This is a genomic window from Solimonas variicoloris DSM 15731 (genome assembly GCF_000382285.1).
GTDB lineage: Bacteria > Pseudomonadota > Gammaproteobacteria > Nevskiales > Nevskiaceae > Solimonas > Solimonas variicoloris.
The window spans coordinates 1-49560 of record NZ_KB907945.1; the positions used below are offsets into that span (position 1 = coordinate 1).

A 49560-nucleotide genomic window follows, 5' to 3' on the forward strand; every position below is an offset into this window, starting at 1 on the left:
AAGCCCGTCATCGACCGCGCCTGGGATGCGCAGCTGCGGCTGTGCCGACGTTTCCAGAAACTCAGCCGGCAGGGCAAGCACCCCAACGTCGTCGTCACCGCCGTGGCACGAGAACTGGCCGGCTTCGTCTGGGACCTTGCACGGATCGCATCGGCAACGGCGTAGCGGCACCTCGCACTTCCCATCCACCCAAACCCAGGAGGGCGAGTCTTCTGACGGCGGCGCAGCCCGGTGAATATGCGCAATCCGCGTCGGCGTTAGGCGACGGCAGAGCATCGCCGACTCGCGAGCCTAGACCGCGGCAGGCGCATGGACGGATCACAGCACTGCGGTATCCAACCCGCGAATATCAGCGTGAGCAACCGTCGAGCGTGCTGGCTGCGCCGCCTTCAGAGGATTCGTAAACCGAGATGAACTGAAAACAGCGAAAACTTCATCTCTCGTTCTTGACGGCGGAAGTCATATCAACGCCAAAATTAACCCGCGGACCCGCCGGAGGCGGGGCCGTCGGGTTGAATGCCTTGTTGGGCCAACTGCGTCTCAACTTTTGCGCCCTCCGATTGCAGCGCACTACGAATAGCGTTGTAGAACTGCCCGTTGGCCAAAACCAGCTCAGACGCCTGCCGGGCGAACACAGCTTTGATGAGCCGCTTGGCCTCAGTGTGGCTCAAAGCAGTTGACTGGCGAATGAGGCCAACCAGCATGCTCTTTGTATGCGCAACGTCGGATGACCAAGCCAGCGCCGGGTTCCAATCGGTGATTTTGAGCACGACGGGTTCCATGCTTTTCCTTTAGGCCCAACGCTCAAACTCAGCCGCAGCGAGCCGAAGGCTTGCTGTCGGCTGGAGTGCCATGTTGGGCGTCATTTTAGTTTCTGAGCGATGAAAAGAAGGGCAACAACCGCCACGAAGAGCGCCCATAGGATGGGGTGCGCTGTTCCTTCCTTGTTGTGTGCATCCCCACCAACCGTAAAGAGGCGCAGCCACCCGACGCCAACAGCGCCGCCAGCGAATAAAAGAAAGGCACAAAGACATACAGCAAGGCCAGTGTCACTCGGCAGGGCAAAGAAGCGAAGGTCCAGGATCACCGTCGTGACCATACCCAACAGAATTGCGCTGATGGGGATGATCGCTCTCCAGGCGCCGAAACCAATCGGCGCATTGCCCTGAAGGGCGGCGGCGAAACAAAGGAGGAGCGCCCACGCGCCCGTTAGGGCGAACCCAGGCACTGTGCCCACCACCAAATTCGGGGATGCCACCCGCAGCAAGATCAGAGCCGCGAGGGTAACGACACTGGCCGCGCCTAGAATCCGGACTAGCAGTTTCATGACGCCCAACGCCAATTAGGCGGACGAGGCTGTCCGCCTAATCCGTGATGTCGTCCGTATAACTCGCCGCGCATGCTCGCAAGGCTTTGATTACACGGCGTTCGCGTTTTTTGGGGCGGAAACGATGGCGGACGCGATGGCACTTCAGCTTTTCCTCGTCTGGTGGATAGCTTCCGAAGCAGGATGCGCACGCTGCATTACAGCCTGCGCACCGAAGAAACCTCTTGTCGCTGAATTAAACGCTGCATTGTGTTCAGCGGCAAGCGGCATTCGCGCGTGTCGGGAGCTTTGTGTGAGCGCCGGCGTCGAATCGCGGATTAGGTGCACGGCGCATGGCCGCCCCCGCCGTATCGCCCCCGCCGTATCGGGCGGACGGCGGTGATCGCTACGGTGAAGCCCTCAGGCTGTCGGCGACGGCGATCGGGGTGTCGTTCGCGCCGCGCGCCCTGACGGCTAGTCAGGGCACGCGGCCGCGGCGGGTGGGCCGCAGCGGCGTGCCGCTGAAGGAATCCACGCCTTGACGCCGCCGGCTCGGGTGGCGGAGCCTGCGGGCGAGGAGACGAGAACGGATCGCCATGAGCATCCTGCAGATTCCGCGCGCGCGCCCGCGCGTGATCCTGTTCGACTGGCACGCCACGCTGGTCGACACGATGGACGCGATGTACTACGCGCTTGACGATGTGCTGCCGCGGCTCGGACCGCTGGGGCTGATCGAGCGTCTGGTCCCGCCGGGTCGGTCGAAGACGCTGGAGGATGCCAAGCTCGTCAAGTACGTGCGCGAGCACGCGCGCCTGCATCCGAAGATCAAGGCCGAGCGGCGCATCTCGCGTACCGATGTGTTCGAGGTGCTGTTCGGCTCCGATCAGGAGGCCAAGGCGATCGCGCATCGCGAGTTCGACCGGAGCTACGCGCGGCACTTCGGCGCGGTGCGGCCGCTGGAAGCCGACGCGCGTGCGCGGCTGCTGGAGCTGCGCGGGCTCGGCCTGCGTCTCGGCGTGCTGTCGAACCGCGCGCGGCATTTCATGGCGCACGAGATCTACACGGTCGACGCCGAAGGCTGGCACGAGTTGTTCGACACCATGGTCTGCGGCGACGACGTCAGCCGCCGCAAGCCGCATCCGGATCTGGTGCTCAAGGCGCTCGATGAACTCGGCGTGGCGCCCGGCCTGGGCTGCTGGTACGTCGGCGACAGCACCACTGACGTGATCGCCGCCAAGCAGGCCGGCGTGACGGCTGTGTTCTACAACGGTGCGGCCTGGGATCGCGCGTGGATCGACCGGATCTTTCCCGGCACGATCCGCCACCCGCACGTGCCGGACGCCGTGGTCGGCAGCCTCGCCGACCTCAGCACGCTGGCGCGCGAGCTGATCGCCGCGGTGCCGGCGTAGCGGCTCAGGAACCTCCGAAAAAGCGCATTCATCGTCATGGCGGGGAGCCGCAGACGACGAAGCCATCCAGTGGCGCCCTGTGCAACAAGCGGCGTATCCGGATCGCCGCGGTCGCTGTGCGGCCTCGCGATGACGGATCTGTTCAGAGGTTTCCGAGGAGGCTCAGGCGACAAAGCCATCCAGCAGCACTCTATGCAACAAGCGGCGTATCCGGATCGCCACGGCCGCTGCGCGGCCTCGCGATGACGGAGTTTCCCGACCTTCCCTCAACCTGACAGCGTCGCCTCACTGAGCGCCCAGAGCCGGCCGGCGAGCGCGACATTGCGGCTCGCGGCGCTGCCGCGCTGCAGCTTGCGCTTGACGAAGTATTCGCCGCTGACGTGGCGCAGCTCCGGCGCGGTCGCCAGCCACACCGCGGTATCGGCGCCCTGTGCCGGCGTCAGCATCAGCGCGGTGATCAGCGTCTGCAGCGGCAGCTCGCGGTAGATGCCGGTCGCGACCGCGCCCGGATGGAAAGCGTTGACGGTGACCGGCGTGCCGGCGAGGCGTCGCGCCAGTTCGCGCGTGAACAGCAGGTTGGCGAGCTTGGCCTGCGCGTACGCGCTGATGCCGGTGCGGTGCCGCGAAGGGTCGGTGAAGCTGGCCTCGTCGATGCGGCCGAAGCGGTGCATCAGCGAGCTGGTGACGACGATGCGGCCCTGCTCGGCGCGCTGAAGCGCTTCGAGCAGCCGCATCGTCAGGCGGAAATGGCCGAAGTGCATGACGCCGATCATCGCCTCGTAGCCGCTCGGCAGGCGCCGCAGCTTGAGCGTGTAGAGACCGGCGTTGAGCGCCAGCACGTCGAGCGTCGGCATGCGTGCGAGCAGCTCGGCGGCGAAGCGGTCGATGTCGGCGGCGTCGCCGAGATCGAGCGGCAGCGCCTCGATCTGCGCGTCGGCGTGGCGCGCGCGAATTTCGTCGACTGCCTGCTGCGAGCGCGCCTGATCGCGCGAGGCGATCACCACGCGGTCGCCGCGTGCGGCGAGCGCCAGCGCCAGTTCGTAGCCGATGCCGCTGTTGCCGCCGGTGATGAGCACATTGCGGGTCATCGCTTCACTCCTGAAAGCCGGGTTGCAGCAGGCCGGCGGCGATCAGCGCGGAAACCGCCTCGCCGTCGTGGCCGGGAACGAGGTGCAGCTCGGGCGCCGCGCGGCGCAGCGCATCGAGCGCCTTGAGTTCGCCGGCCACCTCGATGCGATCTTCGTCGATCAGTCCGCCGGTGACCCAGCGCGGCCGTTCGCGCTGCGCCTCGATGTTGCGCATCTGCCAGGCGACGTCGCCGATGAACAGCAGCTCGCGGCCGTCGGCGCGGCGCACATAGACCATCTGGCTGCCCGGCGTGTGGCCGGGCGCGGCGACGAGCACGACGCCGGGCGCGAGCGCCGCGTAGCGCTCGTAGCGCAACGGCGCGTAGCCGGCCAGCGCGCCGTCTGGCAGGCCGGCGGCCTTCGCATACTTGGGCTCGGCGAGCTGTGCCGCGGTCAGCCGCGTCGCCGGCAGCAGCGCGGCGAGCTGCGGATGGCGCGCCAGGCCGCCGAGGTGATCCATGTGCTCGTGCGTGACGACGATCAGCGCGGCCTGTTCGAGCGCCTTTTCGACGCGCGCGTAGGCCGCGTCGTCGAAGAACGGCACCATGAATGCCGGCTTGGCGAGGCTGCGGTCGAGTGCGCTGTCGATCATCACCGTGCGCTCGGCGTAGACCAGCCGGTAGGCGTAGACCGGGATCTCCAGCCCGCGCCAGGCGCCGCCGGCCATCACCATCGCTTCCGGGAACGAGAACGCCGCGACCTTCTCGACCTGCACCGCCGCCGGCTTGTCGCCCGGCAGCGAATCCGCCAGCCGGCGGACTTCGGCGAGATCGAAGTCGTAATGCGCCGCGTCCGGCAGGCGGCCATCGAGCGCCAGCCACCAGTATCCGGCGCCGAGCGCGGCCGCCAGCGCCAGCGCCGCAGTCCAACGCTTGCCCATCGTGGTCTTCCCGGCCTGTGTATCCGGCGGCGAGTGTAACCGCCGCGGCATGACTCGGGTGCGACAGCGTGCGTCGGGGGCCAGCGTCAGGTGCGGCGCGGTGCGCGGTCGCCTGGCGTTCGGGGGCAGCAGGATGTCCTGGACCCGATCTGGAGCCCGTTTCGCGCAGCCTGGTCAGGATCGAGCGGGTGAAAACGTGCCCGGCTTCGCGACGCCATCAGCCGAAGCGGGTCATCATGTCCGGCAATGAATCGGGGGGAACCATGATGGATGGCATTCGCCGTTTTACCTTGGCGCTCACGCTTGCGCTCTGCACGGTTTTTCCCGTGCAGGCAGCGGTTACGCAGGAACTGGCGACGCCCGCGAATGACAGTGTCGAGTCCACGCGGGAGTACATCGGGCAGGCCTACGCGCGTGCGCGTAATCAGGATTTGGAAGGGGCGGCGTCCGCGTTGGATCTCGCGATTCGTTCGCCCGGTTTCGTCGAGCTCGAGGACATCGAGCAATACACGGCGCTTTCATTGGCGGCCAGGATTTCACTGGATAAGCGCGGGCCCAAGCGCGCCTACGCGCTGTTCAGGCGTTCCAGCTCCTATCCTTACGCCGAGGGCGGCGATTGGCACGGACGGTTCTCCGGAGCCTTCGTGACTCGAGACTACGGCGACGCGGCGTACTGCGTGGCCACGATCGCGACCCGCTGGCCGCAGACCTTGGACGAGATCAACAATCAGGCGATCTTCATGATCGCTTCGGCGCTGCAAGGAGATGCGGAAAAAGCGGATTTCCGCTTCGAGATGCTGTCTGCGCTTTTTGCCGCCGGCTGGACGGTGGATGGAGGACAGCCGAACTATCTGTGGTCGAATCTCGCAGATGAACTGGTTCGCCGCGGCGAAGTGAAGCAGGCTGCACTTGTGGCAAGCCGCATCGATTCGGCGCGTGCTGTTCTGGCCATGAGCGTCGACAAGCGTTTCGATCCGATCGTGCGGCGGGGCGGCATTGCCTTCGACGTCGAGAAGGTGGCGATGGCCGAGCTGCAGGCCGCAGAGCGCCGCGCAGCCGATGATGCGCAACAGCTCAGGTCGATCATCGAGCTGCAGTATCTGTTGCTCGACACGCTGCAAGCCGAGCGGGCGCTCGCCCTGGCGGACGAAGTCGTCGATCGGGTTCGCGACGGCAAGGGTCCGCCGATCTATCGGGATTTCAAGTCAGATTACATCTGGATACTGGACAACCGGTCGCGTGCGCTGCAGAGACTGGGGCGATGGGATGAAGCGGTTGCCCAGCAGCGGAAGGCGGCGCTGCGCCCGGAGAACGGGGATATGAATGTCAGTCAGGCGCTCAATCTGGGCCTGTTGCTGGCCGAGCTGGACCATCCAGATGAGGCGTTGTCGGCGGTGGCCGATCTGGGCGACATGAGCCCTTACGGGCGCATGCAGCTGGAGCTGGTCCGGCTGATGGCTGCGGTTGAGCGCAATGACGCGCCGGAGGTGCAGCGCCATCTCGATTTCATGCGGGAGCATCGCAGCGACGCGCCCTCGACCTATCAGGACGCCCTGCTGTCGGCGGAGAGGCTGGATGAGGCCGCCGATCTCATCCTGGAACGGCTCCGCAGCGAGTCGCTGCGGGGCGCGGTGCTGACCGAGATTCAGGAGTACGCCGAGGTGCCGAGCACGCCGCGCCAAGCGGAGCGCAGCCGTCGCCGGCGCGAAGTCCTGTCCAGGCCTCAGGTGCAGGCTGAGCTGAAAAAGGTCGGGCGCATTGCGAGCTTCAGGCTCGGACCGCCGTTTTCGTGATGGCGGCGCTCAGCCGAGGCGGTGCTCGACCAGCGTCGTCGTCAGCGGCTGGCCGTCGACGTCAAGGTAGAGCTGGCGCTCGGTGACCGAGACGGCGAGACGGCTGCGTCGTTCGAGGCGGGCGGCGGCGTCGGCGACGAAGGCGCGGCCGAGTTCGTAGACCGGGATCTCGTCGCCGCGGTGGATCTTGCGGCCGACGAGCTGGGCGAGCACTGGCCCCGGATCGCGGTGTGTGTAGACCGCCGCGCGGCCGGCGAGCTTGCTGCCGCGGTGCAGGCGCTCGGCGTCGGGCGCGCCGATCTCGATCCAGGCCGTCACGCGGCCGGTGAGATCGCGCACCAGCAGCGCCGGCTCGTCGACCGCGGCGACGCCCTCGGTCAGCGCGATGCCGTCCTGGTATTCGAGACAGTAGGCGAGTACGCGCGCGAGCATGAACTCGGCGGTTTCCGACGGCTGGCGGGCGACGCGCAGCTCGAAGTCCGCGTAGACGCCGCGATCGACGTCGGCGAGCTGGATCGTGAAGTGGTACAGCGTGGCGGTCTGGGCCATGCGGGGCGGCGGGCGGGCGCGCAGCTTAAACCACCGCCATCGCGCCGCGCTCCAGCGTCAGCGTGCAGCTCTGGCCCAGATCGAGCACGCGCATCGTGCGGCCGGCGCCGAGCCACAGCGCGCAGCAGATCGCCAGATCGGCGATCTCGCCGTCGCTGTAGTGCCGGTGCAGGCGCTGCCAGAAATCGGCGTCGTCGCGCAGGCGCAGGTGGTCGTGCGCGAGGCCCGCGGCGTATTCGGCGGCGAGCTTCTCGCGCACGCTGTAGCCGGGCCAGCGGCGCCAGTCGGCGACGTGCTCGTAGAACGCGGCGTCGAGGCCGGTATCCGAGCCCGGCGCGTAGCGTGCGCGCCGGCAGACCTCGCACTCGTTGGCGAGCGCGATGCGCATGCGCGCGAGTTCGTGAATGCGCGGCGTCAGCCGGCTCTGGCTGTAGACCGCCTCGCTGAGCGCGGCAAGGCCGGCGCCGAGTTCGGGGCGCAGCGACAACCAGGAGCCGAGATCGTCGGCGACGGCAATGCGGGGCATGCGAGGTCTCCGTGGCGACCGGCAGCGGCTGCGTGCATTAGTGCACCGCAGGCCGACGCAATCATGATCCGTTTGCGGGATGACTCAAGCGGACGGCGAACGGCGCGGCGGCCGCGGCAGCAGCGCGGGCACGCGGCGCATGTGCTCGGCGTAGGCCGGGCGCCGCTCGAGGTTGCGCCGGTCCATGAGCGGGATGCTGACGAACACGAACATCGCCGTCATCGCCAGCGCGCCCCACGGCAGCCACCACCAGGCCGACGGCGCCGCGGCGAGGCCGAACAGCAGCAGTCCCCACCAGAACGACACTTCGCCGAGGTAGTTCGGGTGTCGCGACCAGGCCCAGAGGCCGTGGGCGATGAAGCCGCCGCGCGGCTTGCGCGCGAGGTACGCGTGCAGCTGCAGATCGGCGACGGTCTCGATCAGGATCGCGCCGAGCGTGACGACGGCAGCGAGCAGGTCGAGCGCGCCGAGCGGCGCCGTGCCCCGCGTCATCACCGCGTAGATCGGCAGGCTGGCGACGAACACTTGCAGCGTCGGCATCAGGTGGATGCCGAGGAAGTCGGCGAGCCGCGCGTGGCGTCCGGCCCGCGCACGCACCAGCGGATAGCGCCAGTCCTCGTGCGCGAGCCCGCCCCAGTGGCGCGCCCAGTTCGCGGTCAGGCGGATGCCCCACAGCCAGACCAGCGCGACGACGATCGCGGCGCGCGACAGATCGACACCGTCGGCGCGGTGCGCGAACCACCACAGCGCCAGCAGCGGCGGTATCACGCTCCAGTACGGATCGTAGAAGCTGGAGTTGCGATAGCGGCGGCTGAACGCGAAGACGACGACGGTGGCGGCGAGATCGGCGAGCAGCGCGTCCCACGGCGCCGTCGCCGGCGCGCCGGCCAGCAGCGCGAGCGCGGCGCCGGTCGCGGTCAGGTAGGCGACGAAGATCAGCGCGAATGCCGCCGTTTTCGGACGCACGGGGCCCTCCTGTTTCGGTGCGCGGCCCGCTGCCGCGAGGCGACGATGGTTGATCCGGACGGGCGCCGCCTCACCTGCATGCAGCAGGTCATGTTGCAGCCCAGCATGAGCGGCGCGGGTAGGCGGCTGCGCGAAAACTACCTGTTCGTGTAGTGCGGCAGGGCGGGGCCGAACTTAGTTTCTGCTCCCATCAATACAGGCAGCGACGGCATCCGCGACGCGGACCGATCCCTGCCATCGAGTGAGGAGAGAGCCATGTTGCCTGCCCCCGTCCGCGTGGTGGACCTGTCGTTCGCCATGACCCGCTCGCCGCGCTGCTGATCCCGCCGTTCTGCCCTCGGGGCAGGTCACGCCGGCAGCCGCCGGCCTATCCGGAAACGACATGGAAAGCTTTCGCTTCAGGCTCGCCGCCCTGGTGATGCGTCACCGCGGTTTCACGACGCTGCTGTTCGCGCTCGTCACGGCATTTTTCGCGGTCGGACTGCGCAACGTCGAACTCAAGACGATCTTCTCCGACCTGCTGCCGAAGGACGATCCGTTCGTGCAGGTCTACAAGGATCATCCGAACTTCGGCAATCCGCTGACCTTCACGCTGATGATCCAGCGCAAGGATGGTGACATCTACAATCCCGAGACGCTGGCCAAGGTCTGGAAGCTGACGCGCGACGTCGATCTCGCGCCCGGCGTCGACCATGACCAGATCCTGTCGATCGCGACCGAGAAGGCGCGCTACGCCGAGGCCACGCCCTACGGCATCGACGTGCGGCCGCTGATGGAAGACCACGCGCCGACCACGTCCGAGGAGATCGCCGAGTTCCGGGCCCGCGTCGACAAGGCACCGGGCGCGCGCAACTTCCTGATCTCCGGCGACGGCTCGGCGACGCTGATCAACGCCACCTTCATCGAGCGCCTGCTCGACTACGGCGAGGCCTTCAACTACATGCAGAACCTCGTCGAGCAGGCGCGCGACGAGCATCACGACGTGCACCTCGCCGGCCAGCCGGCGCTGACCGGCTGGGTCTACCGCTACGAAAGCCAGATGTTCGTGATCTTCGCGGTGACGCTCGCCGCGCTGGTCATCACGCTGGCGCTGTACATGCGCAACGTGGTCGGCGTCGTCACGCCGATCGTCACCAGCGCGGTCGCCGCGATCTGGGGTTTCGGCTTCGTCGGCTGGCTGAAGTCGCCGATCGAGCCGCTGCTGATGATCGTGCCGCTGCTCCTGATCGCGCGCTCGTTCTCGCACTGCGTGCAGTTCACCGAGCGCTACTACGAGATCTACGCGCATCTGCGCGATCGCGAGAAGGCCGCCGAGATCACCATGGGCGTGATGATGGTGCCGAGCGTGCTCGGCATCTTCACCGACATCGTCGGCATCTTCCTGATCGCCATCGCGCCGATCCCGGCGATGGAGCGCTTCGCGCTGTTCTGCGGCTTCTGGGCGATCTGGCTGATCCCGACCGGCACTTTCCTGATCTCGCTGCTGCTGTCGGTGCTGCCGCCGCCGAAGAACATCGACAAGCTGGTCGGCGCCAGCGGCGGCGGCGTGCACCGCAAGTTCTCGCAGCTGCTGCGCGGCATCGCCGCGACCACCTACGGCCGCCCGGCGCGCGTGACGACGGTGATCGTCGCGGTCGGCGCCGTCGCCGCGATCTACACCGCGCTGCAGATCAAGATCGGCAACCCGGTCGAGGGCAGCAATCTGCTGTGGCCGGAGTCTGAGTACAACGAGGGCGTCGCGCAGATCAACCGCAACTTCCCCGGCGTCAACACGCTGGAGATCGTGTTCGAGGCCAAGGACCAGAAGAATCCGAGCCGCGTCACGCGCCAGGCCGACACGGTGCTGACGATGCAGGCCCTGCAGGCCGAGATCGAGCGCTCGCCGCAGCCGCCGCGCGCGACGCTGTCGTTCGGCGACTATCTGATGGAAGCCAACCGCCTGTTCTCCGGCGGCAACCCGAAGTGGGCGCCGCTCGATCCGACCGACGCCGCCGTCAACGCCGCCGCCGGCGCGGTGATGGTCGGCAGCAGCCCGAAGGCGTTCTCCAACGTCATCGACTTCGAGCAGCAGAACGGCACCGTGTCGCTGTGGTTCAAGGACAACAGGCAGGAGACGGTCGACGCCGCGCTCGCCGAAGCGCGCCGCGCGATCGACAAGGTCGGAGCCGACCACAAGGCGTTCCTGATCCGCCTCGGCACCGGCACGATCGCGCTGCAGCAGGCGGTCAACAACGTCGTCGACCGCTATCACTGGCTGATCATCGGCTGCCTCAACCTGGTGATCCTGATCGGCTGCTCGCTGGCCTACCGCTCGCTGGTCGCCGGCCTGATCCTGCTGATGCCGGTCAATCTGTCGAACGTCGTGCTGCTGTCGACGATGCATCTGATGGGCATCGGCCTCGACGTCAACTCGATGCTGGTCGCGGCGATCGGCATCGGCGTCGGCATCGACTACGGCATCTACCTGCTGTCGCGCATCTGCGAGGAATACCACGGCCAGGATCACGACTGGGGCCGCACGCTGACCGCGGCTCTGACGACGACCGGCAAGGCGATCATGTTCACCGCCTCGATCATGATGATCGGCATCCTGCCCTGGTACTTCCTGTCCGACCTCAAATTCATGGCGGACATGGGCCTGCTGCTGACGCTGATCATGCTCATCAACATGATCCTCGCGCTGGTCGTGCTGCCGCTGATCGTGTGGCTGCTCAAGCCTTCGTTCGTCGGCCGCAAGGACCTGCTGGTCGGCGAGAGCGTCGATCTGTCGGCGATCGTCGCCGAGGACCTCGGCAGCAAGCCGATGCAGTCGGCGCCGGCCTGAGCCGCGCCCTTTCCGACAACACCCACCGTACGACGACCCAGGCGCCGCGGCGCCGCCAGTAGAGCGAGGAGAAAGAACCATGTGGATCAAGAAGTACGACTTCGATTACGGCCGGCGCATGCTGCTCGAGAAGACGCTCAAGGGCGTCGCCGCCGCCGGTGTGCTGGCGCCGCTGTGGCCGCTGATCGGCAACGCGGCGGACAGCTCGAAGGCGTATCCGGACGAGCTGCTGTCGATCGAGGCCTACACCAAGGGCAAGATCAAGCCGGGTGACGTCATCACCGCCAACAACGTCGAGGCGGTCAAGGACCTTCTCGATCCGATCGCCTACCAGCAGGTCAAGACGATGGGGCGCCGGATCAACATCGTCGACTCGACCAAGGACGTGACCAAGCTGTTCCCGGCCGACTACCTGCAGGCGACGCTGAAGAACAAGGGCCGCGCCAAGCTCGACAGCGCCGGCAACGTCTTCACCGACAATGGCGAGCCGTGGATCGGTGGCAATCCCTTCGTCGAGCCGAAGGACGGCGTCGAGGCGGCGGCCAACCTGACGCTGTCGTGGGGCCGTCACGACTACTCGATGTACGCGGTGCGCGACTGGGACATCGCTCCGGACGGCACGCAGGCCTACCAGTACGACTTCGTCTGGGCCGAGCTCAACAACACCGCGCGCGTCGACGGCAAGGTCTGGAACGGCAAGAAGGACATCCTGCGCTACCAGTCGGTGTGGTTCACCTCGCCGCAGGACACCGCCGGCAGCTCGTATCTGAACACCTGGTACTACGACCAGCGCAAGTTCCCGGATCTCTACGGCTACCTGCCGGCGTTCAAGCGCGTGCGCCAGTTCCCGACCAACCAGCGCTTCGAGCCGCTGGTGCCGGGCATCACCTTCTTCCTGTCGGACGCCTGGGCGGCCGGCGACCCGATGCTGACCTGGGGCAACTACAAGATCATCGGCCGCCAGCCGATGCTCGGCGCGATCGGTTCGCGCAACTTCATGGGCGGCTACCACCCGAACTACGAGCGTCCGGTGCACGGCGGCCCGAAGAACCAGACCTTCCACGACGTGTGGATGGAACTGGTGCCGGAATGCATCGTGCTCGAGGCCGAGCCCACCGGCTATCCGCGCGCGCCGGTCGGCAAGAAGCGGATCTGGATCGACGTGCGCAACGGCATGTACGTCGCGTACGTGACCTACGACCGTCGCGGCGAAATCTGGAAGTCGTTCGAGCCTTGCTACGCGCAGTACTCGAACGACAAGGTGACGGTCAAGGACGGTGCCAATCCGGCCTGGTCGTGGGTCGCGGTGCTCAGCCACGACATCCAGGCCAACCGCATGACGCGCTTCGTGCAGGCCAAGGAAGTGACCGGCGGCTACAAGAGCGGCTACTCGGTCGGCAACGACGACGTCTACAACAAGTACCTCACCAACCAGGCGATCGCGCGCCTCGGCTCGGCCTGACGATGAACGCCAGAACCTTGGGCGTGGCGCTGGGCCTGCTGCTGGTGCCGCCGGCATTCGCGGCTGCGGCGGCGAGCAGCGTGCAGGTGGTGCAGAGCGGCACCGTGCATCAGGCGCTGTTCGCGATCGCCGTCGACGGCAACGAGGGCCTCGCGGTCGGCGCCGCCGGCGAGATCCAGCAATCCGCTGACGGCGGCAAGACCTGGAAGGCCGCTGCCGCGCCGGGCAGCGAGGCGCTGCTCGGCGTCGCGCTGCGCGGCGGGCGGGCGCTTGCCGTCGGCCAGCAGGGCACCGTGCTGCTGCGCGACGCGCAGGGCCAGTGGCGCAAGGCCGATGCCGGCACCGAGGCGCGTCTGTTCGGGGTGTCGCTGAACGCGCGCGGCGAGGCGGTCGCGGTCGGCGCGTTCGGCACGGTACTGAAGTCCGACGACGCCGGCGCGCACTGGCGTGCCATCGCGCCGACCTGGGCTTCGTACAACGAGAACGGCGAGGAGCCGCACGTCTACGACGTGCAGATCGACGACCGCGGCGTGATCACGCTGGCTGGCGAGTTCGGGCTGATCCTGCGCTCCGCCAACAGCGGCGGCGACTGGCAGCTGCTGCACAAGGGCGACGCCTCGCTGTTCTCGATGGCCCTGCGCGGCGACGGTGTCGGCTACGCGGTCGGCCAGAGCGGCACGGTGCTGAAGACGACCGACGGCGGCGCCAGCTGGCAGGCGCTCGACGCCGGCACGCGGGCGATTCTGCTCGGGGTCGACTCGGTGCCCGGCGGGCGCGTCGTCATCACCGCGATCCGCGAGCAGCTGCAGAGCCACGACGACGGCGCCAGCTGGCAGCACGTCGACGCGCCGGAAGTCGCGGCTTACTGGAACCAGGGTGTCACGCACGTGGCGGGAGGGCCGGCGCTGGTCGTCGGTCAGGCGGGACGGATCGTGCGCATCGGCGAATAGCGGCCGGCGCCCGGGAACGAAAGAGCGGTCTGAAAGCGAGGGGATCAGACGTGAATCGAAAGACGAGATGGGCAGCCGTTGCGCTGCTCGGCAGCGGACTGGTGCAGGCCGGCGTGGCGTCGGCGCAGGACGAAGGGGAAGGCGGTGACACCGGCTTCTTCTCGTCGCTGTTCAGCGGCATGGACTTCAGCCTCGGCGGCTTCATCCGCCCCGAGATCGCGGTCGCCACCGGCGACGAGAACCCGTTCAACCAGGGCGGCAACGTCTACAACGGCGTCACCGTCGCGCGTCAGGCCGGCGATCCGTTCACCGCCTACGGGCCGGTGCTGTCGGTGCCGGTGCTGTCCGGCGCGCTCAACGCCATCGGCCTGGGCAGCGTCACCCAGCCCGGCACGCTGCTCGGCGATCTGCTCGGCGCGGTGCCGGTGGTCAACGGTCAGCTGCCGATCGCCGATCAGGTCGCGCGTCCGGTGCACAGCACCGACAACACCTTCAACATGATGGTGCTGCGCGGCGAGCTCGAAGCCGGCATCCGCTTCAGCTCGGACCTGAGCCTGGTCGCGCGCGTGCGCGCCATGTACGACCCCGGCGTCTACGACGACATCAACGCCGAGCATCTGGTCGGTGCCGACGGGATGGGCATCGTCGGCGGCGATCCGGCGCTGTACCACCACCAGCCGAACTTCTACGAATACCGCGTCGAGGGCGATTCGACGCCGAACCCGCTGGAGTGGGACGGCAAGAACTACCAGGTCTACTTCCCGGCGCTGTTCTTCGAATACAACCGCGGGCCGCTGAACCTGCGCCTCGGCAACCAGCAGATCGCCTGGGGCCAGGCGATCTTCTTCCGCGTGCTCGACGTCGTCGACGGGCTCGATCTGCGCCGCCACTCGGTGCTCGACAACGCGCAGGAGGAATTCTCCGACAAGCGCGTGCCGTCGCTGGGCCTGCGCGTCGGCTACCAGATCAGCGACGAGTGGATCGCCGACGCCTACGTGCAGAAGTTCCAGCCGTCGATCTACGGCAACCCGAACACGCCGTACAACGTCATCCCGACGCAGTTCACGGTGCACGATCTGTACGCCAAGGGCGGCTACGACGACAAGATCAGCTATGGCCTGCGCCTGAAGGGCAACTACGGCCAGTGGGGCTTCCAGGCGATGGCGGTGCGTCGCTACAACCCGGACGGCGTGTTCCGCTGGACGGCGTCGAACGTCGATCGCGATCTGCCGAACAACAACATCCTCGGCATCACCGAGAACCTGCTCAACAACGGCGTCACCGGGCCGTCGACCGGCGAGCTGCTCGCGCAGACGCCATTCGAAGCGTCACCGGGCGGCGTCTATTCGGCGAACGAGTGGTTCCACTACGCCGGCATGGCGCGACTCGACGCGGTCGACGGCCTCAACGCCGCGATCACCGAGTTCGCGCCGGCGACGAGCCGGCTGCTGGCGGCGCCGGCGGCGGACACGCAGGCCGCGTACAACGAGCTGAACACCTTCTTCATGGCGGCCGGCGGCGCGCTGCGCGGACACATCGCCCGCGAGTACTTCGCCGAGAACGTGTTCGGCGCCGGCGTCAGCTACGTCACCGAAGGCACGCCGGGCTCGTTCCTCGACCAGCTGATCATCAACCTCGAAGCCTCGTACACGCCGAACCGCGTCTACACGGCGCCGTCGCTGTCGCGCGACTACCTGCGCGAGGACAGCGCGATCGGCGCGCTGGTGCTCGAGAAGTACCATCGCTTCACGCAGGCCTTCCCGGCGACCTACATGGTGCTGCAGTACATGCATCGCACCAAGGACGATCTGTTCGGGCGCGCGCTGAAGGGCTACGGCGGCAACGTCAACGCCCCGGCCGGCGGCATCAGCGGCGGCGCCAACTACGTCGTGTTCGCGCTGCAGCAGCCGTTCCCGCAGGACATCTACCGCGTCTCGCTGGCGACGCTGTACGACCCGCGCGGCGGCATCCTCGTGCAACCGGGGATCAAGTGGAAGCCGCGCGGCTCGATCACCGTCGACGCCTTCTACAGCTACATCAACGGCCATCTCGGCGGCAATCCGAACAACAACGCGCTGTCGACGGCCGACTTCGCGGACGAGTTCACGCTGCGCGTCGGGTATCAGTTCTAGGCCCTGCAAAGACCTCCCCATGCCCCGCAGGTCTGGGGCTCCGGCGATCGATCGGCAGCGGTCGATCGCCGTATTTTTTTGGAGCAGCCACGCATGCACCTGCGCCGCTACGGGCCCGGCTACAGCCGCCGCCATTTCCTCGCGCTGTCGGGCGCCGCCGCGGCCGGCGTGCTGATGCCGCTGTGGGACGCGGTCGCGCAGACCGGCGAGGTCAGCAAGGCCTACCCGGACGAACTGCTGTCGATCGAGGCGTACAGCAAGGGCCGCATCAAGGCCGGCGACGAGATCACGGCGGCCAACGTCGAACTCGTCAAGGACCTGCTCGAGCCGATCAAGTACGTGCAGATCGCCACGCTCGGCCGCCGCCTGCGCGTGGCGCCGACGACGACCGAGATCATGCGGCTGTCGCCATGGGAATATCTGGAGGCGACGCTGAGGAACCGCGGCCAGGCGCGCTTCGACGCGCACGGCAATGTCGTCGCCGCCGACGGCCGGCCGTGGATCGGCGGCCATCCGTTCCCGGGCAGCACCGACGCGCTGGAGCTGATGGCCGGATTGACGCTGAGCTGGGGCCGCCACGACGCCGTGCTCTACGGCATGAAGGAGTACGACCTCGATCCGCAGGGCGAGATCGCCTTCGAGTACCAGGCCGGCTGGGCCGAGCTGTCGCCGGTCGCGCGCGTGCGTCTGGAGCCGAGGCCTTACTGGCCGGGCCGCGAGGACAAGCTGCGCTACCAGACGGTGTTCTTCGTCGGCCCGGACAGCGTCAAGGGCACCGCCTATCTGAACGTCTGGGCCTACGACCAGCACGCGTTTCCCGAGCTGTACGGCTACCTGCCGGCGTTCAAGCGCATCCGCCAGTTTCCGACCGACCAGCGCTTCGAGCCGCTGGTGCCGGGCTCGACGCTGTATCTGTCGGACGCCTGGGCGGCCGGCGATCCGCTGCATACCTGGGGCAATTACCGCGTCGTCGGCCGTGGTCCGGCGCTGGCCGCGGTGTCCGGCGGCTGGAACGCGGCGCATCCGAACTGGGAGCACCGCACGCACGGCGGGCCCAAGGGCAAGACCTTCTGGGACACCACCGTCGAGCTGGTGCCGGAGGCGATCATCGTCGAAGCCGAGCCGATCGGTTTCCCGCGCGCGCCGGTCAGCAAGAAACGCGTGTGGTTCGACGCGCGCACGCAGCTGCCGATCGCGATGGTCTCGTACGACCGCCGCGGCCAGCCGTACCGTTCCTTCGACGGCGCCTACGCGCTCTACGAGGACGGCGGCAAGTCGTTCAAGGACGGCGCGCATCCGTACTGGTCGTGGGCACACGTGCACGCCTACGACATCCAGAGCGGACGCATGACGCGCCTCGAACAGGTGCGCAGCATCGCCGGTGGCCACGTGACCACCGTCAACGATGCGGCGATCTACGAACGCTACCTGACCAATGCCGCGCTGATGCGGCTCGGCTGAGCCGTCAGGTTCCGACCCTGCCTGGCGCGGCAAGGCTGGCGTCTCCGGACGACCGGCCCTGCTGCGCCTTGGCGCGGAAGAGAACGCGAATCGAGGTCACGTCGCGGCCGGACGCGTGCCGGCGGTGCGTGCGGATGGAAGCGAAGTCGCGCGATCGGACGGCGTTGGTGTCGTCGGAATTCAAAAACTACCCGAGCGGGTAGCGGTGAAGCGCAGCGACGCGCTTAGTGTTCTTCACCAGAACGAGGCTCGCGAAGAGCCCGACCCTTGCGCGGAGGAGACCGCCATGCCAGTCATCGCTACGGGCCATGCCCTGCCTCCGTCCTCTTTTCTTTCTGCCACGGAGGTCGCGGCATGAATGCTGTACTCAAGGAGCGGTCCGATGCGCGGACCGCGGCGGCGCCGGCTACCGCTGGCAAGCTGATCAACATCGACAACGGCGGCACGCTGACCGACATCTGCGTGATCGACGGCAGCCAGGTCTGGCGCACCAAGACGCTGACCACGCCGTATGACCTGTCGAAGTGCCTGTTCGAGGGTCTGCGCAAGGTCTCGCGCGTGATCTACGGCGAGGAAGACCTGCTCAAGCTGCTGCTGTCGACCGCGCACATCCGCTATTCGACGACGCAGGGCACCAACGCGCTGGTCGAGCGCAAGGGTCAGCGTCTCGGCCTGCTGCTGTCCGGACTCGACGCGGCGGCGCTGCAGGGCGATGCGCAGCAGCGCGACGTGTTCGCCGGCCTGGTCGGCCCGCGCGTCGAAATGCTCGACCTGTCGGCCGACGACGCGGCGCTCGAGATCGCCGCGACGCAGGCGATCAACCGGCTCGCCTCGGCCGGCGCCAACCGCATCGTCGTCGGTGTCGGCGGTGCGCAGCGCGACGCTGGCGAGACGCGGCTGAAGAAGATCCTGCTGAAGAAATTCCCGCCGCACCTGCTCGGCGCGATCCCGCTGCTGTACTCGCACGAAGTCGTGCAGGACGAAGACGACGCGCGCCGCGTCTGGACGGCGCTGTTCAACGCCTTCCTGCATCCGGCGATGGAGCGCTTCCTGTACAGCTCGGAGCATCGCCTGCGCGAGTACAAGACCAAGAATCCGCTGCTGATCTTCCGCAACGACGGCGACTCGGCGCGCATCTCGCGCACGGCCGCGATCAAGACCTACTCGTCCGGCCCGCGCGGCGGCGCCGAGGGTGCCAAGGCGCTGGCCGCGCACTACGGCTTCGAGCGCCTGCTCGGCATGGACATCGGCGGCACGACCACCGACATCAGCCTCGTCGAGGGCGGCGCCGTACGCACCGACCGGCGCGGCAAGATCGAGGGCGTGGCGACCTCGCTGGCACTGTGCAACGTGGTCAGCGCCGGCGTCGGCGGCTCGTCGATCCTGTCGGTCGTCGATGGCCGCATCAAAGTCGGTCCGGAGAGCGTCGGCGGCGCGCCGGGGCCGGCCTGCTTCGGCCTCGGCGGCACCGAAGCGACGATCACCGACGCCTTTCTCGTGCAGGGCCTGCTCGATCCGGCGAGCTACTTCGGCGGCGAGCTGAAGATCGACGTCGAGCGCGCGCGCGCGGCGATCGCCGAGAAGATCGCCAAGCCGCTCGGCCTGTCGGTCGAGGCCGCGGCGGCGGCGATGGAGAAGGCCTGGGTGCAGAAGGTCGCCGACGCGCTGAAGGCGTTCACGACCATCACTGCCGATACCACGCTGGCGGCGTTCGGCGGCGGCGGTCCGTTCCTGGCGACCCAGGTCGCCGAGGCGAGCGGCATCACCCGCGTCATCATCCCGGGCCTCGCCGCAGTGTTCTCGGCGTTCGGCATCGGCTTTTCCGACATCGCCCACGAATACGAGGCGCCGCTCGCCGACGGCGACGCGGCGACGATCCAGGCGGCGCGCGAGCAGCTGCTCGAACGCGCGCGCCGCGGCATGTTTGCCGAAGGCTTCGATCTCGCCGACTGCCGCGTCGAGACCTGGCTGCAGGTCGGCGACGAGCGCCAGCCGCTGCTCGGCGACGTGCCGCCGGCGCTGCCCAAGGGCACGAAGCCGTCGCTGCTGCTCAAGGCCACGCGCGTCATTGCCCGCGCCACGCTCGCCGGCCGGTTCGGCGCGGCGCGCCAGCAGGCGAGCGCCGACGGCACGCGCAGCGTGCGCATCGACGGCCAGGTCCAGGCCTTGCCGCTGTACCGCACCGAACAGCAGTCCGGCGGCGTGCAGGCGCAGGGGCCGTGCGTGCTCGAAGACGCCTTCTTCACCAGCCGCATCGACGCCGGCTGGCGCTTCGAGATCAACGAGTCCGGCGACATCCTGCTGAGCCGCGCCTAACGCGAGAACCCGACATGAAAGTCCTGATCACCGAATACCTGCGCATCAATCTCGACACCGAGCAGTGGGAGTGCCGCCGCTGCGGCCACGCGCACGGCAGCGCGCGCGACAACTACAAGCGCGGCCTGCTGGTCTATGACCGCGATCCGCGCGAGATCCACAAGCCGCTGCTCGATCCGAAGCTCTACGAGCGCACCTATTCGCCGGACCCGCAGTGGTGCCGGATCCTCGAGTACTACTGCTCGTCGTGCGGAACGATGGTCGAAGTCGAGTACCTGCCGCCCGGCCATCCGCCGCTGCACGACATCGAACTCGACATCGACGCGCTGAAGCTGCAATGGCAGGACCGCGAGGAAGTCACCGAGCCGGCGCCCGCCCCGGACCTGGCGCTGGAGAAGGTCAAGCACGGCCGCGCGCTGCACGCCGAGATGCACCAGCACGGCGGCCACGGCCACCAGCACTAGGCCGGCGCGCGGCCAGGCGTTTCATCGGCGGTTTGAACTTCCGCGGACTTCGAATCTAGAGACAGTGCGATGAAAAGAGTTTCCGTAGACATCGGCGGCACCTTCACCGATACCTTCGTGGTCTGGGACAACCAGTACATCGAAGGCAAGGCGCTGACCACGCATCACAATCTGGCGCTGGGCTTCAACGAATCGCTCGGCGACGCCTGCAAACAGCTCAATGTCGAGCCGGCGCAGCTGCTGTCGGAAGTCGACTCGGTGCGCTATTCGACGACGCTCGGCACCAACGCGCTGATCGAGCGCAAGGGCCCGCGCATCGGCGTGCTGGTCACCACCGGCTTCAAGAGCACGATCCCGCTGTCGCGTGCCCGCGGCTACGGCGAGGGCCTGTCCGAGCACGAGCAGATGGACATTCCGAACGCCCGGCGCCCGCAGCCGATCGTGCCGATTCCGATGATCCGCGAGGTGCGCGAGCGCATCGACTATCTCGGCCAGGTGTTCTGGACGCTCGACGAGGACGACGTGCGCCTGCGCATCCGCGAACTCGTCGACGCCGGCGCCGAAGCGCTGGTCGTGCTGTTCACCAACAGCGTGGTGAACCCCGCGCACGAGCTGCGCGTGCGCGAAATCTTCCTCGAGGAGTATCCGGCGCATCTGCTCGGCGCGATCCCGATGCTGCTGAGTCATCAGGTCGCCGGCCGAAAGGGCGAGTACGCGCGCGGCACCTCGACGATCATGGACGCGTTCCTGCACCAGACCATGTATCACGGCCTCGGCACGCTGGAGCTGAACCTGCGCGCGCAGGGCTACAACAAGCCGATGCTGGTCAGCCACAACTCGGGCGGCATGGCGCAGCTGAACTCGACCGACGCGCTGCAGACCGTGCATTCCGGCCCGGTCTCCGGCATCGCCGCCAGCGAACATCTGGCCGCCGCCGCCGAACTCGGCAACGTGGTCGCCACCGACATGGGCGGCACCAGCTTCGACATCGGCATCGTCGACCAGAGCGGCGTCAAGCACTACGACTTCAATCCGGTGATCGACCGCTGGCTGGTGTCGATCCCGATGGTGCATCTGGTCACGCTCGGCGCCGGCGGCGGCTCGATCGCGCGCTACGACCGCATGTTCGGCTCGATCGAGCTCGGCCCCGAGTCGGCCGGCTCCGATCCGGGCCCGGCCTGCTACGACCGCGGCGGCCTCAAGCCGACGGTCACCGACGCCGATCTCCTGCTCGGCTATCTCGATCCGAAGAACTACGCCAACGGCCGCATTCCGCTCAATCCGAAGCGCGCCAGGCAGGCGGTCGAGGACCATCTCTGCGACGAGCTCGATCTGTCGGTCACCGAGACCGCCAAGCTGATCAAGCGCAACGTCGACGCCAGCATGGCCAACGGCATCGCCACCGAGCTGCGCACGCGCGGCTACGAGCCCAAGGATTTCACCATCCTCGCCTACGGCGGCAATGGCCCGCTGCACGCCTGCGGCATCGCCAACGCGCTCGGCGTGTCGAAGATCCTGGCGCCGCCGTTCTCGTCGACCTTCTCGGCCTGCGGCGCCGGCAACGTCAACCAGATGCACATCCACGAGATGAGCACCTGGACGGTGCTGTTCAATCCGGCCACCAAGCGCTTCTTCAACGACTACGAGAAGTTCAACCGGAACGTCGAGGAACTGGAGCGCCGCGGCCGCGAGGACCTGCTGCGCCAGGGCATGGACGAAAAGCAGATCCGCTACCGCCTCGAACTCGACATGCGCTACGGCAACCAGCGCGTGCAGACCGCCGTCGTCACCGAGCTGAACCGCCTGCACACGCAGAAGGACGTGCTGGCCCTGATGGACCAGTTCCACGAGAGCTACGGCGCGCGCTTCGGCGAGGGCAGCCAGTCGCCGGAGACCGGCGTGCGCATCAACACGATCCGCGTCTGCGCCTACGTCGAGCAGCCGAAGGTCGCGTTCGCCAAGCTCAAGCTCGGCGACAAGACCATCGCGCCGCCGGCGCCGGTCGGACAGCGCGACTGCCATTTCGTCGGCCACGACCGGCCGCTGGCGACGCCGGTCTACGACGACAAGGCGCTCGCCGAGGGAACGCGCATCGAAGGGCCTGCGATCGTCACCACGCGCGCCACGACCTATCTGGTCGAACCGGGCTGGACCTACCGCGCCGCGGCGCAGGGCGGGGTCTGGTTCATCAAGGAAAACGCTTAATCACGACGGAGCACTCTCCCATGTACGACAACATCTCCGCCGAAGAGCAGGCCCTGCTCGACAAGTTCCTCGCCGACAACAAGATGTTCCTCGGCCCCGACCCCGAGATCATGCGCGACCACACGGTGACGCCGCGCTCGGCCGCCGAAGAGGAAGTGCTGAAGAAGGGTTTCGATGCGCACCAGGCGCATCACATCCGCGGCCTGATCAACGCGGCGCTGTCGGAAGCGTTCACGATGGTCAACCAGATGGGCGCCGCGCCGGGCGCGAAGTGGGGCGATCTCGTCACCGCGATCTATACCGCCGACGGCAACCTCGCGATGATCGCGCCGCACGGCATCATCACCTTCGCCGCCTGCGCGTTCTATCCGATCCGCTTCATCATCAAGAACTGGATGAACGATCCGACCGTCGGCGTGAAGGACGGCGACGGCTTCATCCACAACGATGCGCGCTACGGCGGCGTGCACAACACCGACCAGTCGATGATGATGCCGCTCTACTACAAGGGCGAGCTGATCTGCTGGCTGTCGAGCACGATCCACGAGGGCGAGAACGGCGCCTGCGAGCCGGGCGGCCTGCCGGCCGCGGCGGAGAGCAAGTACGACGAAGGCATCAAGATGTCGCCGTTCAAGGTCGTGGAGAACTTCCAGATCAAGCGCGACCTCGTCACCTTCCTGCAGAACTCGGTGCGCGATCCGAAGCTGCAGCTCGAGGACATGAAGGTCAAGCTGCACGCCGTCATGCGCCTGCGCGACCGCATCACCGCGATCCTCGACCAGTTCGGCCGCGACGCGCTGATCGCGACCATGCGCATGCACCTCGAGGACACCGAGGCCGAAGTGCGCCGCCGCATCCGCGAGCTGCCGGACGGCACCACGCGCGTGCTGCAGTTCATGGACTCCAGCCTGCGCGAGAACTGCCTGCAGAAGATCAGCGTGGCGATCACCGTCAAGGGCGATCGCATGATCGCCGACTTCCGCGGCACCGCACCGCAGTTCATGAACCGCTCGGTCAACACCAATCTCGCCTCGTTCAAGGCGGCGCTGGCGACCGGCCTGCTGCAGAACATCTGGCCGGACCTGCCGCACACGATGGCGGTGCTGTCGCCGATCGAGGTCATCACCGACAAGAACTCGATCATCGACGCCGAGGGCGAGATGCCGCAGGCGATGAGCCTGATGCCGCTGTTCAAGGCCTGCGTCGCCTGGACGGTGCCGATGGCCAAGTTCAACTACAGCCTGCCGAAGCGCTACTCGGCGATCATCGCCTCGCAGTACGACCAGGCGGCGACCTTCATCTACGGCGGCCTTACCCAGCACGGCGACGTCACCGGCAACTTCTGCGGCGACATCAACGGCATGGGCCAGGGCGCGCGCAGCCACGCCGACGGCGAGCACAGCGTCTCGCCGGTGTTCGGCTTCATGGCGGACTCGGGCGAGCACGAGATCAACGAGGAAGACACGCCGATCATCCGCCTCGGCGCGCAGCGCCTCGCCAAGGACCGCATCGGCTTCGGCAAGTACCGCGGCGGCATGGGCTACGAGCAGATCGCCACGGCGCGCGGCTCCGGCATGTGGGGCTTCATGACCGGCTGCGAGGGTTCGAAGTTTCCGTCGGCACAGGGCCTGTTCGGCGGCTATTCGTGCCCGGCCTACCAGCTGCTGAAGATCAAGGGCGTCAACATCTTCGAGGAACTGAACAAGGACCCGAAGGTGGTCGAGGTGTTCGACATCGTCAAGCTGATGAACGAGCGCCCGCTCAAGGGCGGCAAGTACAGCAGCAACGACATGGGCATGACCTTCGAGCTGTGCAACGAAGGCGAGATCTACATGATCTGCCAGGGCGCCGGCGGCGGCTACGGCGACGTGCTCGAGCGCGATCCGGCGCTGGTCATGAAGGACGTCGAGGAAGACCTGCTGTCGGCCGATCTGGCGCGCGAGATCTACAAGGTCGTGTTCGACGAGCGCACGCTGGTCGTCGACGAGGCCGCGACGCGCCAGCTGCGCGACGACGAGCGCCGCGCCCGCCTGCAGCGCGGCAAGCCGTTCGACGCCTTCTGCAAGGAATGGGTCACGCCCGAGCCGCCCGCCGACCTGCCGTACTTCGGCAGCTGGGACGACAACAGCAAGATCTACGCGCAGAACCCGGCGATCAACCTCAAGGTGGTGATGCCGGCCGACCAGCTGCAGGGCTTCTACATGCCCAACCCCAAGGATCTGCAGATCGCCACGCTGGAGGCGAAACTCGCCGCGGCGCAGGCGGCGCTCGAAGCCTGCCAGGCGGCGGGCCGCTGAGGCGCGCTCGCCATCACGCGGCCGCGCCGCTGACGACAACGACTATCACCAGGGGAGAGCTTCGATGACCGATTACGGCAAGCGGTTCCGTCTCGACGGCAAGGTGGCACTGGTCAGCGGCGCGGCGCGCGGCATCGGCGCCGAGATCGCGCTGGCGCTGGCGCAGGCCGGCGCGCGCGTGATCGTCAGCGATGTCGCCGACGGCGGCGGACGCGCGACGGCGCAGGCCATCGCCGCCGCCGGCGGCAGCGCCGACGCCTGCGTGCACGACGTCACCGTCGAGGCGCAGTGGGAGGCGGCGGTCGCGCTCGCGCAGCACCGCTACGGACGCCTCGACGTGCTCGTCAACAACGCCGGCATCGAGACCGCGGCGCTGCTCGCGCAGTGCACGCTCGACGACTTCCGCCGCGTCATGGACATCAACGTCAACGGCGTCTTCCTCGGCGTCAAGCATGCGATCCGGGCGATGGCCAAGCCGCAGGGGCAGGGCGGTTCGATCATCAATCTGTCGTCGGTCGCCGGCCTGATCGGCACGACCGGGCACGCCGCCTACCACACGTCCAAAGGCGCGGTGCGCCTGCTGACCAAGGCGGCGGCCGTCGAGTGCGCGCAGCTCGGCACCGGCATCCGCGTCAATTCCGTGCATCCGGCGATCGTCGCCACCGACATGGGCACGAACTTCATCCAGCACTTCGTCGATCTGGGGCTCGCGCCGGACTACGCGACGGCCGAGGCCGCGATCAAGGCCGCGCACCCGCTCGGCCGCTTCGGCGAGCCGGCCGACGTCGCCAGCGCCGTCGTCTATCTCGCCTCCGACGCCGCGCAGTGGGTGACCGGCACCGAGCTGGTGCTGGACGGCGGCTACACCGCGGCCTGAGCGCGCGACCATGAACCGCTTCGAAGAACTGCTCGCCGCGCGCGCGGCGCTGTGGCTGGACTACGCCGACTACGCCGGCGCGCTGCTCGCCGGCGGCAGCGCGCCCTGGCTCGACGCCTCGGCGCTGATCGCCTGGCAGCGCAAGGCGCAGGGCCTGCTGCGTTCCGACGTCGTCGAGCTGCCGCTCGGCGCCGTCGCCGCCGCCTGGCTCGCCGCGCACGCCCCGCTGCGCGAGGCCATGCGCGCCAAGCGCCGCGCCGTGTTCCCGCTGCGCACGCTGCTCGCCGACGAGGCCTGGCGCGCGCATCTGGCCGAGCTCGCCGGCGGCCTGCGCGCCAGCTTCGCGGCGCAGCCGCTGGCGCTGGCCTGCCCGTCGCCGCGGCGCTGGCTGCTCGACGCCTACCAGGCCGCGCACGGCGAGGCGCCGGAGATCGACGACGACGAGGTCGAAAGCGCCGCTGTCTATCTCGCCGACTTCCTGCGCTGCTTCGGCGAGACCGGCGTCGACCTGCTGCTGCTGCAGGAGTCGGCCGCCAGCGAGCCCGGCGAGGCCTCGGCGCTGGCCGCCTATCAGCCGGTGCTCAACGTCGCCGCGCACTATCGCTGGAGCGCCGGCCTGTCGGCGCCCGCCGGGCGCTACGCGGGCGGCGAGGCGCCGCTCGATTTCGTCGTCGCGCCGCAGCCGGCGGCGGCGCGCTACGCGGCGCAGCTGGTGCCGGCCGCGTACTGGAGCGGCGGCGAGGCGCCGCCGTGTCCGCCCGGCGGCTTCCGCTACGCCGGCATTCCCGGTGACGCGCAGCCCGAAGCCGTGCTGCAGCGCCTCGCGGCGCTGCGCTGAACGGGAGACGCGACGATGCATCTGCCGCCCCGCTTCGTGCCGCCGGCGCTGCGCCTGCTCAAGCGCGCGCTGCAGCCGGGCGTGCCGGTCGCCGTGCAGCGCGCGCTGTCGGCCGCCGCGCTGCGCGCGCTGCCGCCGCCGCGCGGCACCGAGCGCCGCCACGCCACGCTCGGCGGCGTGCCGGTCGAGCGGCTGCGCCGCCGCGGCACGCGGCCGACGACACGGATCCTCTATCTGCACGGCGGCGGCTACGTGCTCGGCTCGCCGGCCACGCATCGCGCCATCACCGTGCGCCTGGCGCTGCACAGCGGCGCGGAGCTGATCGTGCCGGACTACCGGCTCGCGCCCGAGCATCCGCATCCGGCCGCGCTCGACGACGCGCGCGAAGTCTGGCGCGCGCTGCTCGACGAGGTTGGCGACGCCGCGCGCATCGCCGTCGCCGGCGATTCGGCCGGCGGCGGCCTCGCGCTGGCGCTGGCGCTGGCCCTGCGCGACGCCGGCCAGGGCCTGCCGGCGGCGCTGGCGACGATTTCGCCGTGGACCGATCTGGCGCTGAGCGGCGCCAGCGTGCAGGCGCGCGCCGCGCGCGACCCGCTGCTGACGCCGGCCTGCGGCGCGCACTGGTCGGCGCTGTATCGCGGCGGCCTGGCCGCCGACACGCCGGCCTGCTCGCCGCTGTACGCCGATCCCGCCGGGTTGCCGCCGCTGCTGGTCCACGTCGGCAGCGAGGAAATCATCTACGACGACGCGCAGCGCTGGGTCGACAAGGCGCGCGCCGCCGGCGTCGCGGTGACGCTGCGCGAGTACGCCGGGCTCTGGCACGACTTCCACTTGCAGGCCGGGCTGCTGCGCGAGGCCGACGACGCGGTCGCCGAGATCGCTGCCTTCTGCGCCGCCGCGCTGGCCGCCGACACCGTCCGGGAGCGGACATGAACGACACCGATTTCGCATTGCGCGGCGAGCCGCTGTTTTCGATGCAGGCGACGCTGCAGGCGCCGCCCGAGCTGATCGGGCCGGTGCCGGAGGGCATCCGCGTGACCTTCTACGTCAGCGGCGGCCGCGTCGAGGGGCCGCGCCTGCGCGGCCGGCTGCGTCCGGTCGGCGCCGACTGGTTCACGCTGCGCCGCGACGGCGTCGGCCAGCTCGACGTGCGCGCGACCATCGAGACCGACGACGGCGCGCTGATCCAGGTCGATTACCCGGGCCTGACCGACGTCGGCGCCGACGCCTACGAGCGCTTCCTCGCCGGCGAGATGCCGCCGCGGCTGGCATTGCACACCGGCCCGCGGCTGCGCACGGCGCATCCGGACTACCAGTGGCTGCAGCGCCTGTACTGCGTCGGCGTCGGCGAGGCCGACCTGCAGACCTTCGAGGTCCGCTACCGGGTCTACGCGCTGCGCTAGCGCCGCCGGCAGGCCCTGGGCATACGAGAACAAGAGGAGAACGACATGGTGCAGGAAGGCGAGTTGCTGTGGACGCCGCGGCCCGAGTTCGCGGAGCGCTCGCAGATCGCCCGCTACCAGCGCTGGCTGCGCGAGCAGCGCGGCGTCGACACCGGCGACTACGCGGCGCTGTGGCGCTGGTCGGTCGACGAGCCCGAGGCCTTCTGGGCGACGATCTGGGACTACTTCGACGTGCAGTCCTCGGTGTCGTACTCGCAGGTGCTCGACCGCCGCGCGATGCCCGGCGCGAAGTGGTTCGAGAACTCGCGCGTCAACTACGCCGAGCATCTGCTGCGCCACGAGAAGACCGCGCCGGACGCGCCGGTCTTCCACCACCTGTCGGAGACGCGGCCGCTGGCGACGATGTCGTGGCGCGAGCTCGGCCGTCAGGTCCGCATCCTCGCCACACAGCTGCGTGCGCTCGGCGTGCGGCCGGGCGATCGCGTGGTGTCGTACATGCCGAACGTGCCGGAAACCGCGATCGCGATGATGGCGACGGTCGCGATCGGCGCGGTGTGGTCGTCGGCGGCGCCGGAGTTCGGCGTGCAGACCGTCATCGAGCGCTTCTCGCAGATCGAGCCCAAGGTGCTGTTCGCGGCCGACGGCTACCGCTTCGGCGGCAAGGACTTTTCACGCGAGGCCGAGGTGCGCCGCATCGTCGATGCACTGCCGTCGCTGCAGACGCTGATCTGGCTGCCGTACCTGCAGCCCGACGCGGCGCCGCCGGCCTGGCCGGCGCTGCGCCGCTGGGACGATCTGCTGGCGCAGCCGGAAGTGCCGGCCGAGTCGTTCCGCTACGAGCACGTCGCCTGGGACCATCCGCTGTGGGTGGTGTTCTCGTCGGGCACCACCGGCCTGCCGAAGGCGATCGTGCACAGCCACGTCGGTGCGCTGCTCGAGCATCTCAAGCTGATGCACTTCCACCTGAATCTCGGCCCGGATTCGGTGATGTTCTTCTACAGCACCACCGGCTGGATGATGTGGAACCTGCTGCTGGCGGCGCTGCTCACCGGCAGCGCGATCGTGCTCTACGACGGCAATCCGGCGCATCCGTCGCCGGATTTCCTCTGGCAGCTCGCCGCCGACACCGGCACGACCAGCTTCGGCGCCAGCCCGACCTACGTGCAGATGATGGAGAAAGCCGGCCTGGTGCCCGGCGAGCGCTTCGACCTGTCGCGGCTGGAGTCGATCGTCGTCGCCGGCGCGCCGTCGACGCCGGAGACCTTCGCCTGGTTCTACCGCTGCGTGAAGAAGGATCTGTGGGTGACCTCGCAGTCCGGCGGCACCGAGCTGTGCAGCGGCTTCGTCGGCGCCGCGCCGACGCTGCCGGTGCATGCCGGCGAGATCCAGACGCGCCTGCTCGGCATGGACGTGCGTGCCTGGAGCGACGATGGCCGCGAACTCGTCGACGAAGTCGGCGAGCTGGTCGTGACCACGCCGTTTCCGTCGATGCCGGTGCGCTTCTGGAACGACGAAGGCGGCAAGCGCTATCGCGAATCGTACTTCGAGGCCTTCGATCACATCCGCCCCGGCATCTGGCGGCATGGTGACTTCATCAAGATCAACGCGCGCGGCGGCTGCTACATCTACGGCCGTTCGGATTCGACGCTAAACCGCTACGGCGTGCGCATCGGCACCGCCGAGATCTACCGCGCGGTCGAACAGGTGCCGGAAGTCGCCGACAGCCTGATCGTCTGCTGCGAACTGCCGGGCGGCAATTTCTTCATGCCGCTGTTCGTGCGCCTCAAGCCCGGCATCGAGCTCGACGAGGCGCTCGTGCGCCGCATCAACGCGCGCCTGCGCGAGGACTGCAGCCCGCGCCACGTGCCCGACAAGATCTACGCGGTCGCCGCCGTGCCGTACACGCTGACCGGCAAGAAGATGGAAGTGCCGGTGCGCAAGCTCTTGATGGGCTGGCCGCTCGAAAAGGCCGCGAGCCGCGACGCGATGATGAATCCCGAGGCGATCGACTGGTTCGTGCGCTTCGCTGCCGAGAGCCGCGACTACGACTGGCGCGGTGCCGCGCCGGCCTCGGCGCAGGCCTGAAAGGAGACCGCGAACATGGGGCGAGTACAGGACAAGGTCTGCGTCGTCACCGGCGGTGCCCGCGGTCTCGGGCTCGCCGCCGCCGAAGCGCTGCTCGCCGAGGGCGCACGCGTGCTGCTCACCGACGTCGACCGCGCCGCCGGCGAGGCCGAGGCGCGGCGGCTCGGCGCGCGCGCGCGTTTTCGCGTGCAGGACGTCACCGACGCCGCGCAGTGGGCGGCGACGCTCGACGCGGCGTTCGCCGAGTGGGGGCGTCTCGACGTGCTCGTCAACAACGCCGGCATCGCCGGCATCGCCGACGTCGAGCGCATCTCGCTCGCCGACTGGCAGCGCACGCTCGACATCAATCTGAGCGGCGTGTTTCTCGGCACGCAGGCGGCGATCGCGCGCATGAAGGCCGGCGGTGGCTCGATCGTCAACATCGCCTCGATCGAAGGCCTGATCGGCGAGCCGCTGATTCCCGCCTACAACGCCAGCAAGGGCGGCGTGCGCCTGTTCACGCGCTCGGCGGCGGTGCACTGCGCGCGCAGCGGCTATCCGGTGCGCATCAACAACGTCTGCCCCGGCTTCGCCGAGACGCAGATGGTGGCCGGCGCGCTGGCGTCGATGGCGCCGGACGACGCGCAGAACTTCGCGGCGCGCACGCTGGCGCGCATTCCGCTCGGCCGCTTCGCGCGGCCGGCCGAGATCGCCGCCTGCGTGCTGTTCCTGGCGTCGGACGAATCGAGCTACGTGACCGGCGCCGACCTCGTCGTCGACGGCGGCATGACCGCCTGAGCGCGGCAATCCCGAACGACAACGACATCCGCAGAATCCGAGGAGAACCATGAGCAAGAAGCCCGTCGTCATCTATGGCGTCACCGGCTACACCGGCCGCCTCGTCGCCGAATACCTGCGCGAGCATCGCGTGCCGTTCGTCGCCGCCGGCCGCGACGCCAGGCGCATCAGGGAAGTGCTCGACCGCGTGCCGGGCATCGAGAGCGCCGATTACGAGATCGCCGAAGTCGAGCACACGGTCGAGGCGCTGACCAAGCTGATGCAGGGCGCCAAGGTCATGTGCAACATGGTCGGCCCGTTCATGAAGTACGGCGACGAGGCGGTCGAGGCCTGCCTCAACGCCGGCGCGCACTACACCGACACCAACGGCGAGCAGAACTGGATGATGCACGCCGAGGCGAAGTGGGGGCAGAAGTTCGCCGACAAGAACCTGCTGCTGGCGCCGGGCATCGCGCAGATGTACACGACCGGCGAGATCGCCGCGAACCTGTGCCTGGAGACGCCGGGACTCGACACGCTCGACATCCTGGTGCTGTGGAAGGGCTTCCCGACCTACGCCTCGACGCAGACGATCTTCAGCATCCTCACCGCGAACTTCTACTACCTCGAAGGCAACCAGTACGTGCAGTGGTTGCCGACGGCGAAGTCGGAGGTCGTCGTGCCGGGCCAGCACGAGACGGCGATGGCCCTGCCCTGGGGCGGCACCGCGCATCCGGTATGGTTCAAGAACGATCCGCGCGTCGCCAACGTCAAGGCGCAGGGCGGCGTGTTCGCGCGCGCGGTGATGGAAGGCGTGGTGCAGATCGCCGCGGTGGTCGAGGAGCAGATCAAGCCGCTGCCGAAGGACCAGGCCGAGAAGAAGCTTTCGGAGATGGCGGCGAGCCTGCAGGCCGGCATGCCGCCGCGCGAGAATCCGCGCGAGAACACCTCGGTCGACTCGGTGCACGCCAGCGGCCCGCTCGGCCGCGCGCACTGCGTGATCCACGGTGTCTGCAACTACAAGCAGACCGGCCTGCTGCAGGCCTACGCCGCCTATCACCTGCTGCAGGCGCCGCCGAAGCGCTACGGCTTCGCGTCGGGTTGTCAGGCCTTCGGTCATCGCGAGCTGCTCGGCGTGCTGCAGAGCTTCGGTCTGGTGTCGCGCCCGGAGCTCACGGTCAACGCCGCGTCGGCGCGCATCGGCTGACGGGCGCGCACGCCATGGCCGGCCTGGGTGTTGCGCCCGCCGCCGCGCGCGTCGCGGAAGGCGAATGCCTGTGGACGCCGCCGCCGGAGCAGGTGGCGGCGGCGGCGGTCGAGGATTTCCGGCACTGGGTCAACGCCCATCACGGCCTCGATCTCGACGACTACGCGGCGCTGTGGCGCTGGTCGGTCGACGAACCGGAGGTGTTCTGGGCGGCGATCTGGCGCTACTTCTGCATCGTCAGCGAGACGCCGTACCGGCGCGTGCTCGATCGCCGCACGATGCCCGGTGCGCAGTGGTTCGAGGGCGCGCGCGTCAACTACGCCGAGCATCTGCTGCGTCACGAGGACGCCGATCCGGACGCGCCGGCGCTGCTGTACGCCTCCGAGCTGCGCACACCGGGCCAGCTGAGCCGGCGCGAGCTCGGCCATCGCGTGCGCGTGCTGGCGACGCGGCTGCGCGCGCTCGGCATCCGCCCCGGCGACCGCGTCGGTGCGTACATGCCGAACATTCCGGAGACCGCGATCGCGATGCTGGCGACGACGGCGATCGGCGCGGTGTGGACGGCGGCCTCGCCGGAGTTCGGCGCGCGCACCGTGATCGACCGCTTCGGCCAGCTGGCGCCGAAGCTGCTGTTCGCCGTCGACGGCTACCGCTTCGGCGGCGAGGACTTCGCACGCGGCGAGCAGGTCGCGGCGATCGTCGCCGGCCTGCCCAGCGTCGAGCACGTGGTCTGGCTCGACTATCTCGCGCCCGGCGCGGCGCCGCCGCTGCCCGGCGCCCGGCGCTGGTCGGAACTGGCCGACGGCCCCGAGCCGGCGACGTTCGCATACGAGCGCGTCGCCCACGACCATCCGCTGTGGGTGCTGTTCTCGTCGGGCACCACCGGCCTGCCGAAGGCGGTCGTGCACAGCCACGTCGGCATCCTCGTCGAGCACTGCAAGCTGACCGCGTTCCACGTCGGCCTGCGTCCCGGCGACCGGCCGCTGTATCACTCGACGTCCGGCTGGATGATGTGGAACGTGCTGCTCGCGAGCCTGCTGCAGGGCGCCGCACCGGTGCTCTACGACGGCTCGCCGATCGGGCCCGATCCCGAGGTGCTGTGGAAGCTCGTCGAGCAGCTGCGCGTCACGCATTTCGGCACCAGTCCGAGCTTCGCGCAGATCATGCAGAAGAACGGCCTGCGGCCGCGCCTGCACTACGATCTGGCGGCGCTGCGCATGGTGCTGCTCGCCGGCTCGCCGTCGGTGCCCGAGACCTTCGCGTGGTTTTACGACGAGGTGAAGCCGGATCTGTGGGTGACCTCGCAGAGCGGCGGCACCGAGATCGCCTCGGCCTTCGTCGGCGCGGTGCCGACGCTGCCGGTCTACGCCGGCGAGATCCAGACGCGCCTGCTCGGCATGGACGTCGAGGTCTGGAACGAGTACGGCCAGCCGGTCGTCGACCAGACCGGCGAGCTGGTCGTGCGCACGCCCTGTCCGTCGATGCCGATCCGCTTCTGGAACGACGACGACGGCCAGCGCTACTGGGAGTCGTATTTCGCGACCTGGCCCGGCGTCTGGCGCCACGGCGACTCGACCAAGATCAACGCGCGCGGCGGCGTCTACATCTACGGTCGCAGCGATTCGACGCTGAACCGCTACGGGGTCTGCATCGGCACCGCCGAGATCTACCGCAGCGTCGAGCGCATCGACGAGGTGGTCGACAGCATCATCGTCTGCTGCGAGCTCGCCGGCGGCCGCTTCTTCATGCCGATGTTCGTCAAGCTGCGCGCCGGCGTCGAGCTCGACGAGGCGATGCGCGACCGCATCCGCCGCCAGCTGCGCCTCGACTGCAGTCCGCGCCATGTCCCCGACCAGCTGTACCGCGTCGACGAGATTCCGTACACGCTGACCGGCAAGAAGATGGAAGTGCCGGTGCGTCGCCTGCTGAGCGGCTGGCCGCTGGAAAAATCGGCGAGCCGCGACGCGATGCTGAATCCGGCGGCGATCGACTGGTTCGTGCGCTTTCGCGCCGACAACCGCGTGATGCTGAGCAGCTGACGGCGCGTCGCGCGATCCGCCCATTTCCCGAACCCACGTCCCGCGCCGGAGCGGGACTTCACACCCACAACGGAGCGGCACGTCCATGGTTCAAGCGGCATCGGCAGCAGCAGCGGCGTCACTGGCCGGCAAGACCCTGTTCATCACCGGCGCGAGCCGCGGCATCGGCAAGGCGATCGCCCTGCGCGCGGCGCGCGACGGCGCCCGCATCGTCGTCGCCGCCAAGACCGCCGAGCCCGATGCGCGCCTGCCGGGCACGATCCACAGCGCCGCGGCGGAGATCGTCGCCGCCGGCGGCGAGGCGCTGCCGCTGCAGGTCGACATCCGCGACGAGGCGCAGGTGCAGGACGCCGTCGCCCGTGCGGCCGCGTATTTCGGCGGCATCGACATCCTCGTCAACAACGCCAGCGCGATCAGCCTGACGCGCGCCGAGGCGACGCCGCTGAAGCGCTACGACCTGATGATGGACATCAACGTGCGCGGCGCCTTCGTCTGCACGCAGGCCTGTCTGCCGCAGCTGCGCCGCGCCGCCAATCCGCACGTGCTGCTGCTGGCGCCGCCGCTCGACCCCGATCCGCGCTGGTTCGCGCAGCACGCCGCGTACACCGTCTCGAAGTACGCGATGAGCCTGCTCGGTCGCGGCCTCGCCGCCGAGCTGCGCGACGACGGCATCGCCGTCAACACGCTGTGGCCGCGCACGCTGATCGAGACGTCGGCGCTGAAAGTGCCCGGTCTCGACGGCACCGGCGACGGCCGCACGCCGCAGATCATGGCCGACGCCGCCTACCGCATCCTGACGCGGCCGTCGCGCCAGTTCAGCGGCCATGCCTGTCTCGACGAAACGGTGCTGCGCGAAGCCGGCGTCGACGACTTCGACCCGTATCTGGCCCGGCCGGGCACGACGCCCGCGCTCGACCTGTTCGTCTCCGCCTGAGGGCAAGCCATGCAACGTCCCGTCCACGTCATCGGCGTCGGCATGACGCCGTTCGTCAAGCCCGGCAGCAGCCCGGATTATCCGGAGATGGCGCGCGTCGCCGGCCGCACCGCGCTGGCCGACGCCGGCGTCGCTTACGACGACATCGAACAGGCCTACGCCGGCTACGTCTACGGCGATTCGACCAGCGGCCAGCGCGCCGTCTACGAACTGGGCCTGAGCGGCATTCCGGTCGTCAACGTCAACAACAACTGCTCGACCGGTTCGAGCGCGCTGTACCTCGCGCGTCAGGCGATCGAAGGCGGACTCGCCGACTGCGTGCTGGCGATCGGCTTCGAGAAGATGGAGCGCGGCGCGCTCGGCGAGAAGTACGCCGACCGCGAGGCGCCGCTCGGCCGCCACCTGGCGACCATGCACGCGGCGCAGGCGCCGTCGTCGGCGCCGATGGTGGCGCAGATGTTCGGCGGCGCCGGCCGCGAATACCGCGAGCGCTACGGCGCCAGCCGCGAGACCTTCGCCCGTATCACCGTCAAGGCGCGCCGCCACGCGCAGCACAATCCGAACGCGCTGTTCCGCACGCCGCTCGACGTCGAGGCGGTGCTGGCCTCGGAGGCGGTCTACGATCCGCTGACGCGCCTGCAGTGCTGTCCGCCGACCTGCGGCGCCGCCGCCGCCGTGCTCTGCTCTGACGCGTTCCTGCGCCGGCTGCGCGACGCGCGGCCGGTGCGCATCGCCGCGCAGGCGATGACCACCGACTACGCGAGCAGCTTCGAGCCGCCGTCGATGATCCGCATGGTCGGCAGCGAGCTGACACGGCAGGCGGCGCAGCGCGTCTACGCCGAGGCCGGCATCGGCCCGGACGAGGTCGACGTCATTGAGCTGCACGACTGCTTCACCACCAACGAGATCATCAGCTACGAAGGCCTCGGCCTGTGCGGCGAAGGCGAGGCCGAGCGCCTCGTCGCCGACGGCGACAACAGCTATGGCGGACGCTGGGTCGTCAATCCGTCGGGCGGCCTGCTGTCGAAGGGGCATCCGCTCGGCGCGACCGGCCTGGCGCAATGCGCCGAGCTGGTCTGGCAGTTGCGCGGCGAGGCCGGACCGCGCCAGGTCGAGGGCGCACGCGTCGCGCTGCAGCACAATCTCGGCCTCGGCGGCGCCTGCGTCGTGACCCTGTACCGGCGCGACTAGAGCCGGGCCCGCATCGCGCGCGCTGCGCCCGTCGTCGCGGTGCGCGCGCTTCAGCGCAGCAGCGCCATCTGCCGCGCCGCGTTGATCGCCTGCAGGCGACTGCTGACGGCGAGCTTCGAGTAGATGTTCTTGAGGTGGAACTTGACGGTGTTCTCGGAGACGAAGATGCGCCGCGCCATCTCCTTGTTCGACACGCCGTTGGCGAGATAGACGAGGATTTCCTTCTCGCGGTCGGTCAGCGGTTCGAGCGGCTGGAAGCTGCCCATCGCCGGCGCCGGTCCGGCCGGGTCGGCGCCGAGTCCGGTCGCCGCCAGCAGCCGGCCGACGAAGTCGTGCAGCGTCGCCTGCGCGGCGTCGCCAGCGGCTTCCTGGGCGAGGCGGCCGTGCTCGTCGCGCAGCAGCGGCAGCAGCGCTTCGCCTTCGTCGAGGAACAGGCGCACGTAGCCTTCCGGCGCGGCCAGCTGCAGCGCGCGATGCAGGCTGCGGCGCGCGGCGTTGTCGCTGCCACGGCGCTGCAGCGCCAGCGTCTCCAGCGTCAGCAGCTTGATGAGCCGGTACTGGCGGCGCTGCTTCTGTGCCAGGGCAATCTCGTCGGCGAGGCGCGGCAGCATGCTTTCGGCCTGGCCGGTGTGGATCGCCAGGCGAATCGCGCCGAGCGCGTCGCCCTCGATCATTTCCGAATAGATCATGCCGCCGTCCGGCAGCTCGAATTCCGGCTGCCGCGGGATGCGGCTGGCGAGCGCCTGCGCGCGTTCCGGTTCGCCGGCGAGCAGGGCGCCGCGCACCCGTTCCCACGCAGCGATGCGCAGCAGGCGCGGCCAGCCGGCGCTGTGGGCGAGCTGCTCGGCTTCGCCGAACACCTCGTCGGCGCGGTTGCTGCGGCCGTGCGCGAGCTGGATGCGGCCCATCGCCACGTAGCCGAGCGCGAGGAAGTCGAGCAGCACGGAGTCGGCGATGACATCGTGGAACTGCAGGAACATCGACTCGGCGAGATCGAGTTCGCCGCACTCGTACAGCGCGTGCACGTAGCAGGCCGCCAGCGAGGCGGCGGCGAAGGACTTGTCGAGGTCCAGATGCTGCTCGGCGAGGCCGCTGCGGTAGAGGTTCAGGGTGTCGACCAGACGACCCTGCATGAACAGGCTGATGCCGTGCACGGCGACCGTATAGCCGCCGCTGAACGCGGCGTCGCCGCGGCGGTTGTAAGTCTGCGCCAGCTGCAGCATCTCGCGCTCGGCGTCGAAGTCGGCGACCGACAGCAGGCGGTAGCCGGCGAGGTTGGCGGCGGCACCGAGCTCGAAGGCGCGAAAGCCTTCCGGCTTGAGATCGCGGATCGCGACGTCGCGGATGATCTCGAACGCCAGCGGCACGTCATCGACGACCATCGCCAGCATCGAGCGCACGACGCTGGCGTCGACGCGGTGTTCGGCGGCCGCTTCGAGCGTCGGCAGCAGCGGCCGCAGCTTGTGGTGGCGGCGCAGGAAGACCAGCGCCCAGGCGATCTTCACCGCCAGCGCCGGCCGCCGCGCGATCTCCTCGAGCGGCAGCGCATCCGACCAGCGCTCGACGGTCGCCAGGTTGGCGTCGACGATCAGGCGGTCGATCCACTCGCTCATGATGTCGCCGGCGAAGGCGTAGTCGTGCGCGGCGATGGCGTGATGCACGGCGTCCTCGTGCATCTCGTGGCGGTGGAACCAGTCGGCGGCGCGCTGGTGCACGGTCTGCAGCAGATCCGGCTCGTCGAGCCGCGTCTGGTCGGCGAGGAACGACGAGAACAGCGTGTGGTACTTGAACCAGCTGAGGTCCGAGTCGAGACAGCGCAGGAACAGCCCGGAGCGTTCGAGGAACAGCAGGATGCTCTGCGAGTCCTGCCAGCCGGTGACGTGATCGCACAGGCCTGCCGACAGGCGCGTCAGCACCGAGGTCTGGCGCAGGAAATGCTGGATGCGCGGCGGCTGCAGGCTCAGCACGTTGTCGGCGAGGTATTCGGCGAGTTCGCGCGGCTTCGGTGAACTCGCGCCGCTCAGCGAACGGCGCACCGACGGGCTGGCGAGGCTGAGGCGGAACAGCTGCAGCGCCGCCGGCCAGCCTTCGGTCTGGCGGTAGATGGCGTCGAGCTCCTGGCGGTTGATGCCGAGCTCGCGCGCCTGGCCGAAGAACAGCTCGGCCTCGTCCGGCGAGAAGCGCAGGTCGTCGGCGCGCAGCACCAGCGCCTGGTTGTTGACGACGAAGCGCGCCAGGCCGATTTCCGGCAGCGCGCGCGTGCCGATGAACAGGGTGACGTTGTCCGGCAGGCGTTCGAGCAGCTCGCGGAACATCGCCAGCGCGGCGCGGTTGTTGAGCGCCTGGAACTCGTCGAGGAACAGGTGCACCGGGGCATCGAAGCGGGCCAGCCGGCTCGCCGCCCAGTCGGACAGGCGCCGGCGGCCGCCGCTGCCGGCCTCGCTCTCGTCGTTGCCGCCGTCGGCGCCCGGCAGCGATTCGATCAGCGCCTGCAGGTGGCCGCCGAGGCGGCGCATGTCGTTGTCGGCCTCGTCGAAACTGAGCCAGGCGCTGACCGCGCCGCGCGTCTCGCCGAGGCTCTTGGCCTGCTGCAGCAGCGTCGACTTGCCGTGCCCGGCCGGCGCCTGGATGACGACGGCGCTGTACGGCGGCGCGCGCAGCATCCGCCCCAGCAGCTGATCGCGCTGAATGGCGCCCGGATACGAGGGCGGGGCGAAGAACTTGTGGGTAAAGACTTCGCTTGGATGTGCGTTTGCATCCATGGCTTCGGCTGCTCTCCTCAGACGCCGAATTCGTTCTGTGGACTATAGCGTAGCGATGCCGCGCTGCCGCGGCTGTAGGACACCGTCCATCGGACCACGCCGGCGGCGCAGGCAGGCTCAGGTTCTGAGCCATGCCCCGCCTAAGCTGCGCAACGGCTGATCGTTCTTCAGCCACTTCGTAGCGTCTCACCTGATCCTGGCCCGCCTCGCGCGGGCCTCTTTTTGTGCGTGTTGCGCGCGCGCCGCCGCGAGCGCTTCTGCGACAATACGCGGCCGCACCGCCGACCCGCGCCGCCGACCATGCGTCGTTCCGATTTCCAGTACGAACTGCCAGCCGAGCTGATCGCCCAGCATCCGACCGCCGCCCGCTCGGCGAGCCGCCTGCTGCACGTCGGCCGCGCGCTGGCCGATCGCCACATCGTCGACCTGCCGGCGCTGCTCGCGCCCGGCGACCTCGTCGTCTTCAACGATACGCGCGTCATTCCGGCGCGCGTCTACGGGCGCAAGCCGACCGGCGGCCACGTCGAAATCTTCGTCGAGCGCGTGCTCGACGGGCACGAATTCCTCGCCCAGCTCGGCGTCAGCAAGAAGCCGAAGGCCGGCGGCGTGATCGAAGTCGGCACGGACCGTCTGACGGTGCTCGGCCGCGACGACGATCTGTTCCATCTGCGCTACGCCGGCGACGACGGCGTGATGGCGTTCCTGGAGCGCGCCGGCCGCCTGCCGCTGCCGCCGTACATCGCGCATGCGCCGGATGCGGTCGACGCCGAGCGCTACCAGACGCTGTTCGCGCGCGAGCCTGGTGCCGTCGCCGCGCCGACCGCCGGCCTGCATTTCGACGCCGCGCTGCTGCAGGCGCTCGCCGGGCGCGGCGTCGAGACGGCGACGCTGACGCTGCACGTCGGCGCCGGCACCTTCCAGCCGGTGCGCGTCGACGATCTCGCCGAGCATCGCATGCACGCCGAGCGCTATGCGATCGATGAAAAGCTGTGCGCGCAGCTGGCGGCGACGCGCGCGCGCGGCGGCAAGGTGGTGGCGATCGGCACGACCGTGACGCGTGCGCTCGAATCGGCCGCCGCCGCGCAGGACCGCGTCGGCACGCTGCTGCCGCAGAGCGGCGAGACGCGGCTGTTCATCACGCCGGGCTATCGTTTCCGGATCATCGACCGCCTGCTGACCAACTTCCATCTGCCGGAAAGCACGCTGCTGATGCTGGTCTGCGCGTACGGCGGCTACGAGCGGATGATGGCGGCGTACCGCCACGCGGTCGTGCAGCGCTACCGCTTCTTCAGCTACGGCGACGCGATGCTGATCGAGCCGGCGCCCGAGGCGCTTACAAGGTAGGCGCCTTGCGCTCGACCGCCGGTGGCGGCGTCGGGCGCGGCGCCGCCGCGCTGGTCGCGGGCGCCGACGCGCGCCGGCGCCGGACGCGCAGCGGCCAGCCGAGCAGATTGAAGACGCCGCTGAACAGTACGGCGCCGGCCAGGCCGCAGAGCAGGGCGTCGGTCGACAGCGGCAGGCCCGGCGTGAACGCGGCCCAGGTCGCGGCGGCGATGCGGACGTCGAGATGGCCGGCCAGATACCAGAGCCGCTGGGCGAGGATTTCGTGTTCGAGGATCGCCAGGCCTGCGCGCATCTGCTGCTCGCGGGCGCGGTCGCGCTGCAGCTTGTCGCCGATCTCGCGCAGGCCCGGACCTGCCGACGCGTGCAGGTCGGCGATCAGGCGGTCGAAATCGCCGCCGTAGTGCGCGTCGGCGTTGCGCTGGTATTCGGCCAGGCTGTCGACCAGCGCCTGGTGGTAGCCGCCGTAGCGCTGCGTGTAGTGGTCGACGAACTGCGGCAGCTGCATCGCCAGCGCGAAGCCGGCGGCGAACAGCAGGCGGTCGAACAGGCCGAGCAGCAGTTTCATGGCGAGGCAGGCGTCCAGGTGAGGCCGGGTGCGTCGCGGCAGGGTGCCGGGCCGTCCGTGCGAGCGCAAGTGCAGCAGGGCCGCGCTGAACGGCGGCTGGCTGCACGCACCGCGCGCCGCCGTGGGACAATGCGCGCCGCTTCGTTTTCCGCCTGCGTACCGTCTCGTGAAGTTCGAACTGCTCAAACAATCCGCTGGCGCCCGCCGCGGCCGCCTGACCTTTGCCCGCGGCGTCGTCGAGACGCCGATCTTCATGCCGGTCGGCACCTACGGCACCGTCAAGAGCGTGACGCCGGAGGAGCTGCGCGAGGTCGGCAGCAAGATCATCCTCGGCAATACCTTCCACCTGATGCTGCGGCCGGGCGAGCAGTTGATCCAGCAGCGTTTCGGCAGCCTGCACGGCTTCATGCGCTGGGACGGGCCGATCCTGACCGATTCCGGCGGTTTCCAGGTCTGGTCGCTGTCCGGCCTGCGCAAAATCACCGAGGAAGGCGTGAAATTCGCGTCGCCGATCAACGGCGATCGCATCTTCCTGTCGCCGGAGCGCTCGATCGAGGTCCAGCACGGCCTCGGCTCGGACATCATCATGCAGTTCGATGAGTGCACGCCGTATCCGGCGACCGAGCCGCAGGCGCGCAAGTCGATGGAGCTGTCGGCGCGCTGGGCGGCGCGCTGCAAGGCGCGCCATCTCGAACTGGCGGCGACGCGCGCCGCGCTGCCGGTGCTGCAGCCGTTCGCGGCGCGTGACCCGGCGCTGCCCGGTCCGGGCGCGCTGTTCGGCATCGTGCAGGGCGGCATGCACGTCGAGCTGCGCCGCGAATCGCTGCAGCGGCTCGCCGCGATCGGCTTCGACGGCTACGCGGTTGGCGGGCTTTCGGTCGGCGAACCGGAAGACGAGCGCCTCAAGGTGCTGGACGCGATCGGTCCCGAGCTGCCGGCCGATCGCCCGCATTACCTGATGGGCGTCGGCACGCCGCGCGACATCGTGCAGGGCGTGGCGCGCGGCATCGACATGTTCGATTGCGTGATGCCGACGCGCAACGCGCGCAACGGCCATCTGTTCACCAGCGAAGGCGTGGTGAAGATCCGCAACGCGCAGCATCGCGACGATCCGCGGCCGCTCGACCCGGCCTGCGACTGCTACACCTGCCGGAACTATTCGCGCGCGTACCTGCATCATCTCGATCGCTGCGACGAGATGCTCGGCCCGCGCCTCAACACCATCCACAACCTGCACTATTACCTGAAGCTGGTCGAGCGCATTCGCGCGGCGATCGACGAAGACCGCTACGCAGCCTTCGCCGCAGCTTTCCTCGCGTCGCCAGAAGGCGCGCCGGCCAAGTCGAAGCAGGCGCCGGCCGGTACGGCCGACGCCGCAGTTTCGAGCTGAATCACCAGGGCCGGTTGACGCGATTAGCGTTAACAAGCATACATGGACTCCTCCCGCAAGCCCGCAGGTGAAGTGAATCGCTGATCGCTGGCGCGCGAAGGTGGTTGCAGTCGTACATTCGGCTTCATCGAGGGCCTGCGTTGCAGGCCGAGCCTTCATGGAAATCCGCGCCGGGAGGGCCACACGCTCACAACGAGCTTTGCATCGCTCAAGCTTGTTATCGGCTTTCTCTTCCGGACGGTCCGACCGTCTACGCCATGATCTGCTGTCTTCTCCTGCGCAACCGCTGGAAAGGTTTGGGTCCTGCTCCCGATCAGGCGGCGGCAGCCGCCTGATTCGGATCAAATACCGTGCCGTGCCGCCACGTGGCCCAGGCGATGCGGGCGATCTTGTTGGCCAAGGCGCACGTGGCCTTGTTATGGTTCGTTCGCTCTTTGAGCGAAAGCGCCCATCGCTGCAGCGCGTTGAGCGGCTGTCCGGCCCGCTGCATCTGGCCCGCTCGCAAGAGCACGGCTCTGGCGCCGTGCGTGAGCAGCATGCGCACGTAGCGATCGCCACGCTTGCTGATGCCGCCGAGTTTTCGGATGTTGCCGCTGGAATGTTCGCGCGGCGTCAGGCCGAGCCACGAGGCGAGGTGTCGGCCGTCACGGAAGTGCTTGGCATCGTTGGCGCTGGCGTACAGCGCGGTCGCGGTCAAAAGGCCGATACCGGAAATGTCGCGTAGGTGTTCGATCACCGGGTTCTGCCGGCTGATCGTTTCAAGCTGGCGTTCGACCGCAACAATGCGCTGTTCAAGCTCGTGAATCTCGTCGAGCAGGGTCTGCAGGGCCGGGCGCAGCATCGGCGGCAGCGCTTCATCGCCGAGCGCATCCGGTATCTGCTTGAGCGCCGCGGCTGCACCGACGGGCAGGATCAGGCCGAACTCCCGCAGCAAGCCGCGCAGCGTGTTGATGCGCGCGGTACGTGTTTCCATCCAGGCACTGCGGCAGCGATGCAGGCCTTGGATCGCTTGATGCTCGGTCGTCTTCACCGGCACCGGCAGAATCTCCGGATTCTTCGCCGCTTCCAGCATCGCCAGGCAGTCGGCCCGATCAGTCTTGTTACGACGGCGGTACGCACAGACGTACGGCACCGGCAGCAGCCGAACCGAATGGCCGATCCGTTCCATCACCCGCGCCCAGTGATGCGCACCCCCGCAGGCTTCCAGCACAAAAGCCGCCTTCTCTCGCGTCGCCAGGTACTCAGCAAACTGTGGCCGATTCAAGCGAAGCCGGCGCCGCACCTTGCCGGCCGCATCTGCCTCGGCAACCTCGAATACGAGCTTTGCGGTATCCACCGCGATGAGCGTAGATTCCATGTCCGGACTCCTCTCGTTGGTGAGCTGATGATTCGCATCTCCAGCTTGGCACTTCGATGCCGACCAAAACAGCGGGAGGAGTCCATTCCATCACTAGAGCAGCGCCGCGACTTCGCCGGCGGCGCGCTCGCCGGAGCGGATCGCGCCGTCGAAGTAGCCGTTCCAGACCTCGGCGGTTTCGGTGCCGGCCCAGTGCAGACGGCCGATCGGTGCGCGCAGCGCTTCGCCGTAGTCGAGCCAGACGCCCGGCGGGAAGTAGCCGGCATAGCAGCCGCGCGACCATTCCTCGTCGGCCCAGCTCTGCTCGATGTATTCGAGCGGATGGCGCGCGGCTTCGCCGAAGTAGCGCACGAAGCTGTCGATCACGCCCTGCATGCGCTGCTCGCGCGTCTGCCGCAGTGCGCGGCGGCCGTCCTCGCCCTCGATGAATCCCATCAGTACGCCGACGCTGGCGTCCGGCGGCGAGTTGTCAAAAGTCGTCTTGACCGGCCCGACGTCGCCGGTTGCCTGACCGTTGAGGCCGGCGTCGCGCCAGAACGGCTTGGCGTAGACGCATTGCGCCTTGATGACGGTGCCCATCGGCACGCGCTGCGTGAGCTGGTCGCGCAGGCCGTCGAGGATCGGCGCGTAGCGGATGCGGCCGGCGAGGGTGGGCGGCATGGCGATGATCGCGCGCCGGGCCTGCACGGCGAAGCCGGCGCCGCGCACGCTGACGCCGTCGTCATGCTGCTCGACGCGCTCGACCGGCGCGTTGAGCAGGATGCGCTGCGCGCCGAGCTGCTCGGCCATCGCCAGCGCGATGCGCTGCGAGCCGCCGACGATGCGCGAGTCCTGCGCGCCGCCCTCGGTGTTGACCAGCATGTCCAGCGAGCCGGCCGAATGGATGTAGAACAGCACGTGCAGCAGCGACAGGTCGCGCGGCTGCGCCGAGAACACCGCCTCGATGACGAGCTGCAGCAGCGAACGGCCGGTGTCGGTATAGAGGTTGTGGTCCATCCAGGTCTGGAAGGTCTGGCTGTCCCATTCGACCGCCTTGGCGGCCGTCCACGGCTTGTCGAGCGGCACCGACTCGGCCATGCGGTTGAGGCGCGTCATCGCGATCTGCGTGTCGATCGAGCCGAAGAACGCGCCGGGCGGGATGCGGCCGTCATATTCCGAGCGCGCGCCGTCGCGCACGTCGACCGATTTGCCTTGCGTCCAGCTCTTGAACGTCGACAGCTTCAGCTCCTTGATCATCGCCAGCACGCGGTCCTGGGTCGGGCCGACCCACTGGCCGCCGACCTCGACGACGGTGCCGGGACTGGCGCCGCGCACGCTGACGGCGTGGTTCAGCGTGCGGCCGCCAACGCGGTCGCGCGCCTCGACGACGAGCACCTCGCGGCCGGCGGCGCGCAGCTGGCGCGCAGCGGCGAGGCCGGCGAGGCCGGCGCCGACGATGACGACCTCGCAGTGACGCTCGCCGCTGGTGGCCGGCGTCGCGGTCGTTGCGCCAGGAGTGGTGGCGGGCGCGGCCTGAGCGCCGCCGGACAGCATGCCGGCGCCGAGCGCGGCGGCGCCGCCGAGCAGGCGGCGGCGGGAAAGATCCGGATGATCCATGAGTATTGCCGGTGGAGGTGAAGGGAAAATCAGCGCACGAGATCCGCCCAGACGGCGGTTTCGAGATAGTCGTTTTCGAGCGCGTCGCCGCTGCCCGGGGCCAGCGCGGCGCCGGTCGCGGCGAGCTGCGCGCGCGGCGCGTCGGCGCTGACCCACGGCGCCAGTTGCACGAACTCGCGTTTGTCACCCTGGAAGGCCTGATACCAGGCCACGTCGGTGCCGGATTCGAATTCGAGATTGCCGACGTAATGGCGCGGCGCGGCCGTGCCGCCGCGCTTGGTGATCGCCGTCTGGCCGTCGAACGGCAGATCGAGCAGATTGCCGACCAGGTGCGCGGTGATGTTGTAGCGGAAACCGACCTCGGGATCGGCGACCGTGCGCCAGGTCGACGCCATCCATTCGAGCGGCTGCCAGCCGCCGGCCTGATAGGCGGCCCAGCGGCCCGGATTGGCCTCGGCCTGGACGACGACGTCGACGCCGAGTGCATCCATGCACGGCATGTAGCTGACGGTGACGTCGGCGCAGGGCGCGAAGCCCGCGGGCGGCGCCGCGCCGAAGTCGTAGCCCCACTGGAATGCTGGCAGCGAAGTCGCGAAGCCGAGCCGGAAGCCGGCGAGCGGATAGCCGGCGGCGTTGGCGAGCGCTGCCGCGCCCGTGCTCGGGCCGGCGTCGAGGCCCAGCACTGCGGTCTCGATATCGGTCAGCGGCACCTTCTCGTTGCGGAACAGCAGATTCTTTTCGCCGCTCGGAGCGTTCGCGTCGACTTCGTCGGGGCCCCAGAGGTAGGTGGTGTTGGTGACGCGCGCGTCGGTCGCGACATAGACCTCGTCGACCGCGCCGAGATCGGGATCCTTGAACAGCGCGAGGTCGAGCGGCTCGCGCGAGGCCGCGTAACGCGCCTGATTGTTCGATGCGACGACGTAGACGCGGTAGTCGCGGGCGATATCGGAAAACGTCTGCGAGAACGCGCGCACGAAGGTGTCGGTCGCCGCCAGCAGCGCCTGCTTGCGTGCATCGAGCCCGGGAAAGCGGGCGCGGTAGGCGAGGATCTGCGGCAGGTAGCTGACGTTCAGCAGTGCCAGCGCGCCGAGCATGCTGAGCGGCAGCTGGTCGCCGACCGGCGCGCCGAGCGGCGAGCCGGCCAGCGCCCGCACCGCTGCGCCACGCGTGCCGGTGGCCAGCGTCATCAGACCGGCGTCCTCGTTGAAGACGACGAGCATCGGCAGGCCGGCGCGCATCTGCGGCACGGCGTGTTCCTCGATCAGACAGCGCATCTTGGTGCGGAACGTCGCGTAGTCGACGACGTGGCGGATCTCCTGCTTGTACTGCATGGCCACGACGCGCAGCGCCGCGCCGGAGGCGCCGTAGCCGCTCGCCGCCGCCCAGCGTGCGGGGCGCAAGGCGGCGCAGGTGTCGGCGCTCGGCCGCTCGATGTCCGGCGGCAGCAGCGCCTCGCCGCCGGCCGGCGCCTCGCTCGATGCACAGCCGCCCAGTGCCATGGCGGCCAGCGCCATGACGCCGGCCCAGGCGATCCCTGATCGTCGCATCCCCGCTTCCCCGTGTTGCAGGCATCCGGCCATTTATGCCGTACGCGTACGCAAAATATGGGGCAAGCACCGCGGCGCCGTCAACGTGCGCAAGCGCGACATGCGCCGGGGGCTGCGGGCCTGCCCCCTATAATGGCGCCGTCGTCATACGGCGACGCCCTTTACACGACGTCCAACCCGCATGCCCACGATGAAGCGCCCCGGTGGTCCGCGCTCTGCCGCGCCCGCCGCGCCCGCCGCGCCCGCCGCCACTTCGCGCCCGCGCGGCCGGCCGCGCCGCGATCCCGAGCAGGAGCAGCGGGTCCGCACTGAACTCGTCGCGGCGGCGCGGCGCCTGTTCGCCGACGAAGGATTCGAGGCGGTCAGCATGCGGCGCATCGCCGACGCCGCCGGCTGCGGCGCGATGACGCTGTACGGCTACTTCCGCAGCAAGAACGATCTGCTGCGCCACATCTGGGACGATTTCTTCGTCGAGATGTTCGAACAGATCGCGCGCGTGACGAGGCGCGGCACGCCGCGCGAGCGCCTGCGCAAGGCCTGTCTGGCTTACATCGACTACTGGTGTGCGCACCCGGAACGCTACCGCATGGTGTTCCTCAATCAGGACCAGGGCGGTGTCGGCGAAGCGCTGTACGTCGACAGCTCCAACATCGTCGAGCGCTTCGGCGTGTTCAGCGAGCTGATCGCCGCGATGCAGGCGCAGGGCAGCGCCCGCGCCGGCGCGCCGCAGGCGCTCGGCGAGGCGCTGATCTGCGCGCTGCTCGGCATCACGCATGCGCTGCTGACGATTCCGGAGTATCCGTGGCAGTCGCGCGAGCATTTGCTCGATGCCTGCCTGGGCATCGTCGATGCGCGCTGAGCCCGGAACCGGCGTTGCGCAGGCGCCCGCGCTCGGCGACGATCGCGGCCATGAGCAAGAGCGGAGGCGGCGATGAAATGGCGTGATGCGCGGCGCAGCGACAATGTCGTCGGCGCGGGTGGCCGCGGCGGCCTGCGGCTCGGCATCGGCGGCATCGCCGTCGTCGTCGTGCTCGGTCTGCTGCTCGGCCGCAGCCCGCTCGAAATGCTCGGCCTCGTGACGCAGATCGAGCAGCAGGCACCGGCCGGCGGCAGCGAGCAGGCGCTGCCGGACAACGAGACCACCGACTTCGTGCGCGCGATCCTCGGCGAGACCGAGGACATCTGGAGCGCGATCTTCGAGAAGGCCGGCGGCCACTACGAGGCGCCGAAGCTGGTGCTGTTCGCCGGCAGCGTGCAGACGGCCTGTGGCGGGGCCAGCGCGGCGTCCGGCCCGTTCTACTGTCCGGGCGACCAGCGCGTCTATCTCGACACCGGTTTCTTCGCCGACATGAAGGCGCGGCTCGGTGGCGGCGGCGATTTCGCATACGCCTACGTGATCGCCCACGAGGTCGGCCATCACGTGCAGAACCTGACCGGCGTGTTCGCGCGCACCGAGCAGGCCCGGCAGCAGGGAGCATCGATGCAGGGCGCCGACGGTCTGTCGGTGCGTCAGGAACTGCAGGCCGATTGCTACGCCGGGGTCTGGGCCAACCGCGCTCAGGCGCGGCACCAGTGGCTGGAAGCTGGCGACATCGAGGAAGCGCTGAATACCGCGTCGGCGATCGGCGATGACCGCCTGCAGCACGAAGCGCAGGGGACGATCGTGCCCGACGCGTTCACGCACGGAACCTCGGCGGAGCGCGTGCGCTGGTTCAAGACCGGCTTCGATTCGGGCGAGGTCGCGCGCTGCGATACGTTCTCGGCCGCGAGGCTCTAGCCGGAAGATTCATTGTCACGAAAAAAGCCGGCATCGCGCCGGCCTTTTTTCGTACCTGAACCGATCGGGGCTTCAGAGCAGCGCAGCGATCTCGCCGTCGATCTTCTCCGGCGTGTCCATCGAGCCGTAGCGCTTCACGACCTTGCCGCTCTTGTCGACCAGGAACTTGGTGAAGTTCCATTTGATCGCCTCGGTGCCGAGCACGCCCGGTGCCGAGCTCTTCAGGTGCTGGTACAGCGGATGGGCGCTGGCGCCGTTGACGTCGATCTTCGCGAACATCGGAAAGTCGACTTCATAGGTGAGCGAGCAGAAGTTCTTGATCTCGTTCTCGTCGCCGGGCTCCTGGTGGCCGAACTGGTCGCACGGAAAGCCGAGCACCGCGAAATCCTTGTCCTTGTACTTGCGCCACAGCGCCTCGAGCCCCTTGTACTGCGGGGTGAAACCGCATTTGCTCGCGACATTGACGATCAGCAGCACTTTGCCGCGATAGGCGTCGAGCTTTTGCGTCGCGCCGTCGATGGTCTTCGCTTCGAAATCGTAAACCGCCGTCATGATCGTCGCCCTCGGTATTTCGGGTTCACTTATAAGTGCCTTCATTCAGGAAGGCGTCTTATCAATACATTAAACCGCGAACTGGTCCCGGGATTTTCCGGCGGCTTCCGCCTCGGCGAGCCATTTCGGCGTGCGGCCGCGCCCCGTCCAGGACTCGCCCGTTGCTGGATTGCGATATTTTTCAGCGACTTTGCCGGTGCGGCGGGCGCGCTTGGCGGGCTTGGCGTCGAGCTCGAGGTCGGCGACGCTGATCCCGTACTGGGCCATTTTGTCCTTGATCTCGGCGATGACCTCCGTGATTTCCTTGTGGCGCAGCTCTTCGGCCTGGCGGGTGAGCGATTCGATCTGCTTCAGGAGGTCGCTGTAAGTGGTCGGCCCTGAACAACCCGCCCGCCCCTTACCCGGCGCGGGCTGAGCACCCTTGAGGCCTTGCCGAATCCTCCAGTTTCCAGTGCAATCGCATTCACTTTCTGGAAGATTTGGAGCGCAGGTTTTCAATGACCACCCCGGACTTTTTCCGCGCCCGGCTGGATGCGATGATCGATCTGCGTCACCCGCTCGCGGTATTGGCAACCCGCATGCCGTGGGCCGAGATCGAATCGGCGCTGGCGCCGTGCTTTGCCCGTCAGGACCGGCAGGGACGCCCGATCGAAGGCCTGGATCTGTTCGGCCC

Annotated in this window: 40 protein-coding genes and 2 pseudogenes; 28 read left to right on the plus strand and 14 right to left on the minus strand. The window is 68.8% G+C overall.

What is annotated here, in order from left to right; genetic code table 11:
- Positions 1-165 (plus strand): annotated as a pseudogene (locus H149_RS24130) (IS110 family transposase); the annotation flags it as partial.
- A 311-nt stretch (positions 166-476) separates the two neighbouring features.
- Here H149_RS24130 and H149_RS0116620 read toward each other — a convergent pair.
- Positions 477-782, minus strand: a complete 306-nt coding sequence (locus H149_RS0116620) for a hypothetical protein (RefSeq protein WP_020650901.1) — start codon at positions 780-782, stop codon at positions 477-479.
- Positions 783-862: 80 nt separating this feature from the next.
- Positions 863-1327 carry a hypothetical protein gene (locus tag H149_RS0116625; protein WP_026353251.1) on the minus strand — a complete coding sequence of 155 codons (465 nt, stop codon included), beginning with the start codon at positions 1325-1327 and terminating at the stop codon, positions 863-865.
- A gap of 332 nt (positions 1328-1659) precedes the next feature.
- Here H149_RS0116625 and H149_RS23425 point away from each other — a divergent pair, with 332 nt between their 5' ends.
- Together H149_RS23425 and H149_RS0116630 are read left to right on the plus strand one after the other, a co-directional pair.
- A complete protein-coding gene (locus tag H149_RS23425; protein WP_154654889.1) occupies positions 1660-1848 on the plus strand; it encodes a hypothetical protein in 189 nt (62 codons plus the stop codon).
- A 54-nt stretch (positions 1849-1902) separates the two neighbouring features.
- Complete coding sequence (locus H149_RS0116630; protein WP_020650903.1) at positions 1903-2715, plus strand: HAD family hydrolase; 813 nt, start codon at positions 1903-1905, stop codon at positions 2713-2715.
- Positions 2716-2981: 266 nt separating this feature from the next.
- Here the strand turns inward: H149_RS0116630 and H149_RS0116635 are convergent, their stop codons facing one another.
- Both H149_RS0116635 and H149_RS0116640 read right to left on the minus strand, forming a co-directional pair.
- Complete coding sequence (locus H149_RS0116635; RefSeq protein WP_020650904.1) at positions 2982-3803, minus strand: SDR family oxidoreductase; 822 nt, start codon at positions 3801-3803, stop codon at positions 2982-2984.
- Positions 3804-3807: 4 nt separating this feature from the next.
- On the minus strand, positions 3808-4722 hold the full coding sequence (locus H149_RS0116640; RefSeq protein ID WP_020650905.1) for an MBL fold metallo-hydrolase: 915 nt from the start codon (positions 4720-4722) through the stop codon (positions 3808-3810).
- Positions 4723-4958: 236 nt separating this feature from the next.
- Here H149_RS0116640 and H149_RS0116645 point away from each other — a divergent pair, with 236 nt between their 5' ends.
- Positions 4959-6515: a hypothetical protein gene (locus tag H149_RS0116645; protein ID WP_154654890.1), complete on the plus strand. Its 1557-nt coding sequence runs from the start codon at positions 4959-4961 to the stop codon at positions 6513-6515.
- Positions 6516-6524: 9 nt separating this feature from the next.
- Here the strand turns inward: H149_RS0116645 and H149_RS0116650 are convergent, their stop codons facing one another.
- The 3 genes from H149_RS0116650 to H149_RS0116660 all read right to left on the minus strand — a co-directional run bounded on the left by H149_RS0116650 (position 6525) and on the right by H149_RS0116660 (position 8556).
- Positions 6525-7064, minus strand: coding sequence for a YaeQ family protein (locus tag H149_RS0116650; RefSeq protein ID WP_020650907.1), 540 nt, complete (start codon positions 7062-7064; stop codon positions 6525-6527).
- Positions 7065-7089: 25 nt separating this feature from the next.
- Positions 7090-7590 (minus strand): carboxymuconolactone decarboxylase family protein, encoded by a 501-nt coding sequence (locus H149_RS0116655; RefSeq protein WP_020650908.1) that lies wholly within the window; start codon positions 7588-7590, stop codon positions 7090-7092.
- A gap of 84 nt (positions 7591-7674) precedes the next feature.
- The gene (locus H149_RS0116660; RefSeq protein WP_020650909.1) at positions 7675-8556 is read right to left on the minus strand and encodes a DUF1295 domain-containing protein; all 882 of its coding nucleotides are present in this window, start codon (positions 8554-8556) and stop codon (positions 7675-7677) included.
- 382 nt (positions 8557-8938) lie between these two features.
- Here H149_RS0116660 and H149_RS0116670 point away from each other — a divergent pair, with 382 nt between their 5' ends.
- The 19 genes from H149_RS0116670 to H149_RS0116760 all read left to right on the plus strand — a co-directional run bounded on the left by H149_RS0116670 (position 8939) and on the right by H149_RS0116760 (position 35997).
- Positions 8939-11380 (plus strand): efflux RND transporter permease subunit, encoded by a 2442-nt coding sequence (locus tag H149_RS0116670; RefSeq protein WP_020650911.1) that lies wholly within the window; start codon positions 8939-8941, stop codon positions 11378-11380.
- Between the two features lie 79 nt (positions 11381-11459).
- The gene (locus H149_RS0116675; protein WP_020650912.1) at positions 11460-12842 is read left to right on the plus strand and encodes a DUF1329 domain-containing protein; all 1383 of its coding nucleotides are present in this window, start codon (positions 11460-11462) and stop codon (positions 12840-12842) included.
- A 2-nt stretch (positions 12843-12844) separates the two neighbouring features.
- Positions 12845-13792: a WD40/YVTN/BNR-like repeat-containing protein gene (locus H149_RS21450; protein WP_020650913.1), complete on the plus strand. Its 948-nt coding sequence runs from the start codon at positions 12845-12847 to the stop codon at positions 13790-13792.
- A 50-nt stretch (positions 13793-13842) separates the two neighbouring features.
- A complete protein-coding gene (locus H149_RS0116685) occupies positions 13843-15924 on the plus strand; it encodes a DUF1302 family protein (RefSeq protein WP_154654891.1) in 2082 nt (693 codons plus the stop codon).
- A 93-nt stretch (positions 15925-16017) separates the two neighbouring features.
- On the plus strand, positions 16018-17385 hold the full coding sequence (locus H149_RS0116690) for a DUF1329 domain-containing protein (protein WP_020650915.1): 1368 nt from the start codon (positions 16018-16020) through the stop codon (positions 17383-17385).
- Positions 17386-17739: 354 nt separating this feature from the next.
- Positions 17740-19701 (plus strand): hydantoinase/oxoprolinase family protein, encoded by a 1962-nt coding sequence (locus tag H149_RS0116695; RefSeq protein ID WP_020650916.1) that lies wholly within the window; start codon positions 17740-17742, stop codon positions 19699-19701.
- Between the two features lie 14 nt (positions 19702-19715).
- Positions 19716-20165, plus strand: coding sequence for an acetone carboxylase subunit gamma (locus H149_RS21455; RefSeq protein WP_020650917.1), 450 nt, complete (start codon positions 19716-19718; stop codon positions 20163-20165).
- A 69-nt stretch (positions 20166-20234) separates the two neighbouring features.
- Positions 20235-22370 (plus strand): hydantoinase/oxoprolinase family protein, encoded by a 2136-nt coding sequence (locus H149_RS0116705; protein WP_020650918.1) that lies wholly within the window; start codon positions 20235-20237, stop codon positions 22368-22370.
- A 20-nt stretch (positions 22371-22390) separates the two neighbouring features.
- On the plus strand, positions 22391-24667 hold the full coding sequence (locus tag H149_RS0116710) for a hydantoinase B/oxoprolinase family protein (protein WP_020650919.1): 2277 nt from the start codon (positions 22391-22393) through the stop codon (positions 24665-24667).
- A 64-nt stretch (positions 24668-24731) separates the two neighbouring features.
- Complete coding sequence (locus H149_RS0116715) at positions 24732-25544, plus strand: glucose 1-dehydrogenase (RefSeq protein WP_020650920.1); 813 nt, start codon at positions 24732-24734, stop codon at positions 25542-25544.
- Positions 25545-25554: 10 nt separating this feature from the next.
- The gene (locus tag H149_RS0116720) at positions 25555-26382 is read left to right on the plus strand and encodes a hypothetical protein (RefSeq protein ID WP_020650921.1); all 828 of its coding nucleotides are present in this window, start codon (positions 25555-25557) and stop codon (positions 26380-26382) included.
- 15 nt (positions 26383-26397) lie between these two features.
- On the plus strand, positions 26398-27315 hold the full coding sequence (locus H149_RS21460) for an alpha/beta hydrolase (RefSeq protein ID WP_020650922.1): 918 nt from the start codon (positions 26398-26400) through the stop codon (positions 27313-27315).
- Positions 27312-27785, plus strand: coding sequence for a DUF3237 domain-containing protein (locus H149_RS0116730; RefSeq protein WP_020650923.1), 474 nt, complete (start codon positions 27312-27314; stop codon positions 27783-27785). The genes H149_RS21460 and H149_RS0116730 overlap by 4 nt, the downstream gene beginning before the upstream one ends.
- Positions 27786-27830: 45 nt before the next feature.
- Positions 27831-29870 (plus strand): acetoacetate--CoA ligase, encoded by a 2040-nt coding sequence (locus H149_RS0116735; protein ID WP_020650924.1) that lies wholly within the window; start codon positions 27831-27833, stop codon positions 29868-29870.
- Positions 29871-29885: 15 nt separating this feature from the next.
- The gene (locus H149_RS0116740; protein ID WP_020650925.1) at positions 29886-30647 is read left to right on the plus strand and encodes a glucose 1-dehydrogenase; all 762 of its coding nucleotides are present in this window, start codon (positions 29886-29888) and stop codon (positions 30645-30647) included.
- Between the two features lie 49 nt (positions 30648-30696).
- Complete coding sequence (locus H149_RS0116745; protein ID WP_020650926.1) at positions 30697-31833, plus strand: DUF5938 domain-containing protein; 1137 nt, start codon at positions 30697-30699, stop codon at positions 31831-31833.
- 14 nt (positions 31834-31847) lie between these two features.
- Positions 31848-33872 carry an acetoacetate--CoA ligase gene (locus H149_RS0116750; RefSeq protein WP_020650927.1) on the plus strand — a complete coding sequence of 675 codons (2025 nt, stop codon included), beginning with the start codon at positions 31848-31850 and terminating at the stop codon, positions 33870-33872.
- 85 nt (positions 33873-33957) lie between these two features.
- Positions 33958-34806, plus strand: coding sequence for an SDR family oxidoreductase (locus H149_RS0116755; RefSeq protein WP_020650928.1), 849 nt, complete (start codon positions 33958-33960; stop codon positions 34804-34806).
- A 9-nt stretch (positions 34807-34815) separates the two neighbouring features.
- Positions 34816-35997: a lipid-transfer protein gene (locus H149_RS0116760; RefSeq protein ID WP_020650929.1), complete on the plus strand. Its 1182-nt coding sequence runs from the start codon at positions 34816-34818 to the stop codon at positions 35995-35997.
- 50 nt (positions 35998-36047) lie between these two features.
- Here H149_RS0116760 and H149_RS0116765 read toward each other — a convergent pair whose 3' ends face one another.
- The gene (locus H149_RS0116765) at positions 36048-38759 is read right to left on the minus strand and encodes a winged helix-turn-helix domain-containing protein (RefSeq protein ID WP_020650930.1); all 2712 of its coding nucleotides are present in this window, start codon (positions 38757-38759) and stop codon (positions 36048-36050) included.
- Between the two features lie 300 nt (positions 38760-39059).
- Between H149_RS0116765 and queA the strand changes: the two genes are divergently transcribed.
- Complete coding sequence (gene queA / locus H149_RS0116770; protein WP_026353254.1) at positions 39060-40103, plus strand: tRNA preQ1(34) S-adenosylmethionine ribosyltransferase-isomerase QueA; 1044 nt, start codon at positions 39060-39062, stop codon at positions 40101-40103.
- Here the strand turns inward: queA and H149_RS0116775 are convergent.
- The gene (locus tag H149_RS0116775; RefSeq protein ID WP_020650932.1) at positions 40093-40668 is read right to left on the minus strand and encodes a DUF2937 family protein; all 576 of its coding nucleotides are present in this window, start codon (positions 40666-40668) and stop codon (positions 40093-40095) included. The genes queA and H149_RS0116775 overlap by 11 nt on opposite strands.
- Positions 40669-40834: 166 nt before the next feature.
- On the opposite strand from H149_RS0116775, the gene H149_RS0116780 reads away from it, so the two are divergent.
- Complete coding sequence (locus tag H149_RS0116780) at positions 40835-42058, plus strand: tRNA guanosine(34) transglycosylase Tgt (protein ID WP_020650933.1); 1224 nt, start codon at positions 40835-40837, stop codon at positions 42056-42058.
- Positions 42059-42371: 313 nt separating this feature from the next.
- Here H149_RS0116780 and H149_RS0116785 read toward each other — a convergent pair whose 3' ends face one another.
- The 3 genes from H149_RS0116785 to H149_RS0116795 form a co-directional block, all read right to left on the minus strand.
- Complete coding sequence (locus tag H149_RS0116785) at positions 42372-43415, minus strand: IS110 family RNA-guided transposase (RefSeq protein WP_026353255.1); 1044 nt, start codon at positions 43413-43415, stop codon at positions 42372-42374.
- A 93-nt stretch (positions 43416-43508) separates the two neighbouring features.
- Positions 43509-45011 (minus strand): flavin monoamine oxidase family protein, encoded by a 1503-nt coding sequence (locus tag H149_RS0116790; protein WP_020650935.1) that lies wholly within the window; start codon positions 45009-45011, stop codon positions 43509-43511.
- Positions 45012-45040: 29 nt separating this feature from the next.
- Complete coding sequence (locus H149_RS0116795) at positions 45041-46558, minus strand: hypothetical protein (RefSeq protein ID WP_154654892.1); 1518 nt, start codon at positions 46556-46558, stop codon at positions 45041-45043.
- A gap of 190 nt (positions 46559-46748) precedes the next feature.
- Between H149_RS0116795 and H149_RS21465 the strand changes: the two genes are divergently transcribed.
- Positions 46749-47417: a TetR/AcrR family transcriptional regulator gene (locus H149_RS21465; RefSeq protein WP_020650937.1), complete on the plus strand. Its 669-nt coding sequence runs from the start codon at positions 46749-46751 to the stop codon at positions 47415-47417.
- A 72-nt stretch (positions 47418-47489) separates the two neighbouring features.
- Positions 47490-48335 carry a KPN_02809 family neutral zinc metallopeptidase gene (gene ypfJ, locus H149_RS0116805; protein ID WP_020650938.1) on the plus strand — a complete coding sequence of 282 codons (846 nt, stop codon included), beginning with the start codon at positions 47490-47492 and terminating at the stop codon, positions 48333-48335.
- 72 nt (positions 48336-48407) lie between these two features.
- Here the strand turns inward: ypfJ and H149_RS0116810 are convergent, their stop codons facing one another.
- A complete protein-coding gene (locus H149_RS0116810; protein WP_020650939.1) occupies positions 48408-48887 on the minus strand; it encodes a glutathione peroxidase in 480 nt (159 codons plus the stop codon).
- Positions 48888-48956: 69 nt separating this feature from the next.
- Positions 48957-49385 (minus strand): H-NS histone family protein, encoded by a 429-nt coding sequence (locus H149_RS22895; protein WP_211213627.1) that lies wholly within the window; start codon positions 49383-49385, stop codon positions 48957-48959.
- Here H149_RS22895 and H149_RS23430 point away from each other — a divergent pair.
- Positions 49385-49560: pseudogene (locus H149_RS23430) on the plus strand (IS5/IS1182 family transposase); the annotation flags it as partial. The gene H149_RS22895 and the pseudogene H149_RS23430 sit on opposite strands and share 1 nt — an antisense overlap.

What these genes read in the sequence shown, in the direction of transcription:
- H149_RS0116645 (WP_154654890.1), top strand. Translation starts at nt 4,959, where the DNA reads ATGTCCGGCAATGAATCGGGGGGAACCATGATGGATGGCATTCGCCGT.
- H149_RS21465 (WP_020650937.1), top strand. Translation starts at nt 46,749, where the DNA reads ATGAAGCGCCCCGGTGGTCCGCGCTCTGCCGCGCCCGCCGCGCCCGCC.
- H149_RS0116705 (WP_020650918.1), top strand. Translation starts at nt 20,235, where the DNA reads ATGAAAAGAGTTTCCGTAGACATCGGCGGCACCTTCACCGATACCTTC.
- H149_RS0116735 (WP_020650924.1), top strand. Translation starts at nt 27,831, where the DNA reads ATGGTGCAGGAAGGCGAGTTGCTGTGGACGCCGCGGCCCGAGTTCGCG.
- H149_RS0116745 (WP_020650926.1), top strand. Translation starts at nt 30,697, where the DNA reads ATGAGCAAGAAGCCCGTCGTCATCTATGGCGTCACCGGCTACACCGGC.
- H149_RS21460 (WP_020650922.1), top strand. Translation starts at nt 26,398, where the DNA reads ATGCATCTGCCGCCCCGCTTCGTGCCGCCGGCGCTGCGCCTGCTCAAG.
- H149_RS0116655 (WP_020650908.1), bottom strand. Translation starts at nt 7,590, where the DNA reads ATGCCCCGCATTGCCGTCGCCGACGATCTCGGCTCCTGGTTGTCGCTG.
- H149_RS0116795 (WP_154654892.1), bottom strand. Translation starts at nt 46,558, where the DNA reads ATGCGACGATCAGGGATCGCCTGGGCCGGCGTCATGGCGCTGGCCGCC.
- H149_RS0116710 (WP_020650919.1), top strand. Translation starts at nt 22,391, where the DNA reads ATGTACGACAACATCTCCGCCGAAGAGCAGGCCCTGCTCGACAAGTTC.
- H149_RS0116620 (WP_020650901.1), bottom strand. Translation starts at nt 782, where the DNA reads ATGGAACCCGTCGTGCTCAAAATCACCGATTGGAACCCGGCGCTGGCT.
- H149_RS0116790 (WP_020650935.1), bottom strand. Translation starts at nt 45,011, where the DNA reads ATGGATCATCCGGATCTTTCCCGCCGCCGCCTGCTCGGCGGCGCCGCC.
- H149_RS0116760 (WP_020650929.1), top strand. Translation starts at nt 34,816, where the DNA reads ATGCAACGTCCCGTCCACGTCATCGGCGTCGGCATGACGCCGTTCGTC.
- H149_RS0116755 (WP_020650928.1), top strand. Translation starts at nt 33,958, where the DNA reads ATGGTTCAAGCGGCATCGGCAGCAGCAGCGGCGTCACTGGCCGGCAAG.
- H149_RS0116670 (WP_020650911.1), top strand. Translation starts at nt 8,939, where the DNA reads ATGGAAAGCTTTCGCTTCAGGCTCGCCGCCCTGGTGATGCGTCACCGC.
- H149_RS0116765 (WP_020650930.1), bottom strand. Translation starts at nt 38,759, where the DNA reads ATGGATGCAAACGCACATCCAAGCGAAGTCTTTACCCACAAGTTCTTC.
- H149_RS0116650 (WP_020650907.1), bottom strand. Translation starts at nt 7,064, where the DNA reads ATGGCCCAGACCGCCACGCTGTACCACTTCACGATCCAGCTCGCCGAC.
- H149_RS0116785 (WP_026353255.1), bottom strand. Translation starts at nt 43,415, where the DNA reads ATGGAATCTACGCTCATCGCGGTGGATACCGCAAAGCTCGTATTCGAG.
- queA (WP_026353254.1), top strand. Translation starts at nt 39,060, where the DNA reads ATGCGTCGTTCCGATTTCCAGTACGAACTGCCAGCCGAGCTGATCGCC.
- H149_RS0116720 (WP_020650921.1), top strand. Translation starts at nt 25,555, where the DNA reads ATGAACCGCTTCGAAGAACTGCTCGCCGCGCGCGCGGCGCTGTGGCTG.
- H149_RS0116695 (WP_020650916.1), top strand. Translation starts at nt 17,740, where the DNA reads ATGAATGCTGTACTCAAGGAGCGGTCCGATGCGCGGACCGCGGCGGCG.
- H149_RS0116775 (WP_020650932.1), bottom strand. Translation starts at nt 40,668, where the DNA reads ATGAAACTGCTGCTCGGCCTGTTCGACCGCCTGCTGTTCGCCGCCGGC.
- H149_RS0116810 (WP_020650939.1), bottom strand. Translation starts at nt 48,887, where the DNA reads ATGACGGCGGTTTACGATTTCGAAGCGAAGACCATCGACGGCGCGACG.
- H149_RS0116630 (WP_020650903.1), top strand. Translation starts at nt 1,903, where the DNA reads ATGAGCATCCTGCAGATTCCGCGCGCGCGCCCGCGCGTGATCCTGTTC.
- H149_RS0116675 (WP_020650912.1), top strand. Translation starts at nt 11,460, where the DNA reads ATGTGGATCAAGAAGTACGACTTCGATTACGGCCGGCGCATGCTGCTC.
- H149_RS0116635 (WP_020650904.1), bottom strand. Translation starts at nt 3,803, where the DNA reads ATGACCCGCAATGTGCTCATCACCGGCGGCAACAGCGGCATCGGCTAC.
- H149_RS0116625 (WP_026353251.1), bottom strand. Translation starts at nt 1,327, where the DNA reads ATGAAACTGCTAGTCCGGATTCTAGGCGCGGCCAGTGTCGTTACCCTC.
- H149_RS0116690 (WP_020650915.1), top strand. Translation starts at nt 16,018, where the DNA reads ATGCACCTGCGCCGCTACGGGCCCGGCTACAGCCGCCGCCATTTCCTC.
- H149_RS23425 (WP_154654889.1), top strand. Translation starts at nt 1,660, where the DNA reads ATGGCCGCCCCCGCCGTATCGCCCCCGCCGTATCGGGCGGACGGCGGT.
- H149_RS0116715 (WP_020650920.1), top strand. Translation starts at nt 24,732, where the DNA reads ATGACCGATTACGGCAAGCGGTTCCGTCTCGACGGCAAGGTGGCACTG.
- H149_RS0116750 (WP_020650927.1), top strand. Translation starts at nt 31,848, where the DNA reads ATGGCCGGCCTGGGTGTTGCGCCCGCCGCCGCGCGCGTCGCGGAAGGC.
- H149_RS0116730 (WP_020650923.1), top strand. Translation starts at nt 27,312, where the DNA reads ATGAACGACACCGATTTCGCATTGCGCGGCGAGCCGCTGTTTTCGATG.
- H149_RS21450 (WP_020650913.1), top strand. Translation starts at nt 12,845, where the DNA reads ATGAACGCCAGAACCTTGGGCGTGGCGCTGGGCCTGCTGCTGGTGCCG.
- H149_RS0116740 (WP_020650925.1), top strand. Translation starts at nt 29,886, where the DNA reads ATGGGGCGAGTACAGGACAAGGTCTGCGTCGTCACCGGCGGTGCCCGC.
- ypfJ (WP_020650938.1), top strand. Translation starts at nt 47,490, where the DNA reads ATGAAATGGCGTGATGCGCGGCGCAGCGACAATGTCGTCGGCGCGGGT.
- H149_RS0116640 (WP_020650905.1), bottom strand. Translation starts at nt 4,722, where the DNA reads ATGGGCAAGCGTTGGACTGCGGCGCTGGCGCTGGCGGCCGCGCTCGGC.
- H149_RS21455 (WP_020650917.1), top strand. Translation starts at nt 19,716, where the DNA reads ATGAAAGTCCTGATCACCGAATACCTGCGCATCAATCTCGACACCGAG.